The following is a 56,155-nucleotide window of genomic DNA, read 5'->3' on the forward strand; positions in this document are numbered from 1 at the left end:
TCGCACGAACCATCCATCCAGCCTCGAACATCCAAAGCCGAATATTTAGCAGACACGCCCTAGGCCGTCAGGCCCGCCCGCCGGGCGCGCCCAGCCGCCCAGGTCAGGCCGCGCAGGTCAGGCCGCGTAGGCCGTCAGGCGCTCTTCGCCTCGAGCACGTACGTCTTCAGGTCATCCAGGGTCTGCTGCATGTGGGCGTCCATGGCGCCGCGGGAGCGCGCGGGGTCCCGTGATTCCAGAGCCTCGGCAATCGCCTGGTGGTGGCCGATGGCGTGCTCCTGGATGTCCCGGACCTTGGAGGTCTGTGTCCGGCGCTTCTCGAGCACGCGGTGCAGCGGCTCGAACAGGACGGCTACAAAAACGTTCTCGGAGGCACGCAGGATCACGTCGTGGAAGGCGAGGTCAGCTTCCACGAACGCTGGCAAGTCCTCGGACTGGTGAGCCGTGCGCATGGCCGCCACGTAGCCGTGGAGTGTCTTGATCTCGGCGTCGCTGATGCGTCCGGCTGCCAGTTCGCAGGCCCCGGTTTCCAGCATCCGGCGGAGCTCAATGAGCTGGATGGCCGCGGACGCATCATTCTTGCCCTCCGAAGCCGCACGGAGGACTGCCTCCAGCGAGGCCCAGCGGTTGAGCGGATTGACGAATGTGCCCCGTCCCCGCTCCACGCTCAGGATGCGCTGCGCCTCCAGCGTCTTCATCGCCTCACGCACAGTCATGCGGCTGACTTCATGTTTCGCGCTCAGTTCCAGCTCGCCGGGGACGCTGGCCCCGGGCGGGAACTCGCCGGCAATGATCCGGTCCAGGAGTTCGTCGGCCACCACGCCGACCAGTGATTTCCGTGCCAACTTTCCCCCGTTCCGCGATGAGCGACGATTTGTCCGACAAGTCTACTTGCGCGTCCCTGTGCCTTGTGCCACACTAGCATTCGAATGTTAGATGTCAGACATCTTACAAGTACCTACCGGCAACAGAGATTTCATACACAACGGAGTGCAAAGTGCCCCTTGAAGCAGATGTACTGGCCGCCTTCCCGGCAGAGATCCAGATTCCCGCTGAGCTGGTTGCCAACGCTGTAGCGGCGTCATCGGCAGCCTCGCCCCGAGTACTCGTAGTGCTCGACGACGACCCCACCGGCACGCAGTCCGTTGCGGACCTGCCGGTCCTCACCCGCTGGGACGTTGCCGACTTCACCTGGGCCTTTGCGCAGAGCAAGCCCGCCGTCTACGTGCTCACCAACACGCGCAGCCTGGACGCGGCCGAGGCCGCCGCGCGGAACGAGGAAATCGTCCGCAACGCCCTGGCCGCCGCGGGCGCCACCGGGGGAGAACGGCTCCGGCTGGGGTTTGTCAGCCGCAGCGACTCCACCCTCCGCGGCCACTACCCGCTGGAACCGGATGTCATCGCCGCCACCGTGGCTGCTGTCAGCGGCGAGAAGACCGACGGTGTCGTCATCATTCCGGCGTTCCCCGACGCCGGCCGCGTAACCATTGGCGGCGTGCACTACATGCGCGGCACCGGGGACGACGCCGGCAAGCTGACACCCGTGGCCGAAACCGAATTCGCCAAGGACGCCTCCTTCGGCTTCGTCAACTCCGAGATGGCCAAGTACGTCGAGGAGAAGTCCAAGGGCCGCTTCGCCGCGGACTCCGTGATCGTCCTGGACCTCAACATCATCCGCGCTGCAGGACCGGACAGCGATCCGCAGATCTCCGCCAAGGCCATCGCCGATGCCATCGACTCGGCCACTGACTCCACCCCGATCGTGGCGGACATCGTCTCCGAAAACGACCTCCGTGCCCTCTCGCTGGGCCTCGAGGAAGCCGAACGCCGCGGCAAGAAGCTGCTCTACCGTGTGGGCCCGCCGTTTGTCCGCGCCCGGATCGGTCAGGAAATCCGCACCGAACTCAGCGGCGAAGAGGCCTACGCCGGCAACACCCCCTCGGAAGCCGGCGGACTCATCGTGGTCGGCTCGCACGTCGGCGTGACCACCCGCCAGCTCAAGGCCCTCACCGAGCAGCACAGCTCAGCACACATCGTCGAGATCGACGTCGGGAAGCTTGTCGCCACCGGAACCGAAACAGGCAGCGCCGCCAGCTACCTCGACGAAACCGTGGACACGGTGGTCGCGGCGCTGCGCAGCGGCGACGTCATCGTGCACACCAGCCGCCTGCTCATCAGGACTGACGATGCCGCCGAAAGCCTGCGGATCGCCCGCACGGTGTCCGCCGCCGTCGTCGCCGTCGTGAACCGCACGCTCAAGACCTTCCCGCCGCGCTTCGTGATTGCCAAGGGCGGCATTACCTCCTCGGACGTCGCCGCGCACGGCCTGGAAATCCGGCACGCGATCGTCCGCGGCCCCATGCTCCCGGGCATCGTGAGCCTGTGGGAGCCGGTGGACGGCCCCGCCAAGGGCATCCCGTACATCGTCTTCGCCGGCAACGTGGGCGACGACCAGTCCCTCGCCGACGTCACCCGCAAGCTCAGCAACACCTTCTGAACCGACACCGCCAGCCACACCACGTCATTCAATGGAGAACACCATGACCAGCAGCTACACCATCACCGTTCTCGGCCTTGGCGCCATGGGCCTGCCCATGGCCACCCGCCTGGCCAGCCAGCTCACCGTCCACGGCTTCGACATCGCCGAGCCGCGCCTGAAGCTCGCCGAGGAAGCCGGCATCCGCATCTTCGATTCCGCCCGCGAAGCCTCGGAAGGGGCCGACGCCCTGCTCCTGGCTGTGCGCAACGGCGAGCAGCTCAACGATGTGCTCTTCGGCGCGAACGGCGTGGCCTCCGTGCTCAAGCCGGGCGCCGTGGTGATCCTCGGCAGCACCGTGGGCACCGACGCCATCCCGGCCACCGTGGACCGCCTGGCCGAATACGGCGTCGAACTGGTGGACGCGCCCCTTTCCGGCGGCCCCAAGCGCGCCGGTGAAGGCGACCTGCTGATCGTGGTGGGCGCCTCGCCCGAGGCCCAGGAAAAGGCCCGCCCGGCCCTCGAACTGCTGGCCTCCACACTCACCGTCGTAGGCGGCAAACCCGGCGACGGCCAGGCCCTCAAGACTGTCAACCAGCTCCTCTGCGGCGTCCACATCGCTGCCGCAGCCGAGGCCCTGGCCCTGGCCGACGCCCTCGGCCTGGACCAGGAAAAGACCCTCAAAGCCCTCGAAGCCGGCGCCGCCGGGTCCTTCATGCTCTCCAACCGCGGCCCGCGCATCCTCGAGGCCTACACGGAGGAAGGCGCCGAAGTGCTCAGCCGCCTGGACATCTTCGTCAAGGACATGGGTATCGTGGGCAAAGCCACCCGCGCCGCCGGCCTCGCCGCCCCCGTCGCGGCAGCAGCCGAGCAGCTGTACCTCCTGGGCCAGGCCCAGGGCCTCGCCGCAGCAGACGACTCCGCCGTCATCAAGGTTGTCGCCCCCACGAAGCGCACCGCTTAAACCCCAACTAAAGCCCGACGACGGCGGTCCCCCCTCCGCCGTCGTCGAACCACCCGTCGGCCAGCCGTGCTGGTCTGTCAAAGGAGACAATCCCAATGAACCCCCTGATCAATTCGTTGATGGTGCGGGCGGCTGACGCCCCCGTCATCAAGCCGGCCGTGGAGCTGGGTACTCCGCTGCTGCTGACCATTGCCGCCGCCGGCGTCGCGCTCCTGCTGGTTATGATCATCCGTTTCAAGATCCAGGCCTTCGTGGCACTGCTGACGGTCAGTATCCTGGTGGCCGTGGCGGCCCAGATCCCGCTCAAGGACGTTTTCACAGTGGTTTCCAACGGCGTGGGCAGCACCATGGGCAAGGTCGCCTTGCTGATCGCCCTCGGCGCCATCCTGGGCCGGATGATCGAAGTCTCCGGCGGCGTCCAGTCCCTCGCCGACCACTTCACCGCCAAACTGGGCGCCAAGCGTGTGGCCGTCGCCCTCACCGCGGTGGGGTTCCTCGTCGCGATACCGGTGTTCTTCGAGGTGGGCATCATCGTGCTCGTCCCGATCGTCTACGCCTTCTCCAAGATCGCCAACGTCCATCCCGTCAAGTTCGGCCTGCCCATGGCCGGCATCATGCTTGCCATCCACGTGGCCGTGCCGCCGCACCCCGGAATCGTTGCCGGCGCCGGCGTGTTTGGCGCCGACATCGGACTGATCGCCCTGATCTCGCTGACCATCTGCGTGCCACTCGGTTTCCTGTCCTACTGGGTCGCGTCGATCATGAACCGCAAGGACTACGAGCTGGTGCCCGCCGTCAAGGCCCAGGTGGACGAGTTCGGTTCCGCTTCCCTGGTGCACGTGGGCCACGACGGCCCCGGAGCCCTGGCGGTTGCCCCGCCGCGCCCCGGCCTGATCATCTTCCTGATCGCCGCCCCGATTTCCCAGATCCTGCTTGGCACCGTGGGCACGCTGACAATCAGTAAGGACAGCGCCTGGTACGGAGTGGCGGCGTTCGTCGGCAACCCGTTCTTCGCCCTCCTGGTGGCTGTTGCTCTCTCGTTCTTCCTCCTGGCCGTCCGCCGCCAGTGGTCCCTGAAGGAGACCGGGGAAATCTTCGAAGGCGCACTTCCGCCCATCGCCTCCATCCTGATGGTCGTCGCGGCCGGCGGCGTCTTCGGCGGCGTGCTGCAGGTCTCGGGCATCGGCAAGGCACTCTCCGAAACCCTTGACACGCTGGGTGTGCCGCTGCTGCTGCTCGCCTTCATCATCTCGCTCGCCCTCCGTGCCGCCCAGGGGTCGGCCACGGTGGCCATCGTGACCACCGCCGGCCTGCTCTCCTCCGCCGTCAGCGGCGGCGGTTACACGCCGGCGCAGATCGCCGTGATCGTCATCGCCATCGGCTTCGGTTCCCTGGGCCTCTCCCATGTGACCGACGCAGGCTTCTGGGTGGTGGTGCGCTACTACGGACTCACCGTCGCGGACGGCCTCCGGACCTGGACCGTGCTCACCACCATCCTTGGCCTGGCCGGCTTCGCCCTGACCTTCGTTGCCTGGATCCTGGTGGGAGGCCTGAGCGCCTGATGCGTGCCCGACTCGACCACCTGGTAGTTTCCGCCCTGCAGCAGGGTGCAGCCGTCCCGGCCTTCACCTGCTACGACTTCACCACCGCCCTGGCCGTGGTGGAGGCGGCGGAAGAGGCCGGCCGCGGCGCCATCCTGCTGGTGGCTCCCAAGACTGCCGCCACCCCTAACGGGCTGCGGCTCATCACGGCGCTCCGCGGGCTGGCGGACGCCGCCAGTGTCCCCGTCGCGGTGCAGCTGGACCATGCCTCCGATCTCCGGGTGATAGCCGACGCCGTCGCGGCGGGGGCGGACTCGGTCCTCGCGGACGGCTCGTCGTTGCCGTACGAGGAAAACATCGCACTGGTCCGCGAAGCGCGCGCGGTGCTGGCAGCGCAAGGCCATGCCGACGTCGTGATTGAAGCGGAACTGGGCGGCCTGGCCGGTGACGAGGACCGTGCCTTCGGCGCGGACGCCTCCGGCCCCCTGTCGATGGACACCGGCACCGGCACCGCCGGGCTGACTGACTCCGCCCAGGTGGAGGACTTCATCGCCCGCACCGGTGCGCAGCTCCTGGCCGTGGCCGTGGGCAATGTGCACGGCAAGTACAAGGGGGACCCCCAGCTGCGGTGGGACGTGCTGCAGGACATCGCAGTGCGCACCCACATCCCGCTGGTGCTGCACGGCGCCTCCGGCATCCCGGCTGAGGAACTGGTCAAGGCCGCCGCCATGAACGTGGGCAAGGTGAACTTCAACACCGAACTCCGCACCGGCGTGCTGGCCACGCTGGAAGCGCAAACCGGTCCGCACCGTGCCGACGGTGAAAACCTCCAGGGCTTGCTCGGGACGTGGAACGCCTCCGCCAAGGACTTCGCTGCCGGAGCCCTGTCCACGCTCACCCGCTAGTTCCGGGACCTGCGGAAAAACCAAGGACGAGGGAGGCTAGGATCGAGCCATGATCCCGGCCTCCCTCGTTTTCGCGTTCATCGCGGCCCTGCTGCACGTCTACATCTTCACCATGGAGTCCGTCACCTGGACCCGGCCGGCCACCTGGAAGCGCTTCGGCGTCGCCTCGCAGTCCGACGCCGAGACCACCCGGCCGCTCGCCTACAACCAGGGCTTCTACAACCTGTTCCTGGCCCTCGGCGCGCTGATCGGGACCGGCGCGGTCCTCCTCGGCCAGCCGGCAGTCGGCTGGACCCTCATCTTCAGCTCGTGCGGTTCCATGCTGCTCGCTGCCGCCGTCCTGGCCCTGACCGGGCGGAAGTACCTCCGTGCGGCCGCCACGCAAGGTACGACGCCGCTGCTCGCCGTCGTACTCGGCCTCCTGGGGCTGCTGTTCGCCTGACCGCTGCCTGCCTGAGCGTCGCCACCGGCCGCTGCCCCCTCGGCCACGCTGCGGCGCCGCCCCGGTTGTGGCCCTTGACGGACGCCCGGGCGGACAATGGAAGGTACGCAGAGAATTCTATCCGCGTCCGTAGGGAGCGCAATGGGTGTTCCGCAGCCACGACAGCCGCAACAGGCAAGCGCAGCGCCGGACCTGCCCGCACCGGAACGCGACCTGGTGATCGACCTCGCCCGCTTCTTCTGCCTGGCCCTGGTGGTGGTGGGACACACCATGATGGTCAGCCCGGTGCTCCACCCTGACGGCACGGTGACCACCGAAAACACGCTGGCCCTGCAGGACTGGTTCGAGCCGATCATCTGGATATTCATGGTGATGCCGCTCTTCTTCGTGGCCGGCGGCATCACCGGCCTGCAGTCCTGGCGGCGGCTCAGGGCACACGGCGGCACCGGCCTGGAATTCGCCCAGGCCAGGCTGCTGCGCCTCATCCGCCCGGCCGCGGCCCTGCTGGCTGTTATGTTCGCCGGGCTCTGGGCGGCGCGGCTGTTTGGCGTGGAACCCCAGGTGGTGGAGCTGATCGTCACCGGCGCCGGGATGCCGCTCTGGTTCCTTGCCGCGTATCTGGCGGCCCAGCTGAACATCCCTTTGCTGGCTGCGCTGCATGACCGGGCCCCATGGCTTGCGCTGGCCGGACTCACCACGCTGGTGGTGGCAGTTGACTGCTTCCGCGGTGCCCTGCCGCTCCTTGCCTACGCCAACATCGTTTTCCTGTGGTGCGCCGTCCAGCAGCTGGGATTCATCCTCGCCGACGCCCCGGAACGGCGGCCCGGTGCCTCCACGCTGGTGGGCATCATCGTCGCGAGCAACCTCCTGTTGGGCCTGGTCACGGGCCTCGGGCTGTACCGGGGCAACATGCTGGTAAACCTGAATCCGCCCACCTTCTGCCTGCTGCTCCTTGGCATGGCCCAGGCCGCGGCTCTGCAGCTCTCCCGTCCGGTCCTCACCGGCGCGGCCGCGGCAAAGTGGGTCCGGACGGTGGTCGGGCTGGCCGGACGGCGGGCCATGACCGTTTACCTGTGGCACCTGCCGCTGCTGGCAACCATGTCCGGGCTGCTCCTGCTCACCGGCTTCCCCAAACCGGCAGCGGGGACCGCGGGATGGTGGTGGTCGCGGCCTCTGGTCCTGGCCGGCATCATCGTGCTCCTAATGCCGGTGCTGGCCGCCTTCGGGCGGCTCGAAGAACGGCCGACGGCGTCCGCCCACTCGCGCCGTCGGCCCGCCGCCGCGGTGGCGACCGCCGCCGTCGTGGTGTTCATCCCGGTGGCCGACGCCGCGTTCAACGGACTGACGCTTGGACTGCTGGGCGGAGGAGCGGCGTGCTTTGCGCTGGCCGTGCTCCTGCTGGGCCCGATTCCGGTTCGCGGGCGATCGCTGCCTGCCCGCCCGGAGGGCGGGACCGGCGGCGCGGCAGGCCGCCCGGAGGGCACGGCCAACGGCGCGCCGGGCGGGGCCGGAGGACCATTGCCACCGACGCCTTTAAGTGCCAATGTCGAACCATGACGGAGAACACGGTATCCACTGAAGACACGTTCAGCCCGGACGTCACCACCATCCGCAACGATGACCTCCACCGCTACGAACTGCGTGTGGGCGGCAAATTGGCGGTTCAATCGCGCTTTATGGACAGACCGGGGCACGTGGACTTCATCCACACGGACACCGCGGAGAATTTCAAGGGCCAGGGGCTGGCAAAGGTGCTGGCACATTTCGCCCTGGATGATGTGGTGTCCTCAGGGAAGCGGATCATCCCGCATTGCCCCTTCATTTACGCCTACCTGAAGACACACCACGACGCTTACGAGCAATTCATTGACTGGCCGGAACAGCCGCCCACGGATGAAGTGACGGCTTCATAGGCACGGGTTCATAGGCGCCGCTTCATAGGCAACCGGCCGGCCCCCGCTGCCTGGTCGAAGCTGCCTGGTCGAAGCCGTCTAGTGGTCGAAGTGCGTGGCGTGCCCCTCGGCGGCGAGCGACCCCACCAGCTTTTCCGCCACGTCCCGGAGCTTCTGGTTCCGGCCGCTGGAGGCCTTGGTGAGGATGGCCATTGCCTCTGCCTGCGAGCATCTGTTCTGGCCCATGATGATGCCGGCCGCCAGGTCGATGGCGGTGCGGGACTCCATGGCGGACCGCAGGTCCTCGGCAAGCTGCTGCCGGACACCGATCCTTACCGCAAGGCGGAGCGCCTTTTCGGCGTGGGATGCGAACAGTTCGGCCTTTTGGATCGCTGAGGCATCGAAGACGTCCGCGGCCGGAGCAAAAACGTTCAGCGCTGCGGCAGCCCCTGCGTCCAGGGTGAGTGGCACACCCAGCACGCTAAGCTGCCCCTGGGTGGCAATCGCCAGGCCATATTCGGGCCAGCGGGTGTCCGTGCGCGTGTCCCGGACCAGCACCGTGGTGCCTGTCGTCATCGCGTGGAGGCAGGGACCCTCGCCGAAACTGTGCTGGATCTCGTCAAAGAGCCGGGCCTGCGGGTTGCTCCATGCCGCCGTGGTGGTCCTGTGGTGCCGGTTAAGGGTGACCGCGCAGGACACTTCCTGGCAGAGGGCGTCCGAAAGCGAAACAGCGGAAAGCTCGCAGAGCTCCGCCAGGAAGCTATTGACATCGCTACTGCTGATGACCAGATCCTGCAGCTCTGCGGCCACGGATGCATCCAGCGTGCTCTCGTTCATTCTTTAAGTCTAGGTCTGCCCGGAGCCGCTTGACCGGGGCCGGAGAAGCGGCTTGTGGCGTGGGCAACAATTTCGTATGGTTTAGGTGAGTTATGAAGCTGGCTCTTGGAAGTCTCTGTGGGAGAAGCCTTGAACCATAAATTGCGTGTGCTGGTCCGCGTGGATGTTGATCCCGGACGGGTAACCCTGGAAGTCGCCGGCTGCCTGACCCAAGCCAATTACCCCGTGCTGCTGCACATCATGCGCCGCGCGCGCCGGCTCTCCCCGGAACAGGACATCACGGCAGACCTCCACGGTGCGTCGCATCTGGACCCCGAAGTCCTGATGTACCTGCGCCAGATCGCCGGAAGCGCCGCTGAAGCCAATGGAAACCCCGGAGCCGTCGCGGGCGGCTCCGAGGCATTCCCCCTCAAACTTGCCGAGCCCGCGGAATTGCCCATCTGCATGGAGCACGCCGGACTGTCAGGCGGCGACGAGGCCGCCCTGGACGGGGAGATCAACGCCCTCCTGGACGGCGAAACCATCCCAGGGCCCGACCCCGACGGAGTCCTGGCAGCCGCCGGGGAGCAGCGCACCATCAACGGCCTGGAACTGTCCGAATACCTCGAAGGGAACATGGATCCCGCCTCAACAGTCCGGGCCATGTCGGATGATGCCCTCAGCAAATTGGCCGATGCCCTGTACCGGCATTTGGACACGCGCAACCCGTCCTTCGGTGCCCATACCTGGTACGAACTGGCGGCGGAGGAGCTCCATCAGCGGCACCTCACGGAACCTGACGGTCCGTCGCAGGAGGAAGTCGCCGCCGGCTGACGGCCCGCCTCATTTTCGGCGGACACTTTCGCTCCGACCTTAGCCGTTTTCGCGGCGGGCGGATAAGGTTGGACTGACTCAGGACAGTCCGTCTATTCCGCTCCGTTGGTCTCACTTTGGAGTCGGATCCCCACCGGGCGGCTGGCCGAACCGACCAGGACCCAGGGGGACAGCCGGGCTATGACATCGCGGCAGCTTGCCATTCGGCTGATTGTCCTGGCGACGGCCATCCTGGGCCTGAACTACATCATTTGGCGCTGGATGGTGTCCGTCAACTGGGACGCCTGGTGGATCGCGGTACCGCTCGTCCTGGCCGAGACCTACTCCCTGCTGGACTCGTTGTTGTTCGGCGTCACCATGTGGCGTTACAGGCAACGCGACACTCCGCCGCCACCACCTGCGGGCCTGACGGTGGACGTGTTCATCACTACCTACAACGAGCCGCTGGACCTCGTGATGGGAACGGCGCGGGCCGCCAGGAATATCGCGTACCCGCACAGGACCTGGATCCTGGACGACGGCAACCGGGCCGAACTGCGGGCCATAGCTGAAGCGGAAGGCATCGGCTGGATCACCCGGTCCGAGGACTGGGCCAACCGTCCGCGCCACGCCAAGGCAGGCAACCTCAACAACGCGCTGCTCGCCACCGACGGCGAGTTCATGCTGATCCTGGATGCCGACCAAATACCGGATCCCAGGATCCTCGACCACACCCTCGGTTATTTCAACGACCGCAAGATGGCCCTGGTGCAAACACCCCAGGTGTTCGTGAATGTCCCGCCCCACGATCCGCTGGGCAGCCAGGCGCCACTGTTCTACGGGCCGATCCAGCAGGGGAAGGACGGCTGGAACGCCGCCTTCTTCTGCGGTTCAAACGCGATCATCCGCCGGGAAGCCCTGATGCAGCTGGGCGTTATGCGCTACGTCTCGGAAACCGAGCTGGCGCTGAACAAGGCACTCCGGACGGCGGACCAGGTGGTGGCGAAGGCGAGGCGCCAGCTTGGCCCCGGGCAGGAGCGGCTGGCGGCCGCCTTGTCCACGGTAGCGGCGGACCTCCGGCAGGTCCGGCGGGAGCTCAGCGAAGGGCAGGCCATCGCCGACGTCACCTACCGTTTCCAGGAACGGGTGGACACCGTGGCACGGAACCTGGTGGTGGAAGACTTCGCGGCGCTGCACGCGGAGCTGAACTCCATTGAGGGGCTGTCCCGGACCATCGACGTGGACGGTTCACTCGCCGTCGTCGACGACGTTGCCCTGGACAGGCTGTCGCAGCGGGACTGGTCCCCGCTGGGAGCGGTGGAAACCGTCCGCGTGCTGATCGATTCCGTCAACGCCGAGAAGGCCGGCGAGGCGCAGGCCGTCATGCCGCTCGCCACGATCTCCGTCACCGAGGACATGGCCACGTGCATGCGGCTGCATTCGCTCGGCTGGGAATCTGCCTACCACCACGAGAAGCTGGCTGACGGCCTGGCCCCGGAGGACCTCGATTCGATGCTGACCCAGCGGCTCCGGTGGGCGCAGGGCACCATGCAGGTCATGTTCCGGGAGAACCCGCTGCTGCAAAAAGGGCTGAGCCTGGCCCAGCGGCTGATGTACCTGGCAACCATGTGGAGCTACCTCGCCGGCTTCGCCGCCGTGGCCTATATCGCGGCACCGGTCATTTACCTCATCCTGGGGATCCTGCCCGTGCAGTCGCTGAGCAACGAGTTCTTCCTCCGGCTCATCCCCTTCCTGGTGGTCAACCAGATCCTGTTCCTCGTGGTGGGGCGGGGCGTGAAGACGTGGCGCGGCCAGCAGTACTCGCTGGCCCTGTTCCCCACGTGGATCAAGTCCGTTACCTCCGCATTCGGGAACGTGTTCCTGGGCAGGGACCTGGATTTCCGGGTCACACCCAAGACGCTGCAGGCACGCAAGCGGCTGCCGTGGCACCTGGTCCGGCCCCAGCTGATCGCCATGGCTGTCCTCGTGTTGGCGGCCGTGGTGGGTGTCATCCGTTTATTGCTGGGCCAGGGGGACCTCCTGGGCAGTTCCGTCAATTTTGTGTGGATAGCCTTTGACCTGCTGATCTTCAGCGTGGTCATCCAGGCCGTTCGCTACCCCGGCTACGATGCCTGGCTGGACAGCACCCAAAAGAAAGAAGGAAATCCGTGATCGAATTCAACAATGAGACCCTGGCCAACGGAGTGGGCGTGATCCGGCCGGTCGGCCGGCTCAACATGGTCTCGGCGCCGCACCTCGGCGCCAACATCGATGCGCTCATCAGCGACGGCACGGTCCGGCTGGTGGTTGACCTGGCCGGCACTGATTTCATTGACTCGTCCGGCCTCGGTGCCCTGATTACGGGCCTGAAAAAGACCCGGCAGGCGGGCGGCGACCTTCGGCTGGCCAACCCCACGGCGCAGATCACCGCGGTCCTCGAAATGACCAACCTCAACAAGGTGCTGCAGCCGGTGTCCTCCGTGGACGGGGCCTATTGATGGGCAGCCAGTTCAGCCTGCGTGCCGCGGCGGTGCCCGACAGCCTGGAGCTGGTCCATGACCTGCTCGGAGAGCTCTGGGAGGGCGAACCCGGCATCGAACTCATGGACCGCATCAGGTTCGAAACCGCACTGATTGAGGTGGCGTCCAACATCATTGAGCACTCGCGGCCGTCCGGCACCGACCCGGTGCGGTTCGTCCTTGCGGTGGAATGCGAACCGGAGCGGCTGTATGCAGAATTCACGGACAACGCCAGGCCGGCCGGCATAGACCTGTCCAGGGCCGAACTGCCGGATGACCTCTTCGCGAGTGGACGCGGGCTGGCCCTCGCCAAGGTGGCACTGGACCAGTTTTCCTATGCCAAGGAGGACGACGGGAACCGGTGGACGCTGCTCTGCCGCCGCAAATCAGAGGCCACCGCACCCCAGTAGCCGCATATTGTGCCTCAGCCGAGGCCCGGGCGACAGTCAATGACGTTCTTTGAGCGGCAAGAACCCCGGATTTCCGCCAAGTTAGCAATTAGCTCACAAAAGTTTGACTAAAAGGTTCACCTAAGTAAGGCTTGCCTTGCTGCGTTAGCGCGCCTCCAACCGCCTACCAAAGGAAAACCTGTGACGCTGTTGCCCCGTGTGGATGATGAGATCCTGGACCTGCCTGCCCCGGCTGCCGGGCATGATTTCGGCTCCCGGGTGGAGCTTGCCCTCTCCGCCACCAACCACCTGTTCAACTCCCGCAACGCACCCCGCTACGTGGCGCAGGTGCTCCAGGGCGTCACTGCCGTGGCCACCAAGCTGGAGCGGACCACCAAGCCGTTTACCGGCGTCGGGCCCGAGGAACTCAAAGCACGCGTCGGCGCCGTTGATCTGGACCGCCCGCTGCCGGACACTGCTGCCGCGCTGGCGGAACTCGAAGAGGTTTACCTGCGGGACGCCGTCTACTTCCACGACTCGAAGTACGCCGCCCACCTGAACTGCCCCGTGGTCATTCCGGCGCTGGTGGGGGAGAGCATCCTCTCCGCCGTGAATTCGTCCATGGACACCTGGGACCAGAGCGCGGGCGCCACCATGATCGAGCGCCGGCTCATCGACTGGACGGCGGAGCGGCTGTCCCTCGGCGATGCGGCGGACGGCGTCTTCACGTCAGGCGGCAGCCAGTCCAACTTCCAGGCGCTGCTCATTGCCCGCAACCACGCGGTGGCCGGGCTGCGGAAGCTTCCCGGCAATGAGACCCTCCGGCTGCCCGGGCTGCTGGACAAGCTGCGGATTTTCTCCTCCGAGGACAGCCACTTCAGCATCCGCAAGTCCGCGTCCATGCTGGGCCTGGGCTACGACGCCGTCGTGCCGGTCGCGTACGGGCCGGACCACCGCATGGACACCACTGCCCTGGCCGCCGCGCTCGCGGAGACCGCCAGCTCCGGGCTTGTCCCCATGGCTGTGGTCGGGACCGCTGGGACAACCGACTTCGGTGCGGTGGACCCGCTCGCCGAACTTGCCGCGCTCGCCAAGGCGTACGGCGCGTGGTTCCACGTGGACGCCGCCTACGGCGGCGGGCTGATGGTCTCCGGCCGCTACGGACACCGCCTGGATGGAATCCGGCTGGCCGATTCGGTCACGGTCGATTACCACAAGACGTTCTTCCAGCCCGTGAGCTCCAGTGCCCTCCTGGTGCGGGACACGGCCATGCTGCGGCACGTGACGTACTACGCGGACTACCTGAACCCGGAGAGCGCCGCCCTGGCGGACATCCCAAACCAGGTGGACAAGAGCATCCAGACCACCCGCCGCTTTGATGCCCTCAAACTCTGGCTCACCCTGCGGATCATGGGAGCGGACGCGGTGGGCGCCCTGCTGGACGAAGCGATCGACCTTGCCGCCCGCACCGGGCAGGCACTGGACGCGGACCGCGACTTTGAGCTCGTTGCCAAACCGCAGCTCAGCACGCTGGTGTTTCGCTACCGTCCGGTCCTCGCGGACGGGACCCGCCTCGGCGAGGATGCGGCGGACACCCTCAATCCCGCCATCAGGGCAGCCGTCTTTGCCTCGGGTGCGGCCGTGGTGGCCGGAACCAAGGTGGAGGGCCGGCACTACCTGAAGTTCACCCTGCTGAACGCCGAGGCCACGCCTGAAGACATCAACGCGATCATCAGCCTGCTCCGCAGCACCGGCGCAGCCCTGCTTGCCGGACAGGGGGCCGCAGCGTGAGAGCCGCCAATTCCAACACGGCTGCAGCCGGCACCGCCGGCGCGGGCCGCATTTACGACTTCGCCGGAATCGGCGTCGGGCCCTTCAACCTCGGGCTCGCCGCGCTCACGGAGCCGGTGGATGGTCTGGACGCGGTGTTCCTGGAACGCCGCGACTCGTTCGACTGGCACCCCGGGATGATGCTGGAACCGGCCCACCTCCAGGTGCCCTTTATGGCCGACCTCGTGACGCTCGCGGACCCCACGTCCCCGTATTCGTTCCTGAACTTCCTCAAGCAGACCGGCCGGCTCTACCGCTTCTACATCCGTGAAAACTTCTACCCGCTGCGCGCCGAGTACAACCAGTACTGCCAGTGGGTGGCCGGCCAGCTCGATTCGGTGCGGTTCGGCACGGACGTCCGGGGGATCACGTACGACGACGGCGTGTACACACTGTCCGTTGACGGTACCGCGGGGCCCGAGGTGCTGCGCGCGCGGCGGCTGGTGCTTGGCACCGGAACGTCGCCGTATGTGCCCGCGGCCTGTGACGGCATAGTCGACGCGGCGGCCAACGACAGAGGGGGACTTGTCCTCCACAATGCCGATTACCTGTCGAGGAAGGCTGAACTGCAGAAGCAGCGGAGCATCACCATCGTGGGCAGCGGCCAGAGCGCCGCGGAAATCTACTACGAGCTGCTGCAGGAGATCGACGTCCACGGGTACCGGCTCAACTGGGTCACCCGGTCCGGCCGGTTCTTCCCCCTGGAGTACACCAAGCTCACCCTGGAAATGACGTCGCCGGAATACGTGGACTACTTTCATGGGCTCCCGCAGGAACAGCGCGACGGCCTCATCAAGAGCCAGAAAAACCTGTACAAGGGCATCAACTCCGAGCTCATCGATGCCATCTACGATCTGCTGTACGCCAAGAGCCTCTCCGGGATCGTGGATACCCGGCTGCTGACGCACTCGGCGCTCACCGGGGCGTCGTGGGACCCGGCAGCCGGGTCGCACACCCTGGCGCTGCGGCACGAGGAACAGGGCGCTGACTACTCGCTGGACACCGAAGCCGTGGTGCTTGCCACCGGCTACGGCTACCGCGAGCCGGAATTCCTTGCCGGCGTGCAGGACCGGATCGCACGGGACAACACCGGCAGGTTCGCCGTCGAACGCAACTACAGCACCAGCGTCGAACCCGGCGAGATCTTCGTCCAGAACGCCGAGCTCCACACCCACGGCTTCGTCACGCCGGACCTGGGCATGGCGGCCTACCGCAACTCGTGCATCCTGCGCGAGATCGCCGGGCGCGAGGTCTATCCCGTGGAGCGCCGCATCGCGTTCCAGGAGTTCGGCGTGCAGGAGCAGCCGGAGTTCCCGGCCGGCGTCCGCGAAGCGGCTTGCGGTGAATCGGCACGGGTGCACGCATGAGTTTCACTTTCCGCTGCTTCGACCCGGAGGCTGACGCGGAACTCCTCCACAGCTGGGTGACCCGGCCGTACGCCGCCTTCTGGGGGATGCAGTCCGCCACCGTGGACGACGTTGTGGAGGAATACTCCGAAATCCAGTCCAGTGGGCATCACCACGCGCTGCTGGGGCTCGACGACGGCGTTCCCGCCTTCCTGATGGAGGAATACCTTCCGGTGCAGTCGCCGCTGGCGGGCCTGTACGCCGTCCAGCCGGGGGACATCGGGATGCACCTCCTCGTCGCCCCGCCGTCCGGCCCGCCGCGGACCGGCTACACCGCCGCCGTGATGGACACGGTCCTGGACAGGCTCTTCGCCAAGGACAAGGTGGAGCGCGTGGTTGTTGAGCCCGACGCCCGGAACCACAAAATCCATGTCCTCAACGCGCGGCTGGGTTTCCAGCCCGCCGGAGAAGTGACCCTTCCGGACAAGCAGGCGCTCCTCAGCTTCTGCACCCGTGAGGCCTTCCACTCGGCCCGCGCAGCCCTACACTCATCCCCGATCCACCAGGGAGCATCGCTATGACCACCGCTGAACTTGAATCCGTCCAGACCGCAGGCAACGCCGCAACCCACCTGACTCCGGAACGCTGGGCGGCCGCCAACCGGCATCTGGTCCGCAAGGCGCTCGCCGAGTTCTCCCACGAGCGGATCCTCAGCCCGGAACGGACCAGCGCAGGGGACCCGTCCGGGAGTACAGGCCGCGAATACCGGGTGCTCAGCGATGACGCCTCGGTTGAATACCGGTTCTCGGCCAGGGTCCTGCACCTCGACCACTGGTCCGTCGATGCCGCCTCCATCAGCTGCAGCCGCGAGGGCCAGGACGCGCCCCTGGATGCGCTCCGGTTCATCACCGAATTCCGCGACGCCCTGGGAATCCGGGAGGAGATGCTACCGGTCTACCTTGAGGAGATCAGCAGCACGCTGTCCAGCCACGCGTACAAGCAGTGGATGGGCCAGCCGTCGTCCGCTGAACTGGCAGCCGGCGTGACCCGCGGAGCGGACGTCGCCACGGACTTCCAGGCCATTGAACGCAGCATGACCGAGGGCCACCCCTGTTTCGTGGCAAACAACGGCCGGCTGGGCTTTGGCATCAGCGACTACCGTGCGTTTGCTCCGGAAACCGGCGCCCCCGTGCAGCTGGAATGGATCGCGGTCCATCGGAGCAAGGCCGTGTTCACCTCCAGCGAGGGACTGGACTGCGCCGCCCACCTTGACGCCGAACTGGGGGCGGGGGCCCTGGCCCACTTCGACGCCGAACTCGGCGCGCTCGGCCTCGATCCGGCCCGGTATATCCTGATGCCGGTGCACCCGTGGCAGTGGGAGAACAAGCTGACGGTGACTTTTGCCGCCGAAATTGCCCAGCAGCATATCGTCCACCTCGGGATCGGGGCGGACAGCTATCAGGCACAGCAGTCCATCCGGACCTTTTTTAACACGGCCGCACCGGAAAAGGCCTACGTGAAGACGGCCATGTCCGTCCTGAACATGGGCTTCATGCGCGGCCTGTCGCCGCAGTACATGAAGGCAACACCGGCCATCAACGACTGGCTCCAGGAACTGATCGTCAGCGACGAGGCCCTGCAGGACCGCGGGCTCGCCATGATCCGCGAAGTGGCCGCCATCGGATACCACAACGGCTACTACGAGGCGGCATCCGCGAAGGGCTCGCCCTACCGCAAGATGCTGTCCGCCCTGTGGAGGGAAAGTCCCCTGCCGCTGCTGGAGGACGGACAGCAGCTGGCCACCATGGCCTCGCTCCTGCACGTCGACGCGGCGGGCAAACCCATGGTGTCAGCGCTGATCGAACAGTCCGGCCTGCAGGCCGGGGAGTGGCTGCGACGGTACTTCGAGGCGTACCTCGTCCCGCTGGTGCACTGCCTGTACCGCTACGAGCTGGCGTTCATGCCGCACGGCGAGAACGTGATCCTGGTCCTGGAAAACGGCGTGCCGGTCCGGGCGGTCATGAAGGACATCGCCGAGGAAATCGTCGTGATGGGGGATAGGCTTGACCTGCCCGAGGCCGTGTCCCGGATCAAGGTCGACATTCCCGACGGCGAGAAGGTGCTGGCCATCTTCACCGACGTGTTCGACTGCATTTTCCGCTTCCTCGGCGCCCTCCTGGAGGAGGACGGCGTGCTCAGCGGCGACGAATTCTGGCGCATCGCGGCTGCGGCCGTTCACGGCTACCAGGCAGAGCACCCGGAACTGGCGGACCAGTTTGTCCGCCACGACCTGTTCGCGCCGGACTTCCAGTTCTCCTGCCTCAACAGGCTGCAGCTGCGCAACAACCAGCAGATGCTGGACCTCACGGACCCGTCCGGCGGCCTGCAGATGGCCGGCAGGCTGGAGAACCCGCTGGCGAAGTTCGCCTAAGGATGCCCGACCGGCGGGCCCGCCAGCAGCGCGGACGGGCCCGCCCGGCTAGGATCTTGCCATGACGGAACAAGTTCCCGGACCCACAGCCCTGATCACCGGCGCCACGGCTGGCCTTGGCGCCGAATTTGCCCGCCAGCTGGCAGAGGAGGGCCATCATCTGGTGCTGGTCGCCCGCGACAGGGAGCGGCTGCGGGCCGCCGCGCACGAACTCGAGAACAACTACAGCATCACCGCTGAGGTGCTTTCCGCGGACCTGACGGACGACGCCGGGGTGGCCGCCGTCGTCGAACGCCTGTCCGACGCGTCGCGGCCGGTGGAAATCCTGGTCAACAACGCCGGGATCGGGCTGCTGAAGCCTTTCGACAAGAACAGCCTGGAGGAGGAACGCAGGCACCTGCGGCTGCATGTCCAGACGCCCATGGAACTGTGCCACGCGGCCCTGCAGGGGATGCTGGCGCGCCATTCAGGCAGGATCATCAATGTGGCCAGCGTCGCCGCCTTTGCCAACCGGGGGAGCTACTCGGCGGCGAAGGCCTGGCAGGTGACCTTCAGCCGCTGGGCCAACCTGGCGTATGCCGGCAGCGGAGTGAAAGTCACGGCGGTGTGCCCGGGGTTCACCCACACCGAATTCCATGACCGCATGGGCATGGACAAAACGGCGGCCCCGCGCTGGCTGTGGCTGTCCGCCGAACGGGTGGTCCGGGAGGGGCTGGCGGACAACGACCGGGGCCGGGCCGTTTCCATCCCAACGAAGCGGTACAAGATAGTGGCCGCCGTTTCGCGCATGCTGCCGGCGCGGTTCACCTCAGGTCCGGCGAAGAGGCCCGCGAAGTAGGGACACGGGCTCAGTTAGTCCGCCGCCGCCGCCGGACCAGCACAATGACCACAATGCCGACCACCGCTCCGACCACCGTTTCCACGGCCCGTTCCGTGATGAGGACGTACGGATCCGCCGGAGCGGCAAGCTGCGTCATAAGCAGAATCACGGGAGTGAAGGACACCATGGCCAGGCCATAATGCCGGGTCATGAAAAGCTCGGTGGTGAACTGGAAGACGATCACCAGCAACGCCAGCACGGCGGCTTCCGCCCCAGGGAAGACCTGTAGCGGGGCCCACGGGGCCGGCAGAAGCACGACGGCGACCAGTACCAGCCCGAGGAAAGTCCCCATGATGCGGTGGAGCCCGCGGTGCACGCTGCTGGGCAGGTCGGACCCGGCGAGGGGGACCGCGGCGGCGGCCATGGCCCAGTGCGGGTGGCCGCTGCCGCTCAGGACGCCGATGGCGCCGGCGGCTCCCACAGCCACGGCGTATCGTGCCGCGTGGATCATGGCAGCCTGACTGCGCGGTCCGCGCAGGGATACCGCAGTCCGGACCGCTCCGGGCTGCCACCTGCGGCCGCGGACCCAGCCGCCAAACCCGATAACCAATGAAAACGCAGCGGAGGCGGCGGCGATGAGTAGCGCCGCGAACCAGGGAACCGTCGTGGGGACGGATGCGCAGGCGCCCAGGGCAAGGATGCCGAAGAACGGACCGTTGGGCTTCAGGTTCACCCTGTCGGAGAACACCGAGCCGACGCCGGCCAGGAAGGCTTCCACTCCCACCAGCCACCACGAATGGAGGTGGTTGACGGACAGGAAGATGCCCACGCCAACCCCGCCGAGCAGCACGAGTGCGGCCTGCGCCTGGTGCACGAGGCGGAGCTGGTGGGGCTCGGACCGTCCGTACATCCCGGTCAGGGCGCCGAAGACGGCGTAGATGATCAGTTCAGGGCGGCCCAGGAAGAGGAGGGCCAATGACGGAACCGCCACACTCACGGCGACGCGCAGCGCTGATAGGTGATCGTTGTTTGCGGGGCCAAGCCGATGCAGGGCGCGGAGATGCCGCATGCCGGCGTCGATCATGCGTACCTCCCTTCTTCTGTGCTTGCTGCCGTCAAAAAGTCTGCCAGACGCGCGAGAGGCCTGCTTTGCACGCTGTCACAAAGGAACATCGTGCAAGGCAGGCCTCACCGGGCGGGGGTCTGGACTACAAGGTCGGTCAGACCTTGGCCGGAACCTTTTCGGGCTCCGGGGCCTGATCCTCGAAAGGCATGTCATCCAGGTCGATCAGCGGGTTCTCATCCTGGGTGGCCACGAGCTCATGGGCTTCAGCCTGGGTGTCCACGCTGGGCATGGAACCCGGCAGCGGACGGTTGGCCGATTCCTTCAGGAAATAGATCGCGACGGCACCGATGGCAGAGGTGGCCATCAGGTAGTACGCGGGCATCATGTCGTTGCCCGTGGCCGTGATCAGTGCTGCCACGATGAACGGCGTGGTTCCGCCGAAGATTGCCACCGCGAAGTTGTAGGCGATGCCCATGGCGCCGTAACGGCTGGCAGTCGGGAACTGTGCCGGCAGCGCCGAGGCCAGGTTCGCCACGTAGAACGTCACCGGGAAAGCAATAAGGGAAAGGCCGGCCAGCGTGGACCAGACTTCACCGACGCCGATCAGGAGGAACGCAGGGGTGGCCAGGACGACGGTGCTGATGGCACCGATCCACAACACGGGGCGTCGGCCGATCCGGTCGGAGAGCTTGCCGGTCAGCGGGATGCAGAGGCTCATGATGACCAGGACGGGGATGGTCAGCAGCGTGCCATGCACCTCGTCGTAGCCCTTGGACTCCGTCAGGTACGTCGGCATGTAGGAGGTCAGTGCGTAGCCGGCGGTGTTCGCGGCGGCAACCAGGATCATCGCGACGATGAGGGAGCGCCAGTACGCCTTCACGATGCCCAGCGGGCCCTTGGAGGCTGAGGTGTCCGAGGCGGTTGCGTCCTTGGCGAGGTTCTCCTGGGCATCCAGGGTGGCCTGGAACTGCGGGGATTCCTCAATCTTGCTACGGAAGTAGACCGCGATCAGGCCGAGCGGGCCGGCAACCAGGAACGGGATCCTCCAGCCCCACTCCTCCATGGCGCCCTGACCCAGGGTCAGCTGCAGCACGGAGACGAGGGCGGCGCCGAGGGCGAAGCCGAGGTAGCTGCCCATGTCCAGGAAGCTGGCGAAGAAGCCGCGGCGCTTGTCCGGGGCGTATTCGCTCACAAAAGTGGTGGCACCGGCGTACTCGCCGCCGGTGGAGAAACCCTGGACCAGCTTGAGCAGCACCAGCAGGGCCGCGGCCCACATTCCGATCTGCGCATAGCCGGGCAGCAGGCCGACGGCGAAAGTACTAGCGGCCATCAGCATCAGCGTGGCGGCGAGGACCTTCTGGCGCCCGATCTTGTCGCCGAGCCAGCCGAAGATGACTCCGCCCAGCGGACGGGCGATAAAGGTGGCGGCGAAGGTTCCCAGCAGGAACAGGGTCTGCACGGACTTGTCAGCCTCAGGCAGGAACACCGGTCCCATGGTGGTGATCAGGTAGCCGAACACGCCGACGTCGTACCATTCCATGGTGTTACCCACGATGGTTCCGCCGAGTGCTTTCTTAAGCATCGGCTTGTTGACGACGTTGATGTCGGAGACTTTGAGCCTGCGGCGAGGCAACAGCCTCGGCTTCTTGGCGCTTTGGGGCGCAATATTGTTGGTCCCGCGGGCGTTGTTCACGCCTGCTGAAGAGTCGGTCATGCTTCGGTCTTTGGGCATTTGGGCTGCTCCTGTGGAGGTCATTTGCTTGCGACTTGTAGCTGCCCCGCTCCGGGCAGGCTTTCAATTTTACGCGATTTCCATGGCGTTTCCGAGTTCAGTGGCGTATGATCCCGCGTTTCAGGCCCGTATTCGGCTCCAAAGCCGAATTTGTTTTGCGCCGTTTCACCGCGCCAGCACTGGAAATCCGGCCGTGCCGGGCGTCGTTGCCAAACCTTTTCCGCCGGCAGCCCGAAAAAACGCCCAAATGCGCCGGAATCCGGCCCCTGGACCCGGAAGCAGGCCGCGTTCGGGCGGCACAGGAATCCATCCAAAACGGGGGTTTCCAACGGACCGGATCACTGTCTATGGTTGAGCCATGGGAACACTGATCTTTGGATAGGCCCGCGGCCGTCAGCGGTTGAACCTGCTGGCCTGTCCCGCCTGCCGTATTCACCAGCCATCCGCGCTAGTCGAGGCGTACGCCCGCACTGATCCCTCCTGGCGACCCCCGTCGTCGTGATCTCTCCACCGCGATCTTCCAGCGTGTGCGTCCGCATCTCATCACCGCCACCCGATTCCATTCCACAAGGAGAGCTTCCATGACCGACAAAACCAACAGCAAGAACGCCGAGCCCGCAACTGACCCGAAGGCAGGGGCGCCGGAGGCCGGAGGCATCAAGTCCAAGCTGACGGACGCCCAGCGGGAAATGCTGGCCAGCAAATCCCGTGGAGGCGCCGTTTCGAAGAGCGTTTCGCACGGCCACAAACCCACGCACGCAAGCGGCAAGCAAGGCCCTGCCGAGAAAAAAGTCCGCTGGTAGTTCCTGCAGACAAGCAGTTACTGCAGACCTAGTATTGGTGGACACTTCATTTCAACGCGGAAAGGAAGAGCGCAATGGCTGAGAAAAATCCTGGGGGACAGCTCGAGCCGGAACTGGCCAGTCACCTGGCGGAGTCCATGGACGAGGTGCCTGCGCCTGAGCTGACAGCCTCTGCCGGCCCGGTCAACGGGGGCAGGCAGTGGCCGGACGGCAACGGCAAACGCCGCCATCCCAAAGAACGCGGCACCGCCCACGGACGGATGGGCCATGAAGCAGCAGTCACCGCGGTCCACCGGACCGGCAGGCCGCAGATGCCGCACTCCTCGTAAGACGAACCCGCGGCCGGGCGACACCAATGTCAGGTGTTGCCCGGCTTTTTCGTGCCCCGGGAAAATACCCGGGGACGTGTCCCCAAGCGGCCCGGGATGCGGCCTCAGCCGGACTCCGCCACGACGTCGTCCGGATTCTTGTCCAGGCGCCAGCCCCGCCACACCGGATGCCGCAGCTTCCCGGCCCCGGTCCAGTCCCCGAACGTCACCTCGCCCACCAGGCCGGGTGTCACCCAGTGCGCGTCCGAGGCGTCGGCGGCGGGTACCTCGGTGAACGGGGAGGTCTTCCTGGACAGGGAATCCATCTGCAGCCGCAGTTCGTTCAACTCACGGTCGCTGAAGCCGCTGCCCACGCGTCCCACGTACCGCAGCTTGCCGCCCTCGGGGATCCCCACCAGCAGCGACCCCACGGAGCCGTGCCGTGACCCCTTGCCGGGACGCCAGCCGCCCACCAGCACTTCCTGCGTGCGTTCGAACTTCAGCTTCAGCCAGGACTTGCTGCGCTCGCCGCTGACGTACCGGCCGTCAATGCGCTTGGCCATGATCCCTTCAAGTCCCAGTTCCCTGGCGCTCGCCAGAAGGTCCTCCACCTCGTGGTCGAGCACCTCGGACAGGTGCACCGGGCATCCTGCCGGCCAGCCCAGTTCATCCAGGCGCGCCCGCCGCTTCCGCAACGGCATCCGGCGGAGGTCCTCGCCGCCGTCGGACAGCAGGTCGAACACCATCAGCCGGACCGGCGTGGCTGCCCGCGCCTTGGCGACATCGGCTGCCCTGGTCAGCTTCATCCGCGTCTGCAGCAGCCCGAAATCGGGCCGCCCGGAAGGCCCGACGGCGACGATCTCGCCGTCGGCGGTGAAACTCTGCTCCGGCCAGCACCTGCGGTCCGTCAGTTCCGGGTAGCTTGCAGACACGTCGTTTCCGTTGCGGCTGATCAGCCGGATCCTGTCCTCATCGGCGATGATGATGGCCCGGATGCCGTCCCACTTCAGTTCGAACTGCCAGTCCAGGCCGCGAAGATCGGCAGTCGTCCCGGCGCCGGCGAGCATGGGCGAGAAATCCGGGGCGGCAGATGGTGCAGCAGTCTGTGCCGCAGGCCGGGGGGCTGCGGAAGCCTGCTGGGTCCCGTCCTGTTCCTTCTTTGCCGGAGCAGCTTGTTTTGCCGGGGCTCCGTGCCCCTTGCGGTCCATCAGGTGAATGAGCCACTGGGATTGTTCGGTGCCCTGCGGGGCGTCGCTGTCCCGGCTGGTCCGGATCAGCGCGAACCTCTTTGTTCCACCCAGGCCGCCGCCGTCGGCCCCTGTCAGCGTGGCGATGACTTCCTTGCCCGCGATCCACTTATCGCATTCGTAGTAGCCGTGGTCCCAGACGGTGACGGTTCCGGCGCCGTACTGGCCTTTGGGGATGGTCCCCTCGAAGTCGAGGTAATCCATGGGATGGTCCTCCGTCTGGACCGCCAGGTGGTTCTGCGCCCCGCTCGCGGGCACCCCCTTGGGAAGCGCCCAGGACACCAGCACGCCGTCCCGTTCCAGCCGGAAGTCGAAATGCAGCCGGCTGGCGTGGTGCTCCTGGATTACAAACCGCTCCCTGATGGTGCCGGCGTTCGGGTCCGCCCGGTGCCGGTCCGCGCTGAATGGCTCAGGGGTTCCTTCCGGGTCCCGCATGGCGCGGTACTTCTCCAGCCGCGGATCCGCGTGTCCGCCGTCGGCTGTTCCACCGCCGCCGGCCTTGGTGTTGCCGGACCCGCCACCGGACCTGCTGCCGCGCGGGCCGCCGCCGTCGGAAGGGCCCTGGACGTGCCCGCCGTGGGCGGACACCGGAGCGAAGGGGTCCTTGCCGTCCTTCACCCGCCGCATGACCTCGCGGTAGTCCAGTTGCTTCAGGGCGGGCGAGGCCAGCTCACGCCAGGTCCGCGGGGCCGCCACAGTGGGCTTCAGCCTGCCCCGGAGCGAGTAGGGCACGATGGTGGTTTTGGCGGCATTGTTCTGGCTCCAGTCCACCAGCACTTTGCCGGTGCGCAGCGTCTTCTTCATATCGCTGACGGCAAGGCCCGGGTGGTCCGCTTCCAAGGCGCGGGCAAGTTCATGGGCGAAGTCGGAAACCTGGTCCGAGCTCTGCGTGCCGTCGAGGCCGGCGTAGAGGTGGATTCCCTTGCTGCCGCTTGTCACGGGAACGGGATCCAGCCCCACGTCCGTGAGGATGGCGCGAGCAAGCCGGGCCACCTCCACACATTCAGCCAGGCCGGCGCCCTCCCCCGGATCCAGGTCCAGCACCAGCCGGTCGGGGAACATGGGATTCCCGTGCGGATCGACGCGCCATTGCGGGACGTGGATTTCCAGCGACCCCATCTGGGCCAGCCACGTGAGGGTGGCGGCGTCATTGACCAGGGGGTACTGGTTGCTGCGCTCCTTATGGCGGATGGAAGCGCGCGGAATCCAGCCGGGGGTGGAGTCTTCCAGGTTTTTCTGGAAGAACATCTGTCCCGGCGCCTCCGCGGTGCCCACGCCGTTGACCCAGCGCTTCCGGGTGGCGGGCCGGTTGGCCGCGGCAGGGATCAGCACCGGGGCCACGGCGGCATAGTACGCCAGGACATCCGCCTTGGTGGTGCCCGTCTCCGGATACATCACCTTGTCCAGGTTGGTGACCACCAGTTCGCGGCCCTGGACCCGGACACGTTCCCTACTGCCTGCCAAAGGTCTTCACCTCCGGGCAACTCTGATGTTCACTTGATCCATGAGAGCCATCTGGAAAGGCGCTATCGCATTTGGGCTGGTCAACGTGCCGGTCAAGGTCTACAGCGCCACCGAGGACCACGACATCGGGCTGCACCAGGTCCATGGCGCCGACGGCGGGCGCATCCGCTACCAGCGCCGCTGCGAAGTGTGCGGCGAGATCGTGGACTATGCGGACATCGACAAGGCCTACGAGGAGGACGGCCGCACGGTGGTCCTCACCCGGGATGAGCTCAAGTCCATCCCGGCGGAGAGCAGCCACGAGATCGAAGTGGTGCAGTTTGTCCCGTCCGAGCAGCTCGATCCCATGATGTTCGAGAAGAGCTACTACCTCGAACCCGACTCCAAGTCGCCCAAGGCCTATGTCCTCCTCCGCAGGGCGTTGGAGGATACGGACCGGGTGGCCGTGGTCCAGTTCGCCCTCCGTGAGAAGACCCGGCTTGGCGCCTTGCGGATCCGGGATGACGTCCTGGTGCTGCAGTCCCTGCTGTGGTCCGACGAAGTCAGGGAAGCGGCCTTCCCCGCCCTCGAGACAACGGTCCGCATCTCCGCCCAGGAGCGCGAGATGTCCGCGGCGCTGGTGGACTCCATGGCCGGAGACTTCGATCCGAGCCAGTTCACTGACGATTACCAGGTGCAGCTCCGCAAACTCATCGACGCGAAGATCGAGCAGGGAGAGTCCCTGGACACGGAACAGACGTTCGGCGCCGAGGCTGCCGAAGCCGGAAGCGGCGAAGTGATCGACCTGATGGAGGCTCTCAAGCGAAGCCTTGAAAAGAAAAGGGGTGGCGGCACCGGCGACGCGTCCAAGACAGACAGCGCCGAGGATGCTCCCGAGAAGGCAACCCGGACCAAGGCGGCCCCGGCCCGGTCCACCGCAGCAACCCGGTCCACCGCAGCAAAAGGGGCGGGCAGCAAGGCGACGGCGACGAAGACTGCCAGCAAAACGACAACAAAGCCTGCTGCGAAGGAGGCTGCAGCCAAGGAACCGGCCAAGAGCCGGCGCAAAGGGGCCTGACGCGGCCGTACCGCAGCGGCGGCGGCCCCCTACGGAGTGCATCCCACCGGGCTGGCGTGGAATGGGGTGGCGGGCGCGGCGCCGGCCGGTACGGTAACCCATGGCGGCCGCGGTCAGTGGTTTCTGAGAGCCGAAATCAGCTCGCTTTTCTTCTTGGCGGAGTATCCGGTAAGGCCGATCTCCTTGGCGCGGGACTTCAGCTGAGCCACCGTCCAGTCCTCATAGTCGCCGGCCTTGCCGCCTTTGCGGCCCACGGCCGAACGGCCCTTCTTGGCCGCGGCGTTGGAAATGCGCGCTGCCTTTTCCTTTGACGCGCCATCCTCCCGGAGTTCCTCGTACAGTTCGGGATCCTTCAGGCTGGGGTTCTTCTTCTCAGGCATGGTCAGCTCGGATCCGATGGTTCAGCGTCGTCAATAAAAGGGTCCACACCGGCCGGACGCTGCGGCGAAGGCGTGGGCGTATGGGGCGGCTGCGCGTGGGCTGCGTGGGCGCGCAAGTGCTGGGCGTGCGGAGCCGATGCGCTGGCGGCGAAGCCGGCCTCTTCGTCGGTTTCTTCGACTTCGCCGACGTCCACGGCGGAACGCCAGGCACCGGTTTCAATGCCGCGCTCTTCGATGAACTGCTTGAACCGCTTCAGGTCGGCACTGATCTGGTGGCTGTCCGCGTGGACGGCGGAGCCCGCCTTCTCCACCAATCCCTCGGGTTCCCAATCCAGCGCCACGGTGACGCGCGTCTGCTCCGGCCCTAGGGGTTCGAAGGAAACCTCGCCGGAGTTGCGCGGTTTGTCCGTGCTGACCCAGGCAATGCGGCGGTCCGGCAGTTGTTCAGTGATCTGGGCGTTGTACTCGCGCCTGACGCCGGCGATGTCCGTCCGGAAATGAAGGGACGTCTCGTCGATCTGTTCCACGGACTCGACGCCCCGCATGAACTCCGGGAACGATTCGAACTGCGTCCACTGGTTGTAGGCGGTGGACACAGGAACATCCACCTCGATGGTTTCCTGCAGGGTAGCCACTGTCTCATCCTCTTTCAGTCCGGGTACGGCTCCGAATGCGGTCTGTTGAACGGTGTGTCGCCACGTTTTCCACGCTAGTAGGGCCATCCGGCAAAAACAAGGAACGTACCCGGAGGTTAAATGCAACGGCCGGCCCGCGCGCCACGTGCCCGGAATACGGGACTTACCGTGGCGCAGCCGGCCGGCCGCCTGACGCTGACCTAAGCGGTCTGTACTAGCCCGTCGAGCTGCTACTCGGCGTCGTGATCGGTTTCCAGGATCTGGACCAGGTGGTCCAGGGCGGTGTCGGCGCCGTCGCCCTCGGCACGCAGGACCACAACATCGCCGTGCGATGCGCCCAGGCTCATGAGGGACAGGATGCTGGCTGCGTCCATGGCCTCGTCGGCCGGTTCGCCCTTGCGGGCGATCGTGATCTCGTGCGGGTACTCGCCGGCGGCCTCGGCAAAGATGGCGGCCGGGCGGGCATGCAGGCCGACGCGGCTGGCGATGGTGGCGGTGCGTTCGAACATTTGTGCTCCTTGGATATCAGGTCGAGACAGATGGTTGGGAAATACCGAACCGGGTCAGACAGTTACTGGAACCGGCTCCACGGTATCAACGGACTTGCGGACGGCCCAGCGCTTGAGGGCGATGACTGCCAGGGCAGTGACGACCGTTCCGACGAGGATCGAGACAACAAACATGAGGAAGTTGTCGATGGCGAAGAAGACGAAGATGCCGCCGTGCGGGGCCTTCGAACCTACGCCCGCCGCCATGGAGATGGCGCCGGTCACTGCACCGCCCAGCATGCTGGCCGGGATGACCCGGAGCGGGTCGGCAGCGGCGAACGGGATGGCACCTTCGGAGATGAACGATGCGCCCAGCAGCCAGGCGGCCTTGCCGTTCTCGCGCTCGGCCAGGCTGAAGCGCTTCTTGTCGAGGACCGTAGAGGCGAGGGCCATGGCCAGCGGCGGAACCATGCCGGAGGCCATGACGGCTGCCATGATCTGCCACGGTGCCTGGTTGTCCAGCGTTGCGGCACCCAGGCCGGCGACGGCGAAGGCGTAGGCAACCTTATTGACCGGACCGCCGAGGTCGAAGCACATCATGAGGCCAAGAATGATGCCGAGGGCGATGGCGCTGGCACCGGTCAGGCCGGACAGGAATGAGTTCAGTCCAACGGTGATGGCGACGATCGGAGCGCCCAGGATCAGGAACATCAGGCCTGAGGCCACGATGGAAGCAACCAGCGGGATGATCACCACGGGCATCAGGCCGCGCAGCCAGCGGGCCACTTGAATTTGGCCGATGACGTGCGCGATGTAACCGGCGAGGAGACCGCCGACGATGCCGCCGAGGAAGCCTGCGCCCATGAACCCTGCAACGGCGCCGGCAACGAAGCCCGGTGCGATGCCCGGCCGGTCGGCGATTGCGTAGGCGATGTAGCCGGCCAGGGCCGGTACCAGGAAGCCGAGCGAGAGGGCACCGATCTTGAACAGCACCGCGCCAAGGTACGCGCCGAGCGGGCCCCAGGCGTTCTCAGGGTATTCGGTGGGCAGGTTGAAGATGCTGTTGTCCACCACGATCGCATCCGCGAACTGCGTGATCAGGTAACCGCCCATCAGGAAACCCAGGGCGATAAGCAGGCCACCGCCGGCCACGAACGGAATCATGTAGCTGACGCCCGTGAGGAGAGCCTTCTTCAGCTTCTGGCCGATGTGCTCGCCCTTTTCGGTGGCTTCGGTCTCGGCCTGCTCCTCGGCGCCGAAGTGCGGGACGCGGCGGGCGTTGGGGTTGTCAGCCGCGGCCAGTGCTTCCTGGACCATCTTGTCCGGCTCGTCGATGCCGCGCTTGACGGGTGCATTGATGACCGGCTTGCCGGCAAAACGTTCCTTGCCGCGGACGTCCACGTCCACCGCGAAGATCACGGCGTCGGCGGCAGCGATGACTGCGGGGTCCAGCGGCTTGGCGCCGGAGGAACCCTGGGTTTCCACCTGGAGGTCCACCCCGACTTCCTTGGCGGCGGCAACGAGCGAATCGGCCGCCATGTAGGTGTGGGCGATGCCCGTGGGGCAGGCCGTCACGGCTACGAGGCGCTTGGGCCCACCGGCGCGTGCTCCAGTGGCGGCACCGGCGGACGGTGCTGCTGCGGCTGCGGGCTCCGCTGCGGCCGCGGGCTTGTCGGCCAGGGCGCCCTCCACCAGCTCGACGATTTCGGCTTCGGTGCCGGCTGCCCGGAGGGCGGCCGTGAAGTCCTTTTTGATCAGCGAGCGGGCCAGCCTGGACAGGAGCTTAAGGTGCTCCTGGTCCGCGCCTTCGGGGGCCGCGATGAAGAAGATCAGGTCCGCCGGGCCGTCCTTGGCGCCGAAGTCCACGGACCGCGACAGGCGGGCCATGGCCAGGGTGGGCACGGTCACTGCTGCAGAGCGGCAGTGCGGAATGGCGATGCCGCCGGGAACACCGGTGGCCGTTTTCTGCTCGCGGGCAAAGGCGTCGGTGAAGAGGCCTTCCACTTCGGTGGCGCGGCCGTTGGCGGCGACCCTGCCGGCCAGATGGCGGATCACGTCCTCGGGCGAGTTGCCCAGGTTCTGGTCGAGCTCGACCAGTTCAGTAGTAATGAGCTGAGTCACTGTCAGTCCTTCCGGAGGGCCGTGATGGTTACGGCATCAGGGGTGGTTTGGTGGACCGCCGGAACTGTGGAGCCCGGCAGGGAGGCGGCGGCGGCACCATGTGCCACGGCCTGACGGAGGCAGTCGGCCGGGGCGGCGCCCAGGCTGGAGGCGAGCAGGTAGCCGGCAAGGGACGAATCGCCCGCGCCGACCGTGCTGACCGCTTTGACCGGCGGATGCGTGGCCAGCCACGCGCCGTCGGACGTCACAAGTACCGCACCCTTGGAACCGAGCGTTGCCAGCACGGCACCTACACCGGAACGCACGACGGCGGCGGCGGCTGCCGCGGCAGCCTCCGGATCCGCTTCAAGTTCGTCAGCGGTGGACGCCGTGGCGAAACCGGCTGCGGCAGCCAGTTCGGCCAGTTCTTCGGCGTTGGGTTTAAGGAGGTCCGGCATGCCTGACGCGTCGCCCGAGAGGGCGGCGGCCAGCGGTGCGCCGGACGAGTCGACGGCGATGCGCGGGGTCGACTGCTGTGTGCCGTTGCCGGCATTGGTGGAGCGGAGCCGCCGGGTAACGGTGGCATAGAAATCGGCCGGGACCCCGGGTGGGAGCGAGCCGGCGAGGACAACCCAGCTGGCACCGCGGGAGCGCTCCAGCAGCAGCCCGATCAGGGCCTCCTGCTGGTCTTCGCTCAATACCGGGCCGGGTTCGTTGATCTTGGTGGTGACGCCGTCAGGCTCCGTCAGCGCCACGTTGGTGCGCAGCGGTTCGTGGATGGCGAGGGCGGCGAAGGGGACGCCGCTGTCACGGAGTCCCGCCAGGACGGGATCGGAGTCGCCGCCCGGGAGGACGGCCACTGTCTCCAGGCCGGAGGCCACCAGTGCGCGGGAGACGTTAACACCCTTCCCGCCGGACTCCTGGCTAACGGAGGTCGCCCGCTGCACCTCGCCGCGCAGCAGCGGCGAGGGCAGTGACACGGTGCGGTCAAGGCTCGGGTTCGCGGTGAGGGTGACAATCACGCGATCACCACGTCCACGCCGGCGTCAGCAAGCGCCGCTGCCAGTTCCGGGCTGGGTTCACTGTCTGTAATCAAGGTGTCCAGATCTTTCAACGAGGCGAACTGGACCAGCGTTTCCGCATCCAGCTTGGACGAATCGGCCAGCACCACGATGCGGCGTGCCGATTGGACGAAGGCAGCCTTGACGGCTGCTTCTTCAGGATCGGGCGTGCTCAGCCCGAAGGCCGAGTGAACTCCGTTGGCGCCGATGAAGGCAATGTCCGGACGGATCCGGTGGGCTGCCTCCACGGTGGACTGCCCTACGGCAGCCTGGGTGAGTCCGCGGACCCTGCCGCCCAGGAGATGGAGGGCGATGCCTGGCTCACCGGCAAGTTTCGCGGCGATGGGGATCGCATGCGTGATGACCACGAGTTCGTTCTCCGAACCGGAGTCCGGGGCAGCGGAGGGGTCGGAGAGGCGCAGGGCGATCAGGTCCGCCAGGGCTTCGGTGGTCGAGCCGGCGTCCACCAGGATGCTTCCGGCCGGGTTTTGCGGGATGAACGCCAGGGCGGCCTCGGCAATGCGCAGTTTTTCCGGCTGCCGCTGCACGGTCCGTTCCAGGATGCTTTCCTCGGTGGTGCTGATCCGGTCCGGGGCGACCGCGCCGCCGTGGACCCGGCGCACGGTACCGGCTGACTCCAGCGCGGCAAGGTCGCGCCGGACGGTCTCGGTGGTGATGTTGAAGCGCTCGGCAAGGGCGGTGACGCTGGCCCGGCCGCTTTCGGCGACAAGACCCGCGATCAGCTGTTGGCGCTCCTCGGCGAACACTTACCCTCCATTGCGTAAAACTGCGGTAGTTCCGGGACTGACTGGAGTCACCGGCTTGCAGTGACTGCCATCACATGGTGTTGAATTGTTTGACTTTATCTTTGTTCATGTTGGTTTGTCAATGAAAACAACATGAACACAGATGGGTTTCTTTGGGAAAGCCGGAAGCCGGGCCGGACCGTGATGGTCTGGCCCGGCTTCCGGGATGTCCAATTGCGGTTCGCCTGTGTCCGTGGACAGTGGCGGCCGGAGGGTCATGGCTAGATGCCGCCGTCCCGGCTCTCGTTGCGGACGATGCGTTCGCCCGTGTTCGGGTCCACTACGGACCGGGTTTCACTCACCCGGCGGCTGCGGCCGGGCGATGCCAGGACCAGCGAGGCGATCAGGCCTATGACGCCCACGGCCATGAGGATGTAGCCGATCAGGGTTTGGTCCACGTAGGGGATCAGGCCGGGGGTAATGGCCCACGCCAGGATGGCACCGATGGCGATAAGGAAAATGGAGGAACCGATTCTCATGACTTGCTCCTAGCTGTCCGGGGGACGTGCGGGCAAACTTGATCAGCATGCTGACTAGCGACAGGCTACAGGCCGCCTCCCGCTGATTCAATGAACCGGGCCGGGGGTGTCCGTTTCAAGATCGGAAGTCCGCGCTCGACGCCGGTTCCCACTCAATGTGGTGGCCGTAGACCCAGTCGAAGTTATCCGCGGCCTTCCGGGACAGCGAACGGAACACGGCCCTGAGCATGAAGTCCTCGAAGACCCGCTTGAACTGCCCCCGAATCTTCGGGGCTGCGTTGCGCCTTCCCCACTCCACCACTGCCTCCGCCCTTGCGCGGCGCTCGCTCTCGTAGCGGCCAAAGGCCTGTTCGAGGGTGGCCGTGTCGGTCCGGGCAGTGGCGCCGAGAAGGGCGCGCCCGAGTGTCACTGCGTCCTCGATCGCCATCGAAGCACCCTGCCCGGACGACGGCGAGGCGGCATGGGCAGCGTCCCCCACCAGCACCATGCGGCCGCGGTACCAGCGGGGAATGCTGGGGAAATCGTAGGTGCGGTAGGGCCGGATGATGTCGCTTGTGGCTGCGATGATGGCCGCCATCGGCGTGCGGTCACCGGAGGCCAGGCCGGCCAGCCAGTCCTTCAGTTCGGCCGGTGAAAGCTGCGAAGGGTCCTCCGAGGACCGCTGCAGCGGGTTGGCGAACCACCACGTCCGGCCCTGGGGATCACGCATGTAGCAGTAGAAGCACCTCTTGCCGAAGACCATCTTCATTCGTCCGGTTTCGGGAAACACCGTCCCCTCCGGAAGCATTCCTGCCGGGACAATTCCGCCGGTGTTGAGCAGGGGAATGCTGCGGGGTTCGGGAGCGGTGGGGTCAATCACGGTGCGGACAGCCGAGCGCAGCCCGTCCGCCCCGACCAGCAGGTCGCCCCTCGCATATGTGCCGTCTGCAAACACGGCGGTGACTGACTCTGCCGCCTCTTCCACCGATGCGAGGCGCTTTCCGTGTTCGATGCAGACGCCCCGCCTCGCAGCCTCCGTCCGCAGCAGCCCGTATAGCTCGGAGCGGGTCAGTGTCCGGGCGGTGGTCCCATCCGGCAGCGAGCCGCCGTAGTCGAAGTCGGCCAGATGCCGCCCGGTGCTGCCCAGGTGCATGGACATCGTCGGGGTGCTGAAGCCGAGTCCGCTGGCGCCTTGTTTGAGGCTGAGGGTGTCCAGTGCGTCGAAGCCGTTGACAGCGACGGTGAGGAAGCCGCCGACGCCGTCAGACGCGGCGCCGTATGCCTCATAGACGACGGCGGTGTGGCCTGCCTTGGCAAGGGAGAGGGCTGTGGCAAGCCCTGCGATTCCGGAGCCGATAACCATGCAATGCAACATCTGGGATACCTCCGTAAACTATTTCGTTCGGTCGAAAGAAATATATTCCCAGGGCCGCTAAGAGTCAATCCTTTCGGTTTTGCGAAAGACTTTGTTAACCTCGGACTATGGACCAAACCCGGATGAGTCAACGCGAAGCATTGCTGCAAGCCGTCTACGACTCAGGCAGGGAGCTGTCCACGGCCTCGGTTATGTTCCATGCCAAGCTCTCCGAACTCCGCGGGCTCTCGGCGACCGAAGGCAAGGCGATCGACATCCTGCTGCGGTTCGGCCCCATGACGGCCGGGGAATTTGGCGAGCACTCCGGGCTCGCACCGGCCTCCGTCACGGGGCTCATGCAGAGGCTGGAGAGCAAGGGGGTGGCCAGACGGGTCCGCCATGCCGGGGACAAGCGCAAAGTCCTCATCGAGTTGGTGGGCGACCAGCCGGCCGCGGCCGCCCCGCATTTCGCGGACTTCATGGCGGGACTGGCGGCATTACTTGAGGGCTACAGCGATGATGAACTCCGGGTGATCGCCGATTTTTCCAGCAAAGCGGCCCGGATCCAACAGGAAGCTGCAGGCCGCCTCGGCCAGGCCTCCCGCAACGATGAGGCCCCGGCCCCGTCGTAACAACCCGGCGGCAGCGCGGCTGCCGCGGCGTGGGCCATTAGCCTTGATACGTACGCGGAGCCCATCCCGGTTCCTCCGTGGCTCCCCCTTGGCGGACGCCACTTGCCTCCCGGCGTACTCACAGAAATATGGTTACCGATGTCTGAAGTTTCCCCCACCGTTGTAGTCACCGGCCTGGGAGCAGTCACTCCCGTCGGTTCGACGGCCGGCGATACCTGGTCTGCGCTGCTGGCCGGACGCACCGGAATCTCGGCCCTCGGCGAGGACTGGGCCGGTGGGCTGCCTGTCCGTATGGCAGGGCGCGTCACCGCCGATGTGCCCTCGCTGCTGTCCACTTTGGAGTACAAGAGGATGGACCGTTGCGGCCACCTTGCGCTCATCGCCGCGCGGGAGGCGTGGGCACATGCCGGCCGGCCGGAAACTGACCCGGAACGGCTCGCCGTCGTGATCGGCTCCGGTTACGGAGGCCTGGACACCACGCTGGAGCAGACCCGGACGCTGGACGGAAAGGGGCCGCGCAGGGTTTCCCCGCACACCCTCACCCGGATCATGACCAACGGTCCCTCTGCCTGGGTCTCGATTGATGTTGGAGCCCGCGGCGGGGCGCGGACTCCCGTCAGCGCCTGCGCCTCCGGGGCTGAAGCCATTTCCCAGGCAGCCGACATGATCCGGAGCGGCGCCGCCGACGTAGTGATCGCCGGCGGGGTGGACTCCTGCATCAACGGGCTGACCATCAGCGGTTTCGCGCAGATAAGGGCGCTCTCCACCCGCAACGACAGCCCGCAGGCCGCATCCCGCCCCTTCGACCGTGACCGCGACGGCTTTGTCATGGCCGAGGGCGCCGGGATCGTGGTGCTGGAACGCGAAGACCATGCCCGTTCCCGAGGTGCCGAAATCCTCGGCGTCATCGCAGGCAGCGCCGTCACCTCAGACGCCGTGGACATCGTGGCGGCAGACCCCGCCATGCAGCGCCGTGTCCTGCAGAAGGCCATTGCCGCCGCCGGCCTCACCGGAGATGACATCGGGTTCGTCCACGCCCACGCCACGTCCACCCCTGTAGGGGACCGGCTCGAAGCGGAGGCCATCGGCGCCGTCGTCGGGCATTCCGTTCCCGTCACGTCCACCAAATCCCTCACCGGGCACCTGCTGGGCGGGGCCGGAGCGCTGGGTGCCATCGTCACCATCCAGGCGTTGCGTACGGGCACAGTCCCCGGGACCCTCAACCTTGAAAACCCGGATCCGGACATCCACCTCAACATCGTTTCGGAGACAACCGGGGGACTGGCGGCGAAGGCCGGCATTTCCAACGCGTTCGGATTCGGCGGACACAGCACCTCCCTGGTGATCACGGCGGGCTGAGTTGCGCCGGCTGAGTTGCGCCGGGTGCGCCCCGCCTCGTGAGCACCGCCGGCAAAGTTAGGCTGTTTCGATGGAGACAGTCGTGTGGTCCAAGCCGGAGAACCAGCGCGCCGGAACGCCGCTGCTGGTGATGATGCACGGTTACGGAACGGACGAGGTGCGCATGTCGGACCTCTTCGGCCTGTTGCCGACCGATTTCACCTGCGCGGCCCTTCGCGCCCCCAAGGTGATCGGCGACGACTACGGCTGGTTCCTGCTGGACTATTTCCTGACCCATGACTTCGCAGACGTCATTTCCGTCAGCAACAAGGTGTTCGACTGGATCAACTCGGTCAAGGGGCAGCACAGCAGCGTCAGCCTGCTGGGCTTCTCGCAGGGCATGGCCATGGCCAGCACGCTGCTGCGGCTGCGGCCGCACGACTTCCGGGCCGTCGTGGGCCTTTCCGGATTCGTCCTGGACAACGAACTGCTGGCCATGAGCGAATCGTTCGACACCAAACCGCCGTTCTTCTGGGGCCGGGACAAGGCCGACCTGGTCATCAATGACGACGCCGTCGAGCACACCCAAGAATGGCTGGAGCGCAACACGCAAGTGACGGCACGGACCTACCCGGGCATGGGCCACACCATTTCCAAGGCCGAAATGGTGGATGTGGGCGCCTTCCTGCGCCACTACGTGCTGCGCTAAGGCACGAGTTACAGCCTTCCCTGCCCTGGGATTCCCGTAAGAATCCGCACACAGAAGAAAAACCAGTTGCGCGCTAAATTTGTAAGCGCTTACACTCTTCTTCGGCCATGTACCGGGCCCAGGACTTCAGGAGAAGAAAGGGCTGAGCCCGTGTTGCATGGCTAAAGCACCGCGCGTGACCATCCAGGACGTTGCCGCATTGTCGGGGCTGTCCATCTGTACCGTTTCCCGTGCGCTGCGTGGGCTCCCCAACGTTTCCGAAACCGCCCAGCTGAAGGTGGCGGATGCCGCCACGAAGCTCGGCTACAAGGCATCCTCCGCGGCGTCGCGCCTGGCCGGCGGAATCACGGGGTCCGTGGCCATCATCGCGCCCACTGCCACCGCCTGGTTCTTCGCCCAGGCCGTCGAAGCGGCCGAGGAAGTCTTTGCGGACAGCGGCTTCGACACCGTCCTCATCAGCCTGCGGAACACCCCGAGCGTGCACCGCAAGGTGTTCGGAGACCTGGACGCCCTGTCCCAGCGCGTGGACGGCGTCCTGCTCCTCAACATCGCCGTCGGCGACGACGAAATCGAAGCCCTGGCCTCCTCCGGTCTGGCCGTTGCGAGCGTGGGCATGCACAACGTCCCTTGGGACAACGTGGGCATCGACAACGAGGACGCGGCCTGGAAAGCCACCAACCACCTGCTGGGGCTTGGCCACTGGGACCTGGCCATCCTGTCCGGACGCGAACCAGGAGCGCGCTCGGTGGTCACGGCCAGGGACCGCCTTAACGGCTTCCGGCGGGCCCTTGCCGAGCATGACCTGACCGTTGATCCTGATCTGGTGATGGACGCCGGCTCGAGCATTGAAGGCGGCCGCCGTGCCATGACGGAGCTCATCGAAAACCGCCGAATGCCTTCCGCGATCTTTGCCGGTTGCGACGAGACGGCCTTCGGCGCCCTCATGGCTTTACGGGACCTCGGTTTGTCAGCGCCCAAAAACGTGTCCATCATAGGAATAGACGATCATCAGATGAGCTGGTTCCTGGGCCTGAGCACAATGGCCCAGCCGGTAGCCGATCAGGGCGCCTTTGCAGCCAACCTGCTGATTGAGGGACTCCAACGTCCGGGGCCGCTGACCGCCCCCGCCAGCCATGTGCTGGATACCAAGCTGATTGAACGCAAGAGCACGCGACGAAAACGCTGAGCGTAAACGCCAAGCACATGCATTCCCGGGCATCGACGCCCGACTCCGCCCTCCGGCCGTCGCCGGACGGTCCGCTCCGTAACAAACCCTGCAGTATCCACGCACGTCCCCTGCACGCCGTCTGAAAGGACACCGAGTACCGCATGACTGAGCTCTCCAAAAGCACCGCCGCAGGCACCAGTACTGCCGGCAACAGCGCCGCCAGCAACGGCAGCAGCCGCGGCTGGACCGGCGCTTCCGCCATCCTCTTCGACCTCGACGGCGTGCTCACCCCCACGGCGATTGTCCACGAGCGCGCCTGGCAGGAGCTTTTCGACGGCTACCTGCAGGCTGTTCCCGGAGCGGACGGCTACCGCGAAAGCGACTACTTCGACCACATCGACGGCAAGCCCCGGTTCGACGGCGTCCGGGACTTCCTCGCGTCGCGCAGCATTGTGCTGCCCGAGGGCCCCGCGGATGACGACCCGGCCAACGACACGGTCCATGGCCTCGGCAACCGCAAGAACAAGGTCTTCAACGACATCGTCGAATCCGGCGGCGTGGCACCGTACGAAGGCTCGGTGCGCTTCCTGGCAGCCGCGGAGGCGCTGGGGCTCAAGGTCGCCGTCGTCTCCTCCTCACGGAACGCCCCGGCGGTACTGCTGGCAGCGGGACTGGCGGACCACTTCCCGGTGGTGGTGGACGGCGTCGTGGCAGCGGCCGCAGGCCTGCCCGGCAAGCCCAGCCCCGCGACCTACGAGTACGCCGCGCAACTGCTGGACCTGCCCAGCGACGAGTGCGTCGTGGTGGAGGACGCCGTGTCCGGCGTCCAGGCCGGAAGCGCCGGGAGCTTCCACTCGGTGATCGGCGTGGACAGGGGAGCCGGCCGCCAGACGCTGCTGGACGCCGGCGCCACACTCGTGGTCGACGACCTGAACGAACTCCTCTAACCCGGCCAGCCCCCACCCCCGAACCTGCACAACGCCAAAAGGAACCCCAACAGCCATGGCACTCATCACCTCTGACCGCGCCCGTTTCCCGAACGACCCCTGGCAGCTCGTGGAGACCGTCCACTTGCCCGGAAATGCCGGAACCCTGGAGACGCTCTTCAGCCTGGGCAACGGCCATCTCGGCATCCGCGGCGCCCACTGGGCCGCCGCGGACGCAGACCTTCCCGGCAGCTTCATCAATGGCTTCCACGAAACCTGGGACATTAAGCACGCAGAGAATGCCTTCGGTTTCGCCCGCACGGGCCAGCGGATCCTCTACATTCCGGACGTCAACAACTTCACGGTGATCATCGACGGCGAGACGCTGAGCCTCAGCGAATCAACGGTGCTGGACTACCGCCGGTCCGTGGACTTCGCCACCGGGATCTACGAATGCCGGATCACCTGGGAGTGCCGTTCCGGCGCCACCGTGACCACCACGGAGCGCCGGGCCGTGGGCTACCAGTCCCGCGGCACCATGGGCGTCACCCTCGAAGTGGCGCCCGACCGGGACGTGTACGCGGATGTGACATCCTCGGTGATCAACCGCCAGGACCAGCCGGTGGAGGACCACTCCACGCACGATCCGCGGCGCGCCGGACGGCACGCCGGGCGCGTCCTGCTGCCGGTACGGCTCGACGGCGGCGACGGCTCGCTGCGCCTGTCCTGGGAAGCAGCGGAGTCGCGTCAGCGTGTTGGCCTGGCCGTGGACCACTGGACGTCGGCCGAAGTGCAGCCTTTCGAGACCCTGGTGGACCAGGATGACAGCAGCGTCCGGTACGTGCTGGCCGTGAGCGAGGACCGGCCCTTCCGCCTGGAGAAGAGCGCCAGTTACGCCGTGGCGCGGGCCTTCCGCGAGGGAGTGGTAGACGGCGGCTCGGCGCAGGATCCGTCCGAAGCAGCCGAGAGCGCCCTGCAGCCCGTCAGCGCCATCTTCGCCGAGAGCGAGACGTACTACCGGGACTACTGGGCCACCACGGACATCGTGGTGGGAGGCCAGCCCGAGCTGCAGCAGGCCATCCGGTGGAACCTTTTCCAGCTGGCCCAGGCCACCGCCCGCGCGGACGTTGCCGGCATCCCGGCCAAGGGTGTCAGCGGCTCCGGCTACGACGGGCACTACTTCTGGGACCAGGAGGTGTACCTGATGCCGTACCTGACCTACACCAACCCGGACAACGCGCGCCAGGTGCTGGAGTTCCGGCACGAGATGCTGCCGGACGCCAAGGTGCGCGCCAAGGAACTCAGCGTGGACGGCGCGCTGTTCCCGTGGCGCACCATCAACGGGCTCGAAGCCAGCGCCTACTACGCCGCCGGCACCGCGCAGTTCCACATCGCCGCCGCCGTCGCTTTCGCCACCAACAGGTACATGTGGGCCAGCGGCGACGCGGACTTCAATCACGGCATGGGCTCGGAGCTGCTGATCGAAACCGCCCGGATGTGGGTCTCCCTCGGCTTCTTCGGCAAGGACGGGCTCTTTCACATTCACGGCGTAACCGGCCCGGACGAGTACACGGCTGTGGTCAACGACAACCTCTACACAAACGTCATGGCCCGGTTCAACCTGCGCGCCGCCGCGGCGCTTGACCACCCGGGGATCGACGACGCCGAACGCGAGCTCTGGGAGCAGGCCGCCAACCGGATGCAGCTGCCCTACGACGAAGACCTCGAGGTGTATTCGCAGGACAACGACTTCATGACGCTGGAGCCGTGGGACTGGACTACGCCCCGGTCCAAGTACCCGCTGCTGCTGAACTACCACCCGCTGGTGATCTACCGGCACCAGGTGCTGAAGCAGGCAGATACCGTGCTGGCGATGTTCCTGCAGTGGCAGGACTTCACGGCCGAGGAGAAGCGGCGGGCGTTCGACTTCTACGATCCGATCACCACCGGCGACTCCACCCTGTCCGCCTGCGTCCAGGGAATCATGGCCGCCGAGGTGGGCTACGGGAAGGCCGCGCTGGACCACTTCACCCACGCGCTCTTCATCGACCTCGACGACACCCACGGCAACACCATCGACGGCGTGCACATCGCCTCCACCGGCGGCGTCTGGAGTTCGCTGGTCAGCGGCTTTGCGGGCCTTCGCGACCAGGGCGACGTTCCGTACTTCGACCCGAGGCTGCCTGTCGAATGGGAGGGGCTCTCCTTCCACCTCAAGGTGCAGGGACGCCTGCTGTTCGTTGAGCTGGACCAGGGGTCCATCGGCCTCAGCATCCGGGAGGGCGAACCCCTGGACGTCAACGTCCGCGGCGATGTTCTCACCGTGGGCAGCGACGTTGCCCGGGTGCCGCTGGCCCCTGTCGGCGCCCCGGAGCCCACCGTTTTCCCGAGCGGCCCTCCGACGTCGTCCATCCCGATCGTCCGCGCCCACACGTACGCGGGCCAGAGCTAAAAGCGGCCGGAGCAATCCCGTGGCCGGACCGTGGACAGCCCGCCTAAGGGCTGTCCACGGGCGCCGGATTTTCTGAACTGCTGTCCAGCGGATGCGAGAGCTCGTCGGACGGCATCCGGGCAACGATCATGGCCACAACCGCCATGATGGGGCACACGCCGCCAGCCACCAGGAAGATCACCCACGTGGGCACCACTGCCGCGGCGGGTCCGGCCAGGGCCATCGAGATGGGCATCAGGGCCAGGGACACGAAGAAGTCCAGGCTGGAGACGCGGCCCAGCAAGTGCGGGGGGACGCGGCGCTGGAGGAGCGTCCCCCAGATGACCATTCCGGTGCCACCGGTGGCACCGAAGATAAACAGCGCCGCCGCAACCATCCAGAAGCTGTCCATGATCCCGATGGCGGCGAGCGGCAGGCTGCCGGCACCCCACGAGACCATCATCACCGTGAGGTAGCGGCGTGGCAGCGGGAAGGACGCCGTGGCCAGGGAAGCGCCCGCCCCGCCCACGCCCATCACAGCCAGCAGGAAACCGAACATGCGGGAATCGCCGCCCAGTTGGTCGCGGACGACGAACGGCAGCAGCACCTCGATGGGCCCGATCAGGAACAGCACCGAGATGCAGGCCCAAAGCAGTGTCCACAGCAGCCACGGCGTGCGGACGGTGTAGCTGACACCTTCGCGGAGGTCGTGGAAGAAGGATGTCTTGGCCCGTTCCGGGGCGGGCCCGCCGTCGGCGCCGGGAGCGTCCAGGGCGTGCTGGCCGAGGAAATTGAGGATGATGAAGGCGAGCAGGTGGCATGCCGCCACACCCGTGACGGCGTGCGAGGGGGACAGCGCGGCCACCAGGATACCGGCGACGGCGGGACCGGCTGCCTGTTGCAGGATGGGCCTCATGGTCCCCTCCATGCCGTTGGCCGCCAGCAGGTCCTCCCGCGGCAGAATCCTGGGCAGGATGGCCGAGTATGCCGGGAAGAAGAAAGCCGCCCCCACGCCCAGCACGAAAGCGCCGATCACCAGGTGCCACAGCTGCAGCCAGCCCGCCAGGGCCAGCCCGCTGATGCCGGCGATCACGGCGAGGTTGGTGCCTTCGACGGCGATGATCAGGAGCCTTTGGGGCACGCGGTCCGCGGCGATCCCGCCGGCCAGCACGAATGCCACCAGCCCCACGCTGCCCGCGGTGGCCACGAGGGACAGCTCCAGCGGGCCGCCGCCGAGGTGGATGACCTGGTAGACCATGGCAACGGCCCACATTCCGGAACCGAAAATCGAAACGGCCAGCGCCGCGATCAGCACGCGGTACTCACGGTGCACAAAGGGCCGGAGGGCTCTGGGGGCGGGCATAGGGCTAAGTCTAGGCCTGCTCCGCCCGGCCGCGCCGCCGCTACGGTCGGCCGCCGCCGGGCTAGGCTCTGCCCATGGGGAACAGTCCGGCCGGCACGTGGCGCCGCAGCATGGCATTCATCGGCAATAACCCGGGACTGGCGCTGCATCCGGTAAACCGCGACGGTGTCCACGTCCCCGGCGAGCCCGCCAGCTGCTTCGCCTCCTTCTGGATGGCCGAGTGGTCCAAGTGGGGCAGCGGAAACGCCCTGCTGATCGCCACACGCCAAGGCTGGCGGAGCTACGGCACCAACGGCTACTTCGCCGAGAACCTGGCCAGTGAACTGACCCGTTATTTTCCGGAAGCCGCCCGCTTCCCGCTGACTGAAATCACCCACACCCAGGACGAGTTCGACGTCGAACTGGACATCGGCCGCGGCTTCCGGGCTGTGGGGCGGAAGGCGGAGCTGGAGATCAGCGGCGTCCTGGACCGCCGCCAGTTCTCGGCGCCGGATTTCCAGCTCGGTGAAAGCAGCGCTGCCCTGAGCAACGTATACCTTCCGTGCAGCGCCGGGCGGCTGTCGGAGTTCGGGGTGGAATGGCCCGGCTCACCGGCGGTGTACCCGGGACCCCGGGGGCCGTCGTCGTCCGCGTATATTGCCGTGGCCGAATCCTGGCTGATGTAGCGGCGTGGCCTAGTGTTAAGGGTGAGCGGCAGCCACGAGCTGTCCCCGCACGGAGTAACCACGGTTGCCATCCCTGATGGCACCGGCGGCTGTTCCCGTTCCAGGAAAGGTGACGATGGCCATGCGGAAGAACCCGGCAATGAAGATTGCACAAAAAACCGCCCACAAGGCGGTGTTCGACTCCCAAGGCAAGCCAAAGCCAGGACTGCACAGCATGCTGCTGCGGGCCGTTGAAGTCCAGCGCCCGCTGGTGCTGGCCAACCTCCGGCGGCTCCAGCGCAGGCACCCGCGAGCCACGGCCGCGCAACTGGCGGACAAGCTGGAACGCGACTACCTGTTCGCCGTGACCGGCGGCGGCGCCCTCGTGGGCGGCACGGCCGTCATTCCGGGCGTGGGCACGGTTGCTGCGTTGGGCCTTTCCGCGGCAGCCACCATCGGTTTCCTCGAAGCCACCGCACTGTACGCCACGTCCCTGGCCGAGTTGCACGGCATCCGCATGGTTGATCCCGAGAAGGCCAGCACGCTGGTCATGGCCATCATGCTGGGCGAGGAAGGGACTGCCCTCCTCGGAAGCCTCAGCGGCCAGGCCGCCGGCAGGGGCAAGGGCCCCACGGACGCCTGGGGTTCCGCGTTCGCCCGCAAGACGTCATTCCCCGGCTTCGGCTCGGTGCGGGACCGCATCCAGCGGGCATTCCTCCGCAGCCTGCTGCAGCGGCAGGGGACGGCGCTGCTGGGCCGGGCGCTGCCGTTCGGCGTCGGAGCCGTGGTGGGCGGCGTGGGCAACCGCGTGATGGGACGCGCCGTCGTCGCCAGCGCCAAGGAGGCCTTTGGCCCCATGCCGGACACGATTCCCGGCGAACTGACCCCCGGCAACCCGACGCAGGGCAACACGCCCGGCAGCAGTGCCGGCGTGCCGGCCGCAATTGACTCCGCCGCGGACCCCGCCGGCACAAACACCCCCGGTGGGGGCTCAACCTTGAAAGGCGGATTCCTTGGATCTGAACGCTGACCTGGGGGAGTCCTTCGGCTCCTGGACCATGGGGGACGACGCCGCCATGTTCCCGCTTATCACCAGCGCCAGTGTGGCCTGCGGCCTGCACGCCGGGGACCCCGTCACCATGCTGGACACCTGCCGGGCGGCCTTTGAACTGGACGTCCGCGTGGGTGCCCACGTCGGGTACCCGGATCTTGCAGGCTTTGGCCTCCGGTCCATTGACATGACCTTCGACGACCTCTTCGGGGCGGTGCTGTACCAGCTCGGCGCGCTCGACGGCGTGGCGCACGCCGTCGGGGCATCCGTGGACTTCGTGAAGGCCCACGGCGCCCTCTACGACCGCACGGTGTATGACGCCGAACAGGCCTCCGCCGTCATCGCCGCCATCCAGGCGTACGATCCCGGGCTGCCCATCCTGGGCCAGCAGGGGTCCGCGCTCCTGTCCTTCGCTGCGGAGGCCGGCCACCCCGTGTTCCACGAGGCCTTCGCGGACCGCGCCTACCTGCCGGACGGAACACTGGTGCCGCGTTCCGAGGACGGTGCGCTGCTGCAGGACGCCAGGGAGGTGGCCGAACGCGCGGTCCGGCTTGCCATCCATGGCGAAGTGGAGGCCGTGGACGGCTCCGTGATCAGGATCCAGCCCCACTCGCTGTGCCTGCAGGGCGGCACCCCCGGCTCCGTCGAGACGGCAACGGCCGTCCGGAAGGCGCTGGAAGCAGCCGGCGTGGAGCTGGAACCCTTCGCCTAGCCGAAAGCCAGGTGAGCCACCGCGAAAATCGCCAGGCCGGCCAGGGCGCCCACCACCGTGCCGTTGATTCGGATGAACTGCAGGTCCTTGCCCACCTGGAGCTCAATCTTCCGTGAGGTCTCCTCGGCATCCCAGCGGGCCACGGTCTCGGTGATGACGCCGGCGATGTCCGAGCGGTAGGTCTTCACGAGGTAGCCGGCGGCGTCGCCGATCCACGCGTTGACCTTGCCTGCCAGTTCGGGGTCCACTACGAGCCGGGTGCCGAAGTCATGCACGGCCGCCTTGAACTTGACGGTCAGTTCGCTGTGCGGATCGTCGACGGCGCCGAGCAGCGCAGCCTTGATGGTGCCCCACGTGCGGGATGCCAGCTCGCGCACCTCGGGGTCGCCCAGCACCTGGGCCTTGATGCCTTCTGCCCGGGCGATCATCACGGGGTCGTGCTGGAGGTCCTGTGCCAGTTCGGTCAGGTACGTGTCGATGGACTGCCGGACCTGGTGCTGCGGATCGGCCTGGACCGCCTTGGTGAATTTGAGGATCTCCACGTAGACCTTGTCTCCCACCAGCCCGTCCACGAACTGCGGGACCCACTGCGGGGACCGGTCCGAAACCAGCCTGCTGACGGTCTCGTGGTTGTCCCTGACCCAGTCGACCGTCCTGTCCACCAGAAGGTCCACCAGCGTGTGGTGGTGACCGTCGGCGAAGATCCGCTCGGCGAGCCTGCCCACCGGCGGCCCCCACGGCGGAGCGAGCAGGTGCTTGCGGACCATGCTCTCAATCACTGCCTGGACGTCGTCGTCGTTCAATACCTTGAACGCGCCGCGGATCACGGCGGCACCCTCCTTGGCCACGCGCTCGGGGCCGCCCGGACCGGACAGCCAGGCGCCCACCTTCCGGGCGATGTCCACGGAGGCGAGCTTTTCCTGGACCACCTGCTCGGACAGGAAGTTGGTCTCCACGAACTCGCCCAGCGACGCGCCGATCTGGTCCTTGCGGCGCGGGATGATGGCCGTGTGCGGGATCTTGATGCCCATGGGGTATTTGAACAGGGCCGTCACGGCGAACCAGTCCGCCAGGGCGCCCACCATGCCGCCCTCCGCGGCCGCCCGCACGTACTCCAGCCACGGGTACTGCTTCTGCAGGGCGAAGGCAAAGACGAAAATCACTGCCATCACGATCAGCAGTCCCAGCGCCAGCAGCTTCATCTTGCGCAGCGCAGCGGCTTTTTCGGCGTCACCGCCCAGCCCGGGATCGACGACGGCGGCACCGGTAGCGGGTCGGCCCGCATGCGCCGGGCGCGTTGCAGCGGGACGGGTGGTTTGTTCACTGTTCACCTGCATGTGCCCAGCCTAGCCCCGCATCCGTGGCTGGTCTCCGCTAACGTGTCACCATGACTACCGACGAGTCCGCTTCAACCCGGCCGCTGGTCTACGCCCACCGCGGTTCCAGTGCCGCCTTCGCGGAGCACACCCGGGCCGCTTACCTCCAGGCCATTGCGGAGGGTGCGGACGGGGTGGAATGCGACGTCCACCTCAGCCGGGACCAGCACGTTGTCCTGCTGCATGACGCGAACCTGGACCGCACCTCGGACGGCACCGGCCCCGTGGCCGACCGGACCCTCGATGAACTGCGGCTGCTGGATTTTTCCTCGTGGAAGGGCGCCCGGATTCCGCTCGAGTACGGCGGGAAGTTCGATCAGCTGCTGACGCTGCCGGATCTGCTGGACATCCTCCGGGCGGCGGGCCGGGAAATCGGGCTCGCCATTGAATTCAAGCATCCCAGCCCCTACCTGCTGGCGCTGGAGGACCGGGTGCTCGAGGTGCTGGCCTCCGAGGGCTGGGATCCGCAGACGTCCAAGGTGGACAACGTCAGTGTCTCCTTCATGAGCTTCAGCCCGGACTCCGTGAAGCACCTGCTCGCGACCGTTCCCGCCGAGTTCATCTGCCAGCTGGTGGACGACATCACCGTGGACGAAGTCCGCGAGGAACTGGGCCTGGGCCTCATCACAGGCGGGGCCGTAGCGAACGTCATGCGGGCGGCACAGGTGGAAGGCGAGCGGATCCTGAACGACTGCGAAGTCAGGCTGGCCGGACCGGGCATCGACTATGTCCGCCGGCACGCCCGCGCCGTCCGCCGATGGCTGGAATCCGGCCGCAGGTTCAGGGTGTGGACCGTGGACTCGGAACAGGACGTGCAGCTGTGCCAGGAGCTGGGGATCCACGAGATCACCACCAACCGGCCGGCACAGGTGCTGGCCCGGCTCTCGGAAAGCAGCCACCCCGTCAGCTGAACCAGCGGTTACCGAGGCATGCGCGGCTGTGGTTGCATGGATCCATGCCATTCACCTGGTCCGGCCGGGCCACCCAGACCCTCTCAGCGGCTGCCATGAGCGCACTCCTGCTGACGAGTGCCATGAAGCACTTCCGCGACCCCGCGTTCTTCCACCAGGTGGTTCCCGATTTCCTGTGCCGCGAGGACTCCGGCGACCGGCCCAACGGCCCGTTCGCCGTTATGACCCGCGATGAATGGGTGGCGCTCAGCGGCCTGCTTGAGGCGGGCGCCGCCGTCGGACTCCTGATTCCGGCCACCCGCAAAACCGCCGCGGGCGCCGTCACCGCGATGTTCACGGTGTTCCTTGCCGGACATGCCGATGCCCTGCGCCGCGCCTACGGTCCGGCCGGAACGCCCGGGCAGCGGAAGGTGCACACGGCGCGGTTCCCGCTGCAGGTACCGCTGATCCTCTGGGCCTGGAGCCTGCGGAAGCCGGCCCTGAGGTGGCCTGCCGCCGGACGTGTTGCCGGCCTGTGGCCATGAAGCTGCTGCAGTCCCCGGCCGTGCGCGTGGGGCTCTCCATCAGCATCGCCACCGGGCTGTACGGGGTATCCTTCGGGGCGCTCGGCGTCACGTCCGGGCTGGATTTCTGGCAGACCATGGCGCTGAGCCTGCTCCTCTTCAGCGGCGGTTCGCAGTTCGCGTTCATCGGCGTGGTGGCCGGCGGCGGGTCGGGGGCCGCTGCCATGGGCGCTGCCACGCTCCTGGGCATGCGCAACGGCATCTACGGCATGCAGCTCAACGGGCTGCTGCAGCCGCGCGGGTGGCGAAAGTTTGCCGCCGCCCATGTCACCATCGACGAATCAACCGCCACGAGCACCGGGCAGACCGATCCTGACGAGCAGAAGCGGGGATTCTGGACCGCGGGGATCGGCATCTTTGTGCTCTGGAACGTGTTCACTGCCGTCGGGGCGCTTGCGGGCAGCGCGTTGGGGGACCCCAAGCAGTGGGGGCTCGACGGCGCTGCGGTGGCTGCCTTCCTCGGCCTGCTGTGGCCGCGGCTCAAAGGCCGCGAGCCGGTGGCCATCGCTGTGGTGTGCGCGCTAGCCACCGTCCTCGCCGTACCGTTCGTGCCCGGCGGCGTTCCCATCCTGATCGCCGCGGTGGTGGCGGCCGCGATCGGCTGGTTCAGCCACGGCCGCAGCGACGAAGGCCTGGAGCCCGATGTGGACCCCTATGCCGAGCACCATCACCCGCACAACGATCCCCATCCGAGTCATCCCCGCCCCGGTGTTCCCCGTTCGGGAGATGACACACAATGAACCTTTGGATGTGGCTGCTGCTTGCCTGCCTCCTTGGCTACGCCTGGAAACTCCTGGGCTATGTGGTCCCGGCCAGCCTGCTCCGCAACCCGCGGATGTCCCGGATCGCGGGCACCATGACCATCGGCCTGCTGGCTTCGCTCACCATCGTGAACGCGGTGGCATCCGGCCAGGCGCTGGCCTTCGACGCCCGGATGGGCGCCCTGGCCGCGGCAGGAATCGCGTTGTGGCTCCGGGCTCCCTTCCTTGTGGTGGTCTTGGCCGGGGCGGGAGCGGCCGCCGGGCTGCGGCTGCTGGGCTGGAGCTGATCCGGGCATATGTGGCGGACCCGGAATCAACGCTGCGTTCCGCCGCGGCTGGAGCCGGCGAGGATGGCGACGGCCATTAGGCCCTAGTACCGTTGAACATGCTGTGGGAGTATTCGAACATGAGCGAAGAACAAGCGCCCGTAGTTCCTGCTGCCAACAAAGACCCTCAAACAAGGACATATGTGCCCTCGGCCGGGTCCGAGTCCACCCGTGAGATGCGCGAGATGTCCCGCCGCCGCAGGGACGCTGAGGAGAAGCTCCAGCAGCACCTGCAGGAAGCGGATCAGCTGCACGAGGCCCACGTGCAGGCCCATTTGAAGGAATCAGCCGCCAAGGATGAATCACGCAGTGAGGACTCCCGCGGCGAAGATACGGAAGCGGCGGCTTCTCCAGCCGGGGACGCCGCGCCGGAGCCCAGGGAGAAGCCGGCCGACTAGCGAGGGCCAGGCCGCACCGAAGGAATCAGTTCCAGTGACGTCATCGGCCCATGGGGAGGACCTGTTATCCAGTCCTGCCACGGCAAGGTGGTGCCCGGCCTGTGCCCCGACGACGGCGGCCAACCGACCAGGAGCGTGGTCATGAGGGGCGTCCGGCTAGGTCCGTACCTGGGCGAACACCTGCAGGACCTGGTCCTGGACAACACCGATGTGCCCGGCTTCCTTCACGAGCTGGCGGTGTTCTCGGCGCGCTTCATCGGGAAGGCCACCGGACTCCCTATGCTGTGCGCCGTTACGCTGTTGCGTGACAGGCGGTCCCTGACAGCCGCAGGCAGCGGCCCCGAGACGAGGCTTCTCGACGAAATCCAAAAGACCACCGGCCAAAGCCCGTCCCTGGCGGCCCTTGACTCTGGACAAACCGTGTCCGTTCCGGATACCAGGAGCGACACCCTCTGGCCGCGGTACAGCCGGGCCGTGACAAGGTCCCGCCGGCTTAGCATCCTGGCTGTTCCTTTGGTGCTGAACCCGGGATCCACGGCCGCGATGAGCTTCTTCGCGCCCGAATCGGGGGCCTTTGACGAGGAGGCAATCGTGATCTGCGAGGCGTTCGCCTTCCGGGCCGGTAAAGCCGTACGGCTCGCCGTCCGGATTGGAGCGTCCAGGGACCTCAACGAGGACCTCCTCGAGGCCATGAAGTCCCGCACAAACATCAATCTCGCCTCGGGCATTGCATCCATGGCGGTGAAGCTTCCGCTGGCAGATGAGCTGGCGGCCATTTTTGCCCGGGCGTCGGAGCTCCTGCTGACGGACGAGACAGTGTCCAGGGCCCTCGAACTGATTACCGCTGCCGCGGAAGTTGCCGTGCCGGGTGCCGCGGGAGCGGGCGTCACGCTGATCGACGCGGACGGACGCAAGCGCACGGCAAGTGCATCAAACCCGTTGGTCCAGCTTGCCGATGCGCGCCAGTACGAGCTTGGCCAGGGGCCGTGCATCCTGGCCTGGGCCAGCGGCGAACCGGTGCTGGTCAATGACGCCGTGAACGATCAGCGCTGGCCGGAGTGGGCCCGTGCTGCCGCCGAGCTGGGGCTGCGCTCCTCCGTTAGTGCGCCGCTGCTCGCCGGAGGATCCGCCCTCGGCGCGGTGAAACTCTATGCCCGCCGAGAGAACAGTTTCGACCACAACACCGTGCGCCTGCTGGAACTTTTCGCGGCCCAGGCAACCATTTTCCTGATCAATGTGCAGGCCCGGGAGAGCGCCCGGACCATCAGCGAGGACCTTCGTGATGCCCTCGCGCACCGCGAAATCATCGCCGTTGCCAAGGGAATCCTGATGGCCCGGCACGGCTTGGATGAGGACACGGCCATGCAGGACCTCCTGATGGAGTCACGGCGTGCGAGGAAGTCGCTGCGCGACGTCTCCGCCGAGCTGGTGTCCTCCACCCGGCACCCGCGGTGAGCGGGGGTGCGCTTTGGCCCTGGGCAAGGACGAGGATGAGCAGCGGCTTCGGTTCGAAGAGATGCTCCGGAATGCCGAGTTGGGGATTGAAGAACTGTGGCTGAGGTATTTCAGCATCGGCGGCATCGCAGGACAGTTTGAGGTTGAGGCGTACATCCACGGTGCCATCGCGCTGCCGTCCCTGCAGCGGGACATCCTGGCCCATGCCCTGAATGAGCGGCTGGACGAGATCAATGCACCCGACGGCAGGGCGCCTTACAGCCGGGGCTCAGAAGACGCCGGCCGGGTGTACGAAGACCGGCAGCACGAAGACACGGACCGGCCGGAGGATGAATCAGGGCAGGACGACTGAATCGAATGCCGTCCCAGGCAGCGGCGACTGGGGAGGCAAAGCCCGGCGCGGCCGTTCGGTGCGGATGGCATCCTCCACTAGCGCCACGGGACGCCGCCAGGCGTCCGACCCGGGTTCCATGGTGTCCACCACGCCGATCAGCATGGCCAGCAGGCGGATCACGTCGGTCATGGAGATGTCGGTGCGTAGGGTTCCCTGACCCTGGCCGCGGCCCAGCAGGACAGCCACGGACTCAAAGAGGCTGCCGGTGATTCCGGTCAGCAGACCGCGGCGGCCGGCCACGGCTCCGAGCAGGTTGGCATCCTCGCTGGCGGCCGCCATCAGCGCATCGATCACGCGGAAGAGTCCCGCGGCGGCGTCAGGTCCGGCCAGGGCGTCATCGATCACCGGGTCCACCATGAGGCGGAGCTGACGGTTGAGCGCGGCGAGTACCAGCTGCTCCTTGTCCGCGAAGTTCCGGAAGAGGGTGGCGGGCCCAACGCCGGCTGTGACGGCGATGGTCTGCAGCGGTACTTCCGGGCCGTACTCACGGAAGCACTTGCGGGCGGACGTAATAATCTTGTCCACGTTGCGCGCAGCATCCGCACGGAGGGGCTTGCGTTCCACTGCGAGGTTCATTTTTCAAGGTTAGCAACGCTGCGGCTGAGCGCCCGGGTTACTGATTGGTAGCGGCGAATGTACTCGTATGTGACGTATGTATCGACCAATTCCGCTGTGGCAGACTGGGTCCATGTTGCTCGCATTCTCAGTTGCGCCGTCCGGTCAGCCCGCCCACCCGGCTGGGGGTTCGGCCGCCCCGGCCAGCGGTGCGTCCGCTGACGCTTCCGTTCACGACGCCGTCGCTGCCGCCGTCAAAATCGTCCGGGACTCCGGACTGCCCAACCACACGGATTCCATGTTCACCACCATCGAGGGTGAGTGGGACGAGGTGTTCGCCGTCGTCAAACAGGCAACTGAAGCCGTGGGCCGCTTCGGCAGCCGCGTCTCGCTGGTCATCAAGGCCGACATCCGCCCGGGGTATTCCGGTGAACTCACCGGCAAAGTGGAGCGGCTGGAAAACGCCATCACCAACGTCCCAGGCTAGTACAGCCAGTTACTGCTCCCGCGCTGCCGGGCGAGGGGATTTCCCGTGAGGCTTCCCACGGAGGAGCGGCAACTGCCAGACTGGGCCCCATGATTGAGCACAAGCCAGAACCCCAGTGGGTGGCCGTCGAAGAGTTCCTGTCCGACGTCGTGGTCCGCCCCGGCAGCCCGCTCAAGCGGGCGGTAGCGTCCGCTCTCGAGGCCGGGATGCCGCCCATCGAAGTGGCGCCCAACGCCGGGAAGCTGCTCAAGCTGCTCGTGCAGCTGTCAGGCGCCCGGCGGGTCCTGGAGATCGGCACGCTGGCCGGCTTCAGCACCATCTGGATGGCGCAGGGACTGCCCGACGACGGCGAGCTGGTCACGTGCGAATACCTCCCCAAACATGCCCTGGTGGCACGCGCGAACGTTGACGCTGCGGGCGTCGGGCACAAAGTGGACATCCGCGTGGGAGCCGCGCTGGACACGCTCCCACAGCTTCTGGATGACGGCCGCGGACCCTTCGATTTTGTGTTCATTGATGCGGACAAGGAAAACAACCCGCAGTACCTCGACTGGGCCGTGAGGCTGGGACGGCCGGGCACCGCCATCGTGATGGACAACGTGGTGTGGGAGGGCGCGCTGCTCGATCCGTCCATGGACGAGATCAACGCGCCGGGAATCATCAGCGCCCTGGAAATGATGGGGGAGGATCCGCGCCTTGACGGGACGGTCATGCAGACCGTGGGGTCAAAGGGCTGGGACGGCTTCGCGCTGGCCATGGTGCGCTGAAGTCACGGAGGGGCGCCGGCAGTTTCCGCCCCGGGAGAAGCGGACTCCTCCAGATGGTAAGTATGCTTAGAATAAGCTAATGCCGGACGGACCCGTCCCGCTTCGCCTGCAGTGGAGGAAGAAATGAAGGCTTCACCGACCCTTGCCACCAATCTCCAGATGGTCCTTACGGACCTGATCGAACTTCACGTCCAGGGCAAACAGGCGCACTGGAACATCGTGGGAACCAACTTCCGCGACCTCCACCTCCAGCTCGACGAAATCGTCACCAGCGTCCGCCTGTTTGCGGACGAGACGGCCGAGCGGATGCGCGCCCTGCACGCACTACCCGACGGCCGCAGCACCACGGTGTCCTCGGACACCCGGCTCGAACAGTTCCCCGGGGGACTCACGTCCACCAAGGACGCCGTCAAGCTGATTACGGCACGGCTGGAGCGCACCGTGAAGACCATGCGCGACGTCCACGACGAGGTCGACGAGGAAGATCCCACCAGCGCCGACCTCCTTCACGCCGGTATTGCCCGCCTGGAGCAGTTGGCCTGGATGGTGAACGCCGAAACCATGACTCCGGCGGTTTCAGTCACGGCTCCGGACGAAGACTGAAACCGCAACGGCAAGCGGGATGGAATCCGACAGGCATGATTCCGGCAGGCCTGGCCGGGACGGCGGCCTAACGGGCCGGAGCGAAATTCCGGCGGGACGGCAGGCTGTGCGGATCAGTTCCACGCCGGACCAACTCGGCGCCATGGCACCGTTGCTTGGTTCAGTGCGCGAAGCCGTAGGGGATGTCCCAGCGCTGCTGGCCCTGGCGCGGGACCTCGGGCGGACAGCGCCCCGGCCGGGCGAGGGCAGCACCGCCCGGCTGTGGGAACTGCTGGCATCGGTGACCGCCGTGGACGTGGCGGCAGGCCGGGTGCTCGAACCGCACCTTGACGCCGTGGCCATTCTGTCCCAGGCCAGTGCCCTGGTACCTGACGCTGCGGACGCAGCCTGGGGTGTGTTTGCCGCCGAGGGCCCCGGGATGCGGCTCGAGGCAGTGGTGGACGGCGCCGGGGCGTACTTCCTGAACGGTTCCAAGCCGTGGTGCTCGCTCGCTGCCCAACTGGATGGCGCCGTCGTGACCGCGCATGTTGCCCGCGGAGGCGGCGGTAGCGCGGGACCCACGGCGGGAACAACACCGGGAACGGAGTCAGGCGGCAGGGCTGCCTTCGCCGTCAGCCTGAACGCCCCGGGGGTTTCCTGCGATACCCCGCAGTGGACCAGCCGGGGCCTGCGCGAAATCCCCAGCGGCACGGTGCACTTTGACGGGGTCAGCGCCATTCCGGTAGGCGGAACGGGGTGGTACTTCCAGCGTCCCGGTTTCACCTGGGGTGGCATGGGCGTTGCGGCCTGCTGGTTCGGCGGGGCCGTGGCCGTGGCACGTGACTTCAGCTCCGCGCTGGCGGCCGCCGCGGACAAGGGGCGGGAACCGGACCAGATCGCGCTGGCCCATCTGGGCGAAACTGACAGGATCATCACGTCCCTTTCCGGCTACCTCGCGCGGACGGCTGAGCGGATCGACTCCGGCGGATTGTCCGGCTCCGGCGCGTGGAGCGAAGCCCTGCGCGTCCGCGGGACAGTTTCCGCCGCCGTCGAACGCGTCCAGGCCCTGGTGGCGCAGAATCTGGGGCCGGGCCCCCTGGCCTTCAACGAAGCGTACGGAAAACGCATGGCCGACCTGTCGCTCTACATCCGCCAGCACCACGCGATGCGGGACGACGCCCAGCTGGGCGCCTTGACACTGAAAGGGGACCGGTCATGGTGACCTTCTCGCACGCGGATGCCGGCACGGCCGAGTCTGAGTGGGAGGCCAGCGGGCTGGCCGTCCTCCCGGAGCTTCCCCTCGATGCGGGCGAACTCGCGGCCATGACCTTCATTGTGCTGGCGGCGCATCCGGACGATGAAACCCTGGGCGCCGGCGGATTCCTGTCCCGGCTGCACGCTGCGGGTGCGGCAGTGGACGTCCTGCTGTGTACTGCGGGGGAGGCGTCGCACCCGGAGTCTCGGACGACGACGCCGGAACAGCTTGCCGCCGTCAGGCTCGGTGAGTTCGGGGCGGCCGTGTCCGAATTGGTACCGCCTGCTTCCTGGCGGTTCCTGCACCTCGCGGACGGGCAACTTGCCGCCGACCGTCACCGGATCGCCGCGGCCGTGCGGGAGGCGATTGCAGCTTCAGGGCGCCCGGCGAATCAGGTGGCCATCGTGGCGCCCTACCGCGCCGACGGCCACGCGGACCACGACGCCCTGGGTTCGGTGGCCGCGGACGTGGCGGCGGAAGATGGCCACGGACTGCTGGAATACCCCGTCTGGTACTGGCTGTGGGCGTCCCCTGCGGACAAGGCCTGGCAGTCATGGGTCCGGGTCCCGCTGACGCCGGACGAGCAGCGGGCCAAGGCAGCTGCCATGCGCGCCCACGCCTCCCAGACACAACCGCTGTCCCGGCAGCCCGGCGACGAGGCGCTCCTTTCCGGGGCTTTCCTGGAACACTTTTCCCGGCCCTGGGAAACGTTCGCCTGGCACGGACCCGCGGGCGGAACCAACAGCGCCGGTGACGCCGAACGGATCTTTGACGCCGTGCATGGCGCGAGCGCCGATCCGTGGAGCTACACCAGCAGCTGGTATGAACGGCGCAAACGGGCGCTCACCCTCGCCATCCTGCCCGAGGCCGAATACGGTGCCGGGCTGGAAATCGGCTGTTCCATCGGGACGCTCAGCGTGGAGCTCGCTGCCCGCTGCAGGGAGTTCGTGGCGGTTGACGCGAGCAGCGCTGCCCTGGTCCGGGCCGCGGAACGGCTGTCCGGCCATGCGTCCGCGCAGACCCTCCACCTCACCGTTCCGCAGCAGTGGCCCGTGGGCACGTTCGACCTGGTGGCAGTATCGGAGGTTGGCTATTACCTGGCGCCCGGCGAACTGGCCGAACTGTTCACCCGGGTGGAAGCCTCGACGAACCCCGGAGGAACGCTGGTCCTCTGCCACTGGCGGCACCCGGTCGCAGGCTGGGAGCTC

The 56,155-nt window shown here is 66.9% G+C and carries 57 protein-coding genes (1 of these 57 cut by a window edge); 40 read left to right on the forward strand and 17 right to left on the reverse strand.

The annotated features are described in order from the left end of the window. Positions 1–134 precede the first annotated feature (134 nt). On the reverse strand, positions 135–845 hold the full coding sequence (locus J7I79_RS19585; protein WP_214956123.1) for a FadR/GntR family transcriptional regulator: 711 nt from the start codon (positions 843–845) through the stop codon (positions 135–137). A gap of 152 nt (positions 846–997) precedes the next feature. Here J7I79_RS19585 and J7I79_RS19590 point away from each other — a divergent pair, with 152 nt between their 5' ends. The 7 genes from J7I79_RS19590 to J7I79_RS19620 all read left to right on the forward strand — a co-directional run bounded on the left by J7I79_RS19590 (position 998) and on the right by J7I79_RS19620 (position 8,241). Continuing rightward, the gene (locus J7I79_RS19590; protein ID WP_214956126.1) at positions 998–2,497 is read left to right on the forward strand and encodes a four-carbon acid sugar kinase family protein; all 1,500 of its coding nucleotides are present in this window, start codon (positions 998–1,000) and stop codon (positions 2,495–2,497) included. Positions 2,498–2,540: 43 nt separating this feature from the next. Next, positions 2,541–3,440: an NAD(P)-dependent oxidoreductase gene (locus J7I79_RS19595; protein ID WP_214956128.1), complete on the forward strand. Its 900-nt coding sequence runs from the start codon at positions 2,541–2,543 to the stop codon at positions 3,438–3,440. 95 nt (positions 3,441–3,535) lie between these two features. Next, complete coding sequence (locus tag J7I79_RS19600) at positions 3,536–5,002, forward strand: GntP family transporter (RefSeq protein ID WP_214956131.1); 1,467 nt, start codon at positions 3,536–3,538, stop codon at positions 5,000–5,002. Beyond that, positions 5,002–5,886, forward strand: coding sequence for a class II fructose-bisphosphate aldolase (locus J7I79_RS19605; RefSeq protein WP_214956132.1), 885 nt, complete (start codon positions 5,002–5,004; stop codon positions 5,884–5,886). The genes J7I79_RS19600 and J7I79_RS19605 overlap by 1 nt, the downstream gene beginning before the upstream one ends. 49 nt (positions 5,887–5,935) lie before the next feature. Then, positions 5,936–6,328 carry a DUF1304 domain-containing protein gene (locus J7I79_RS19610; RefSeq protein WP_214956139.1) on the forward strand — a complete coding sequence of 131 codons (393 nt, stop codon included), beginning with the start codon at positions 5,936–5,938 and terminating at the stop codon, positions 6,326–6,328. A gap of 141 nt (positions 6,329–6,469) precedes the next feature. After that, entirely contained in the window at positions 6,470–7,885 is a 1,416-nt protein-coding gene (locus J7I79_RS19615) for an acyltransferase (RefSeq protein ID WP_214956141.1), read from the forward strand. Continuing rightward, entirely contained in the window at positions 7,882–8,241 is a 360-nt protein-coding gene (locus J7I79_RS19620) for a GNAT family N-acetyltransferase (protein WP_214956143.1), read from the forward strand. The genes J7I79_RS19615 and J7I79_RS19620 overlap by 4 nt, the downstream gene beginning before the upstream one ends. A 78-nt stretch (positions 8,242–8,319) precedes the next feature. Here J7I79_RS19620 and J7I79_RS19625 read toward each other — a convergent pair whose 3' ends face one another. After that, positions 8,320–9,057, reverse strand: coding sequence for a GAF and ANTAR domain-containing protein (locus J7I79_RS19625; protein ID WP_214956145.1), 738 nt, complete (start codon positions 9,055–9,057; stop codon positions 8,320–8,322). A 129-nt stretch (positions 9,058–9,186) separates the two neighbouring features. Between J7I79_RS19625 and J7I79_RS19630 the strand changes: the two genes are divergently transcribed. From J7I79_RS19630 to J7I79_RS19670, 9 genes are all read left to right on the forward strand, one after another. Further along, positions 9,187–9,870 carry a hypothetical protein gene (locus tag J7I79_RS19630; protein WP_214956146.1) on the forward strand — a complete coding sequence of 228 codons (684 nt, stop codon included), beginning with the start codon at positions 9,187–9,189 and terminating at the stop codon, positions 9,868–9,870. Positions 9,871–10,050: 180 nt separating this feature from the next. Beyond that, on the forward strand, positions 10,051–12,021 hold the full coding sequence (locus tag J7I79_RS19635) for a glycosyltransferase family 2 protein (protein ID WP_214956148.1): 1,971 nt from the start codon (positions 10,051–10,053) through the stop codon (positions 12,019–12,021). After that, the gene (locus J7I79_RS19640) at positions 12,018–12,347 is read left to right on the forward strand and encodes an STAS domain-containing protein (RefSeq protein ID WP_104173822.1); all 330 of its coding nucleotides are present in this window, start codon (positions 12,018–12,020) and stop codon (positions 12,345–12,347) included. The genes J7I79_RS19635 and J7I79_RS19640 overlap by 4 nt, the downstream gene beginning before the upstream one ends. Then, positions 12,347–12,778, forward strand: a complete 432-nt coding sequence (locus tag J7I79_RS19645) for an ATP-binding protein (protein ID WP_214956150.1) — start codon at positions 12,347–12,349, stop codon at positions 12,776–12,778. The genes J7I79_RS19640 and J7I79_RS19645 overlap by 1 nt, the downstream gene beginning before the upstream one ends. Positions 12,779–12,958: 180 nt before the next feature. Next, a complete protein-coding gene (locus J7I79_RS19650; protein WP_396020219.1) occupies positions 12,959–14,548 on the forward strand; it encodes a pyridoxal phosphate-dependent decarboxylase family protein in 1,590 nt (529 codons plus the stop codon). Next, positions 14,545–15,954, forward strand: a complete 1,410-nt coding sequence (locus J7I79_RS19655; protein ID WP_311380617.1) for a lysine N(6)-hydroxylase/L-ornithine N(5)-oxygenase family protein — start codon at positions 14,545–14,547, stop codon at positions 15,952–15,954. The genes J7I79_RS19650 and J7I79_RS19655 overlap by 4 nt, the downstream gene beginning before the upstream one ends. Beyond that, positions 15,951–16,514 carry a GNAT family N-acetyltransferase gene (locus tag J7I79_RS19660; RefSeq protein ID WP_214956152.1) on the forward strand — a complete coding sequence of 188 codons (564 nt, stop codon included), beginning with the start codon at positions 15,951–15,953 and terminating at the stop codon, positions 16,512–16,514. The genes J7I79_RS19655 and J7I79_RS19660 overlap by 4 nt, the downstream gene beginning before the upstream one ends. Continuing rightward, positions 16,511–18,364: an IucA/IucC family siderophore biosynthesis protein gene (locus J7I79_RS19665; protein WP_214956154.1), complete on the forward strand. Its 1,854-nt coding sequence runs from the start codon at positions 16,511–16,513 to the stop codon at positions 18,362–18,364. The genes J7I79_RS19660 and J7I79_RS19665 overlap by 4 nt, the downstream gene beginning before the upstream one ends. A 61-nt stretch (positions 18,365–18,425) precedes the next feature. After that, on the forward strand, positions 18,426–19,202 hold the full coding sequence (locus J7I79_RS19670; protein ID WP_214956157.1) for an SDR family oxidoreductase: 777 nt from the start codon (positions 18,426–18,428) through the stop codon (positions 19,200–19,202). 10 nt (positions 19,203–19,212) lie between these two features. Here J7I79_RS19670 and J7I79_RS19675 read toward each other — a convergent pair whose 3' ends face one another. The 3 genes from J7I79_RS19675 to J7I79_RS19685 all read right to left on the reverse strand — a co-directional run bounded on the left by J7I79_RS19675 (position 19,213) and on the right by J7I79_RS19685 (position 22,311). Further along, positions 19,213–20,268, reverse strand: a complete 1,056-nt coding sequence (locus tag J7I79_RS19675; RefSeq protein WP_214956158.1) for an FUSC family protein — start codon at positions 20,266–20,268, stop codon at positions 19,213–19,215. Positions 20,269–20,404: 136 nt separating this feature from the next. Further along, the gene (locus tag J7I79_RS19680; protein WP_214956160.1) at positions 20,405–21,982 is read right to left on the reverse strand and encodes an MFS transporter; all 1,578 of its coding nucleotides are present in this window, start codon (positions 21,980–21,982) and stop codon (positions 20,405–20,407) included. Positions 21,983–22,002: 20 nt separating this feature from the next. After that, positions 22,003–22,311, reverse strand: coding sequence for a hypothetical protein (locus J7I79_RS19685; RefSeq protein ID WP_214956162.1), 309 nt, complete (start codon positions 22,309–22,311; stop codon positions 22,003–22,005). A gap of 252 nt (positions 22,312–22,563) precedes the next feature. Here J7I79_RS19685 and J7I79_RS19690 point away from each other — a divergent pair, with 252 nt between their 5' ends. Both J7I79_RS19690 and J7I79_RS19695 read left to right on the forward strand, forming a co-directional pair. Beyond that, the gene (locus J7I79_RS19690; protein WP_214956163.1) at positions 22,564–22,785 is read left to right on the forward strand and encodes a hypothetical protein; all 222 of its coding nucleotides are present in this window, start codon (positions 22,564–22,566) and stop codon (positions 22,783–22,785) included. Between the two features lie 74 nt (positions 22,786–22,859). Next, positions 22,860–23,114, forward strand: coding sequence for a hypothetical protein (locus J7I79_RS19695; protein ID WP_214956165.1), 255 nt, complete (start codon positions 22,860–22,862; stop codon positions 23,112–23,114). 104 nt (positions 23,115–23,218) lie between these two features. On the opposite strand, the gene J7I79_RS19700 is transcribed toward J7I79_RS19695, so the two are convergent. Continuing rightward, positions 23,219–25,804, reverse strand: coding sequence for an ATP-dependent DNA ligase (locus tag J7I79_RS19700; protein WP_214956167.1), 2,586 nt, complete (start codon positions 25,802–25,804; stop codon positions 23,219–23,221). Between the two features lie 40 nt (positions 25,805–25,844). On the opposite strand from J7I79_RS19700, the gene J7I79_RS19705 reads away from it, so the two are divergent. Continuing rightward, complete coding sequence (locus tag J7I79_RS19705) at positions 25,845–26,861, forward strand: Ku protein (RefSeq protein WP_214956169.1); 1,017 nt, start codon at positions 25,845–25,847, stop codon at positions 26,859–26,861. A 113-nt stretch (positions 26,862–26,974) separates the two neighbouring features. Here the strand turns inward: J7I79_RS19705 and J7I79_RS19710 are convergent, their stop codons facing one another. From J7I79_RS19710 to J7I79_RS19745, 8 genes are all read right to left on the reverse strand, one after another. Beyond that, positions 26,975–27,241, reverse strand: coding sequence for a Rho termination factor N-terminal domain-containing protein (locus J7I79_RS19710; protein ID WP_214956171.1), 267 nt, complete (start codon positions 27,239–27,241; stop codon positions 26,975–26,977). A gap of 2 nt (positions 27,242–27,243) precedes the next feature. Continuing rightward, a complete protein-coding gene (locus tag J7I79_RS19715; RefSeq protein WP_214956173.1) occupies positions 27,244–27,876 on the reverse strand; it encodes an SRPBCC family protein in 633 nt (210 codons plus the stop codon). Positions 27,877–28,106: 230 nt separating this feature from the next. Beyond that, the gene (locus J7I79_RS19720; RefSeq protein ID WP_214956175.1) at positions 28,107–28,385 is read right to left on the reverse strand and encodes an HPr family phosphocarrier protein; all 279 of its coding nucleotides are present in this window, start codon (positions 28,383–28,385) and stop codon (positions 28,107–28,109) included. Positions 28,386–28,439: 54 nt separating this feature from the next. Then, positions 28,440–30,485: a fructose-specific PTS transporter subunit EIIC gene (locus J7I79_RS19725; protein WP_214956177.1), complete on the reverse strand. Its 2,046-nt coding sequence runs from the start codon at positions 30,483–30,485 to the stop codon at positions 28,440–28,442. A 2-nt stretch (positions 30,486–30,487) separates the two neighbouring features. Beyond that, the gene (locus J7I79_RS19730; RefSeq protein ID WP_104173808.1) at positions 30,488–31,486 is read right to left on the reverse strand and encodes a 1-phosphofructokinase family hexose kinase; all 999 of its coding nucleotides are present in this window, start codon (positions 31,484–31,486) and stop codon (positions 30,488–30,490) included. Further along, complete coding sequence (locus tag J7I79_RS19735; protein WP_104173807.1) at positions 31,483–32,292, reverse strand: DeoR/GlpR family DNA-binding transcription regulator; 810 nt, start codon at positions 32,290–32,292, stop codon at positions 31,483–31,485. The genes J7I79_RS19730 and J7I79_RS19735 overlap by 4 nt, the downstream gene beginning before the upstream one ends. 260 nt (positions 32,293–32,552) lie before the next feature. After that, the gene (locus tag J7I79_RS19740) at positions 32,553–32,810 is read right to left on the reverse strand and encodes a DUF6458 family protein (protein ID WP_214956179.1); all 258 of its coding nucleotides are present in this window, start codon (positions 32,808–32,810) and stop codon (positions 32,553–32,555) included. Positions 32,811–32,925: 115 nt separating this feature from the next. Then, positions 32,926–34,164: an NAD(P)/FAD-dependent oxidoreductase gene (locus J7I79_RS19745; protein WP_214956181.1), complete on the reverse strand. Its 1,239-nt coding sequence runs from the start codon at positions 34,162–34,164 to the stop codon at positions 32,926–32,928. A gap of 107 nt (positions 34,165–34,271) precedes the next feature. On the opposite strand from J7I79_RS19745, the gene J7I79_RS19750 reads away from it, so the two are divergent. From J7I79_RS19750 to J7I79_RS19775, 6 genes are all read left to right on the forward strand, one after another. Continuing rightward, on the forward strand, positions 34,272–34,775 hold the full coding sequence (locus J7I79_RS19750; RefSeq protein WP_214956183.1) for a MarR family winged helix-turn-helix transcriptional regulator: 504 nt from the start codon (positions 34,272–34,274) through the stop codon (positions 34,773–34,775). Between the two features lie 138 nt (positions 34,776–34,913). After that, positions 34,914–36,134 (forward strand): beta-ketoacyl synthase, encoded by a 1,221-nt coding sequence (locus J7I79_RS19755; RefSeq protein WP_214956185.1) that lies wholly within the window; start codon positions 34,914–34,916, stop codon positions 36,132–36,134. Positions 36,135–36,204: 70 nt separating this feature from the next. Then, a complete protein-coding gene (locus J7I79_RS19760; protein ID WP_214956187.1) occupies positions 36,205–36,822 on the forward strand; it encodes an alpha/beta hydrolase in 618 nt (205 codons plus the stop codon). Between the two features lie 157 nt (positions 36,823–36,979). Beyond that, positions 36,980–38,008, forward strand: a complete 1,029-nt coding sequence (locus J7I79_RS19765; RefSeq protein ID WP_214956188.1) for a LacI family DNA-binding transcriptional regulator — start codon at positions 36,980–36,982, stop codon at positions 38,006–38,008. A gap of 143 nt (positions 38,009–38,151) precedes the next feature. Beyond that, positions 38,152–38,937 (forward strand): HAD family phosphatase, encoded by a 786-nt coding sequence (locus J7I79_RS19770; protein WP_251043051.1) that lies wholly within the window; start codon positions 38,152–38,154, stop codon positions 38,935–38,937. 55 nt (positions 38,938–38,992) lie between these two features. Beyond that, positions 38,993–41,368: a glycoside hydrolase family 65 protein gene (locus J7I79_RS19775; protein WP_214956190.1), complete on the forward strand. Its 2,376-nt coding sequence runs from the start codon at positions 38,993–38,995 to the stop codon at positions 41,366–41,368. 43 nt (positions 41,369–41,411) lie between these two features. Here J7I79_RS19775 and J7I79_RS19780 read toward each other — a convergent pair whose 3' ends face one another. Beyond that, positions 41,412–42,710, reverse strand: a complete 1,299-nt coding sequence (locus J7I79_RS19780; RefSeq protein WP_214956192.1) for an MFS transporter — start codon at positions 42,708–42,710, stop codon at positions 41,412–41,414. Positions 42,711–42,784: 74 nt separating this feature from the next. Between J7I79_RS19780 and J7I79_RS19785 the strand changes: the two genes are divergently transcribed. The 3 genes from J7I79_RS19785 to J7I79_RS19795 all read left to right on the forward strand — a co-directional run bounded on the left by J7I79_RS19785 (position 42,785) and on the right by J7I79_RS19795 (position 45,117). Further along, positions 42,785–43,375: a hypothetical protein gene (locus J7I79_RS19785; protein WP_214956193.1), complete on the forward strand. Its 591-nt coding sequence runs from the start codon at positions 42,785–42,787 to the stop codon at positions 43,373–43,375. A gap of 115 nt (positions 43,376–43,490) precedes the next feature. Next, positions 43,491–44,384, forward strand: coding sequence for a hypothetical protein (locus J7I79_RS19790; protein ID WP_251043052.1), 894 nt, complete (start codon positions 43,491–43,493; stop codon positions 44,382–44,384). Then, positions 44,368–45,117: a LamB/YcsF family protein gene (locus J7I79_RS19795; RefSeq protein ID WP_214956197.1), complete on the forward strand. Its 750-nt coding sequence runs from the start codon at positions 44,368–44,370 to the stop codon at positions 45,115–45,117. Before J7I79_RS19790 ends, J7I79_RS19795 begins: the two co-directional genes overlap by 17 nt. Here J7I79_RS19795 and J7I79_RS19800 read toward each other — a convergent pair. Continuing rightward, entirely contained in the window at positions 45,114–46,454 is a 1,341-nt protein-coding gene (locus J7I79_RS19800) for a DUF445 domain-containing protein (RefSeq protein ID WP_214956204.1), read from the reverse strand. The two genes, J7I79_RS19795 and J7I79_RS19800, sit on opposite strands and share 4 nt — an antisense overlap. A 50-nt stretch (positions 46,455–46,504) precedes the next feature. Between J7I79_RS19800 and J7I79_RS19805 the strand changes: the two genes are divergently transcribed. The 7 genes from J7I79_RS19805 (at position 46,505) to J7I79_RS19835 (ending at position 51,259) form a co-directional block, all read left to right on the forward strand. Continuing rightward, positions 46,505–47,404: a glycerophosphodiester phosphodiesterase family protein gene (locus J7I79_RS19805; protein WP_214956206.1), complete on the forward strand. Its 900-nt coding sequence runs from the start codon at positions 46,505–46,507 to the stop codon at positions 47,402–47,404. 44 nt (positions 47,405–47,448) lie between these two features. Next, positions 47,449–47,928 carry a hypothetical protein gene (locus J7I79_RS19810; protein ID WP_214956208.1) on the forward strand — a complete coding sequence of 160 codons (480 nt, stop codon included), beginning with the start codon at positions 47,449–47,451 and terminating at the stop codon, positions 47,926–47,928. Continuing rightward, entirely contained in the window at positions 47,925–48,707 is a 783-nt protein-coding gene (locus J7I79_RS19815) for an AzlC family ABC transporter permease (protein WP_214956210.1), read from the forward strand. The genes J7I79_RS19810 and J7I79_RS19815 overlap by 4 nt, the downstream gene beginning before the upstream one ends. Continuing rightward, the gene (locus J7I79_RS19820; protein ID WP_214956211.1) at positions 48,704–49,015 is read left to right on the forward strand and encodes an AzlD domain-containing protein; all 312 of its coding nucleotides are present in this window, start codon (positions 48,704–48,706) and stop codon (positions 49,013–49,015) included. Before J7I79_RS19815 ends, J7I79_RS19820 begins: the two co-directional genes overlap by 4 nt. A 119-nt stretch (positions 49,016–49,134) precedes the next feature. Next, positions 49,135–49,452, forward strand: coding sequence for a hypothetical protein (locus tag J7I79_RS19825; RefSeq protein ID WP_214956238.1), 318 nt, complete (start codon positions 49,135–49,137; stop codon positions 49,450–49,452). A gap of 141 nt (positions 49,453–49,593) precedes the next feature. Beyond that, positions 49,594–50,907 carry a GAF and ANTAR domain-containing protein gene (locus J7I79_RS19830; protein WP_214956213.1) on the forward strand — a complete coding sequence of 438 codons (1,314 nt, stop codon included), beginning with the start codon at positions 49,594–49,596 and terminating at the stop codon, positions 50,905–50,907. 13 nt (positions 50,908–50,920) lie between these two features. Then, positions 50,921–51,259 carry a hypothetical protein gene (locus J7I79_RS19835; RefSeq protein ID WP_104173783.1) on the forward strand — a complete coding sequence of 113 codons (339 nt, stop codon included), beginning with the start codon at positions 50,921–50,923 and terminating at the stop codon, positions 51,257–51,259. Here J7I79_RS19835 and J7I79_RS19840 read toward each other — a convergent pair. Continuing rightward, positions 51,242–51,877: a TetR/AcrR family transcriptional regulator gene (locus J7I79_RS19840; RefSeq protein ID WP_214956214.1), complete on the reverse strand. Its 636-nt coding sequence runs from the start codon at positions 51,875–51,877 to the stop codon at positions 51,242–51,244. The two genes, J7I79_RS19835 and J7I79_RS19840, sit on opposite strands and share 18 nt — an antisense overlap. Before the next feature lie 112 nt (positions 51,878–51,989). Here J7I79_RS19840 and J7I79_RS19845 point away from each other — a divergent pair, with 112 nt between their 5' ends. The 5 genes from J7I79_RS19845 to J7I79_RS19865 all read left to right on the forward strand — a co-directional run. Beyond that, complete coding sequence (locus J7I79_RS19845; RefSeq protein WP_214956216.1) at positions 51,990–52,343, forward strand: thiamine-binding protein; 354 nt, start codon at positions 51,990–51,992, stop codon at positions 52,341–52,343. Between the two features lie 89 nt (positions 52,344–52,432). Beyond that, on the forward strand, positions 52,433–53,110 hold the full coding sequence (locus tag J7I79_RS19850; RefSeq protein WP_214956218.1) for an O-methyltransferase: 678 nt from the start codon (positions 52,433–52,435) through the stop codon (positions 53,108–53,110). Positions 53,111–53,233: 123 nt separating this feature from the next. Further along, the gene (locus J7I79_RS19855; protein WP_214956220.1) at positions 53,234–53,713 is read left to right on the forward strand and encodes a Dps family protein; all 480 of its coding nucleotides are present in this window, start codon (positions 53,234–53,236) and stop codon (positions 53,711–53,713) included. Between the two features lie 142 nt (positions 53,714–53,855). Next, positions 53,856–54,914, forward strand: coding sequence for a hypothetical protein (locus J7I79_RS19860; protein ID WP_214956222.1), 1,059 nt, complete (start codon positions 53,856–53,858; stop codon positions 54,912–54,914). Beyond that, on the forward strand, positions 54,908–56,155 hold the 5' portion of the coding sequence (locus J7I79_RS19865) for a bifunctional PIG-L family deacetylase/class I SAM-dependent methyltransferase (RefSeq protein WP_214956224.1). The gene runs 162 nt beyond the window's last position; 1,248 of the gene's 1,410 nt are visible here — the first part of the coding sequence; its start codon is at positions 54,908–54,910; its stop codon lies beyond the right edge, outside the window. Before J7I79_RS19860 ends, J7I79_RS19865 begins: the two co-directional genes overlap by 7 nt.

Origin of the sequence: Arthrobacter sp. ISL-69, from assembly GCF_018613775.1 — a bacterium.
Taxonomy (GTDB): Bacteria; Actinomycetota; Actinomycetes; order Actinomycetales; family Micrococcaceae; genus Arthrobacter.

Coding starts and splice junctions, on each gene's coding strand:
- J7I79_RS19595 (WP_214956128.1), top strand. CDS start 2,541: ATGACCAGCAGCTACACCATCACCGTTCTCGGCCTTGGCGCCATGGGC.
- J7I79_RS19600 (WP_214956131.1), top strand. CDS start 3,536: ATGAACCCCCTGATCAATTCGTTGATGGTGCGGGCGGCTGACGCCCCC.
- J7I79_RS19605 (WP_214956132.1), top strand. CDS start 5,002: ATGCGTGCCCGACTCGACCACCTGGTAGTTTCCGCCCTGCAGCAGGGT.
- J7I79_RS19610 (WP_214956139.1), top strand. CDS start 5,936: ATGATCCCGGCCTCCCTCGTTTTCGCGTTCATCGCGGCCCTGCTGCAC.
- J7I79_RS19615 (WP_214956141.1), top strand. CDS start 6,470: ATGGGTGTTCCGCAGCCACGACAGCCGCAACAGGCAAGCGCAGCGCCG.
- J7I79_RS19620 (WP_214956143.1), top strand. CDS start 7,882: ATGACGGAGAACACGGTATCCACTGAAGACACGTTCAGCCCGGACGTC.
- J7I79_RS19625 (WP_214956145.1), bottom strand. CDS start 9,057: ATGAACGAGAGCACGCTGGATGCATCCGTGGCCGCAGAGCTGCAGGAT.
- J7I79_RS19635 (WP_214956148.1), top strand. CDS start 10,051: ATGACATCGCGGCAGCTTGCCATTCGGCTGATTGTCCTGGCGACGGCC.
- J7I79_RS19645 (WP_214956150.1), top strand. CDS start 12,347: ATGGGCAGCCAGTTCAGCCTGCGTGCCGCGGCGGTGCCCGACAGCCTG.
- J7I79_RS19660 (WP_214956152.1), top strand. CDS start 15,951: ATGAGTTTCACTTTCCGCTGCTTCGACCCGGAGGCTGACGCGGAACTC.
- J7I79_RS19665 (WP_214956154.1), top strand. CDS start 16,511: ATGACCACCGCTGAACTTGAATCCGTCCAGACCGCAGGCAACGCCGCA.
- J7I79_RS19670 (WP_214956157.1), top strand. CDS start 18,426: ATGACGGAACAAGTTCCCGGACCCACAGCCCTGATCACCGGCGCCACG.
- J7I79_RS19675 (WP_214956158.1), bottom strand. CDS start 20,268: ATGATCGACGCCGGCATGCGGCATCTCCGCGCCCTGCATCGGCTTGGC.
- J7I79_RS19680 (WP_214956160.1), bottom strand. CDS start 21,982: ATGCCCAAAGACCGAAGCATGACCGACTCTTCAGCAGGCGTGAACAAC.
- J7I79_RS19690 (WP_214956163.1), top strand. CDS start 22,564: ATGACCGACAAAACCAACAGCAAGAACGCCGAGCCCGCAACTGACCCG.
- J7I79_RS19695 (WP_214956165.1), top strand. CDS start 22,860: ATGGCTGAGAAAAATCCTGGGGGACAGCTCGAGCCGGAACTGGCCAGT.
- J7I79_RS19705 (WP_214956169.1), top strand. CDS start 25,845: ATGAGAGCCATCTGGAAAGGCGCTATCGCATTTGGGCTGGTCAACGTG.
- J7I79_RS19710 (WP_214956171.1), bottom strand. CDS start 27,241: ATGCCTGAGAAGAAGAACCCCAGCCTGAAGGATCCCGAACTGTACGAG.
- J7I79_RS19720 (WP_214956175.1), bottom strand. CDS start 28,385: ATGTTCGAACGCACCGCCACCATCGCCAGCCGCGTCGGCCTGCATGCC.
- J7I79_RS19740 (WP_214956179.1), bottom strand. CDS start 32,810: ATGAGAATCGGTTCCTCCATTTTCCTTATCGCCATCGGTGCCATCCTG.
- J7I79_RS19745 (WP_214956181.1), bottom strand. CDS start 34,164: ATGTTGCATTGCATGGTTATCGGCTCCGGAATCGCAGGGCTTGCCACA.
- J7I79_RS19750 (WP_214956183.1), top strand. CDS start 34,272: ATGGACCAAACCCGGATGAGTCAACGCGAAGCATTGCTGCAAGCCGTC.
- J7I79_RS19755 (WP_214956185.1), top strand. CDS start 34,914: ATGTCTGAAGTTTCCCCCACCGTTGTAGTCACCGGCCTGGGAGCAGTC.
- J7I79_RS19760 (WP_214956187.1), top strand. CDS start 36,205: ATGGAGACAGTCGTGTGGTCCAAGCCGGAGAACCAGCGCGCCGGAACG.
- J7I79_RS19765 (WP_214956188.1), top strand. CDS start 36,980: ATGGCTAAAGCACCGCGCGTGACCATCCAGGACGTTGCCGCATTGTCG.
- J7I79_RS19770 (WP_251043051.1), top strand. CDS start 38,152: ATGACTGAGCTCTCCAAAAGCACCGCCGCAGGCACCAGTACTGCCGGC.
- J7I79_RS19775 (WP_214956190.1), top strand. CDS start 38,993: ATGGCACTCATCACCTCTGACCGCGCCCGTTTCCCGAACGACCCCTGG.
- J7I79_RS19780 (WP_214956192.1), bottom strand. CDS start 42,710: ATGCCCGCCCCCAGAGCCCTCCGGCCCTTTGTGCACCGTGAGTACCGC.
- J7I79_RS19785 (WP_214956193.1), top strand. CDS start 42,785: ATGGGGAACAGTCCGGCCGGCACGTGGCGCCGCAGCATGGCATTCATC.
- J7I79_RS19790 (WP_251043052.1), top strand. CDS start 43,491: ATGGCCATGCGGAAGAACCCGGCAATGAAGATTGCACAAAAAACCGCC.
- J7I79_RS19800 (WP_214956204.1), bottom strand. CDS start 46,454: ATGCAGGTGAACAGTGAACAAACCACCCGTCCCGCTGCAACGCGCCCG.
- J7I79_RS19805 (WP_214956206.1), top strand. CDS start 46,505: ATGACTACCGACGAGTCCGCTTCAACCCGGCCGCTGGTCTACGCCCAC.
- J7I79_RS19810 (WP_214956208.1), top strand. CDS start 47,449: ATGCCATTCACCTGGTCCGGCCGGGCCACCCAGACCCTCTCAGCGGCT.
- J7I79_RS19815 (WP_214956210.1), top strand. CDS start 47,925: ATGAAGCTGCTGCAGTCCCCGGCCGTGCGCGTGGGGCTCTCCATCAGC.
- J7I79_RS19820 (WP_214956211.1), top strand. CDS start 48,704: ATGAACCTTTGGATGTGGCTGCTGCTTGCCTGCCTCCTTGGCTACGCC.
- J7I79_RS19825 (WP_214956238.1), top strand. CDS start 49,135: ATGAGCGAAGAACAAGCGCCCGTAGTTCCTGCTGCCAACAAAGACCCT.
- J7I79_RS19830 (WP_214956213.1), top strand. CDS start 49,594: ATGAGGGGCGTCCGGCTAGGTCCGTACCTGGGCGAACACCTGCAGGAC.
- J7I79_RS19840 (WP_214956214.1), bottom strand. CDS start 51,877: ATGAACCTCGCAGTGGAACGCAAGCCCCTCCGTGCGGATGCTGCGCGC.
- J7I79_RS19845 (WP_214956216.1), top strand. CDS start 51,990: ATGTTGCTCGCATTCTCAGTTGCGCCGTCCGGTCAGCCCGCCCACCCG.
- J7I79_RS19850 (WP_214956218.1), top strand. CDS start 52,433: ATGATTGAGCACAAGCCAGAACCCCAGTGGGTGGCCGTCGAAGAGTTC.
- J7I79_RS19855 (WP_214956220.1), top strand. CDS start 53,234: ATGAAGGCTTCACCGACCCTTGCCACCAATCTCCAGATGGTCCTTACG.
- J7I79_RS19860 (WP_214956222.1), top strand. CDS start 53,856: ATGGCACCGTTGCTTGGTTCAGTGCGCGAAGCCGTAGGGGATGTCCCA.